Annotated in this window: 44 protein-coding genes and 1 pseudogene; 25 read left to right on the top strand and 20 right to left on the bottom strand. The window is 71.2% G+C overall.

Annotated elements, in window-relative coordinates; genetic code table 11:
- Window positions 1-93 precede the first annotated feature (93 nt).
- A complete protein-coding gene (locus CCL05_RS06660) occupies window positions 94-1,248 on the top strand; it encodes a cystathionine gamma-synthase (RefSeq protein WP_086559547.1) in 1,155 nt (384 codons plus the stop codon).
- A 20-nt stretch (window positions 1,249-1,268) separates the two neighbouring features.
- Here the strand turns inward: CCL05_RS06660 and CCL05_RS06655 are convergent, their stop codons facing one another.
- The 3 genes from CCL05_RS06655 to CCL05_RS06645 all read right to left on the bottom strand — a co-directional run bounded on the left by CCL05_RS06655 (window position 1,269) and on the right by CCL05_RS06645 (window position 2,874).
- The gene (locus CCL05_RS06655; RefSeq protein WP_086559546.1) at window positions 1,269-1,520 is read right to left on the bottom strand and encodes a hypothetical protein; all 252 of its coding nucleotides are present in this window, start codon (window positions 1,518-1,520) and stop codon (window positions 1,269-1,271) included.
- 64 nt (window positions 1,521-1,584) lie between these two features.
- Complete coding sequence (locus CCL05_RS06650) at window positions 1,585-2,088, bottom strand: sigma factor-like helix-turn-helix DNA-binding protein (protein WP_107400432.1); 504 nt, start codon at window positions 2,086-2,088, stop codon at window positions 1,585-1,587.
- 279 nt (window positions 2,089-2,367) lie between these two features.
- A complete protein-coding gene (locus tag CCL05_RS06645; RefSeq protein ID WP_208641395.1) occupies window positions 2,368-2,874 on the bottom strand; it encodes a MarR family winged helix-turn-helix transcriptional regulator in 507 nt (168 codons plus the stop codon).
- A 163-nt stretch (window positions 2,875-3,037) separates the two neighbouring features.
- Here CCL05_RS06645 and ilvA point away from each other — a divergent pair, with 163 nt between their 5' ends.
- From ilvA to CCL05_RS06620, 5 genes are all read left to right on the top strand, one after another.
- The gene (gene ilvA, locus CCL05_RS06640; protein ID WP_086559545.1) at window positions 3,038-4,267 is read left to right on the top strand and encodes a threonine ammonia-lyase; all 1,230 of its coding nucleotides are present in this window, start codon (window positions 3,038-3,040) and stop codon (window positions 4,265-4,267) included.
- A 154-nt stretch (window positions 4,268-4,421) separates the two neighbouring features.
- Complete coding sequence (locus CCL05_RS06635) at window positions 4,422-5,399, top strand: ATP-binding cassette domain-containing protein (protein WP_086559544.1); 978 nt, start codon at window positions 4,422-4,424, stop codon at window positions 5,397-5,399.
- 8 nt (window positions 5,400-5,407) lie between these two features.
- The gene (locus CCL05_RS06630; RefSeq protein ID WP_086559549.1) at window positions 5,408-6,205 is read left to right on the top strand and encodes an ABC transporter permease; all 798 of its coding nucleotides are present in this window, start codon (window positions 5,408-5,410) and stop codon (window positions 6,203-6,205) included.
- 141 nt (window positions 6,206-6,346) lie between these two features.
- Window positions 6,347-6,889: a COG4315 family predicted lipoprotein gene (locus CCL05_RS06625; protein ID WP_244204195.1), complete on the top strand. Its 543-nt coding sequence runs from the start codon at window positions 6,347-6,349 to the stop codon at window positions 6,887-6,889.
- A gap of 32 nt (window positions 6,890-6,921) precedes the next feature.
- Window positions 6,922-7,509: a DUF6529 family protein gene (locus CCL05_RS06620; protein ID WP_086559542.1), complete on the top strand. Its 588-nt coding sequence runs from the start codon at window positions 6,922-6,924 to the stop codon at window positions 7,507-7,509.
- An 11-nt stretch (window positions 7,510-7,520) separates the two neighbouring features.
- Here the strand turns inward: CCL05_RS06620 and CCL05_RS06615 are convergent, their stop codons facing one another.
- The 4 genes from CCL05_RS06615 to CCL05_RS06600 all read right to left on the bottom strand — a co-directional run bounded on the left by CCL05_RS06615 (window position 7,521) and on the right by CCL05_RS06600 (window position 9,736).
- Window positions 7,521-7,934, bottom strand: coding sequence for a VOC family protein (locus CCL05_RS06615; RefSeq protein ID WP_086559541.1), 414 nt, complete (start codon window positions 7,932-7,934; stop codon window positions 7,521-7,523).
- Window positions 7,931-8,515, bottom strand: a complete 585-nt coding sequence (locus CCL05_RS06610; RefSeq protein WP_086559540.1) for a dihydrofolate reductase family protein — start codon at window positions 8,513-8,515, stop codon at window positions 7,931-7,933. Before CCL05_RS06610 ends, CCL05_RS06615 begins: the two co-directional genes overlap by 4 nt.
- A gap of 145 nt (window positions 8,516-8,660) precedes the next feature.
- Complete coding sequence (gene greA, locus CCL05_RS06605) at window positions 8,661-9,158, bottom strand: transcription elongation factor GreA (RefSeq protein WP_086559539.1); 498 nt, start codon at window positions 9,156-9,158, stop codon at window positions 8,661-8,663.
- A 179-nt stretch (window positions 9,159-9,337) separates the two neighbouring features.
- Window positions 9,338-9,736 (bottom strand): DUF4307 domain-containing protein, encoded by a 399-nt coding sequence (locus CCL05_RS06600; RefSeq protein ID WP_086559538.1) that lies wholly within the window; start codon window positions 9,734-9,736, stop codon window positions 9,338-9,340.
- Between the two features lie 147 nt (window positions 9,737-9,883).
- Between CCL05_RS06600 and mca the strand changes: the two genes are divergently transcribed.
- Together mca and CCL05_RS06590 are read left to right on the top strand one after the other, a co-directional pair.
- On the top strand, window positions 9,884-10,765 hold the full coding sequence (mca, locus tag CCL05_RS06595) for a mycothiol conjugate amidase Mca (RefSeq protein ID WP_086559537.1): 882 nt from the start codon (window positions 9,884-9,886) through the stop codon (window positions 10,763-10,765).
- Window positions 10,758-11,045 (top strand): hypothetical protein, encoded by a 288-nt coding sequence (locus tag CCL05_RS06590; RefSeq protein WP_086559536.1) that lies wholly within the window; start codon window positions 10,758-10,760, stop codon window positions 11,043-11,045. Before mca ends, CCL05_RS06590 begins: the two co-directional genes overlap by 8 nt.
- Before the next feature lie 101 nt (window positions 11,046-11,146).
- Here the strand turns inward: CCL05_RS06590 and CCL05_RS06585 are convergent, their stop codons facing one another.
- The gene (locus tag CCL05_RS06585) at window positions 11,147-14,344 is read right to left on the bottom strand and encodes a tetratricopeptide repeat protein (RefSeq protein ID WP_086559535.1); all 3,198 of its coding nucleotides are present in this window, start codon (window positions 14,342-14,344) and stop codon (window positions 11,147-11,149) included.
- 227 nt (window positions 14,345-14,571) lie between these two features.
- Between CCL05_RS06585 and CCL05_RS06580 the strand changes: the two genes are divergently transcribed.
- The 5 genes from CCL05_RS06580 to CCL05_RS06560 all read left to right on the top strand — a co-directional run bounded on the left by CCL05_RS06580 (window position 14,572) and on the right by CCL05_RS06560 (window position 23,267).
- Entirely contained in the window at window positions 14,572-16,605 is a 2,034-nt protein-coding gene (locus CCL05_RS06580; RefSeq protein WP_086559534.1) for a thioredoxin domain-containing protein, read from the top strand.
- Window positions 16,606-16,742: 137 nt separating this feature from the next.
- Window positions 16,743-18,032 carry a glycosyltransferase gene (locus CCL05_RS06575; RefSeq protein WP_086559533.1) on the top strand — a complete coding sequence of 430 codons (1,290 nt, stop codon included), beginning with the start codon at window positions 16,743-16,745 and terminating at the stop codon, window positions 18,030-18,032.
- Window positions 18,029-19,678 (top strand): ArnT family glycosyltransferase, encoded by a 1,650-nt coding sequence (locus tag CCL05_RS06570; RefSeq protein WP_086559532.1) that lies wholly within the window; start codon window positions 18,029-18,031, stop codon window positions 19,676-19,678. The genes CCL05_RS06575 and CCL05_RS06570 overlap by 4 nt, the downstream gene beginning before the upstream one ends.
- A complete protein-coding gene (locus CCL05_RS06565) occupies window positions 19,675-20,868 on the top strand; it encodes a glycosyltransferase (RefSeq protein ID WP_086559531.1) in 1,194 nt (397 codons plus the stop codon). Before CCL05_RS06570 ends, CCL05_RS06565 begins: the two co-directional genes overlap by 4 nt.
- A complete protein-coding gene (locus tag CCL05_RS06560; protein WP_086559530.1) occupies window positions 20,865-23,267 on the top strand; it encodes a galactose oxidase family protein in 2,403 nt (800 codons plus the stop codon). Before CCL05_RS06565 ends, CCL05_RS06560 begins: the two co-directional genes overlap by 4 nt.
- A gap of 98 nt (window positions 23,268-23,365) precedes the next feature.
- Here the strand turns inward: CCL05_RS06560 and CCL05_RS06555 are convergent, their stop codons facing one another.
- The 3 genes from CCL05_RS06555 to trhA are packed head-to-tail and all read right to left on the bottom strand — an operon-like array spanning window position 23,366 to window position 25,503.
- Window positions 23,366-24,097: a Mut7-C RNAse domain-containing protein gene (locus tag CCL05_RS06555; protein WP_086559529.1), complete on the bottom strand. Its 732-nt coding sequence runs from the start codon at window positions 24,095-24,097 to the stop codon at window positions 23,366-23,368.
- Window positions 24,098-24,132: 35 nt separating this feature from the next.
- Window positions 24,133-24,753 carry a TetR/AcrR family transcriptional regulator gene (locus CCL05_RS06550; protein WP_086559528.1) on the bottom strand — a complete coding sequence of 207 codons (621 nt, stop codon included), beginning with the start codon at window positions 24,751-24,753 and terminating at the stop codon, window positions 24,133-24,135.
- A 36-nt stretch (window positions 24,754-24,789) separates the two neighbouring features.
- Window positions 24,790-25,503 carry a PAQR family membrane homeostasis protein TrhA gene (gene trhA, locus CCL05_RS06545; RefSeq protein WP_086559527.1) on the bottom strand — a complete coding sequence of 238 codons (714 nt, stop codon included), beginning with the start codon at window positions 25,501-25,503 and terminating at the stop codon, window positions 24,790-24,792.
- A 327-nt stretch (window positions 25,504-25,830) separates the two neighbouring features.
- Between trhA and CCL05_RS06540 the strand changes: the two genes are divergently transcribed.
- Window positions 25,831-27,660 (top strand): phosphoenolpyruvate carboxykinase (GTP), encoded by a 1,830-nt coding sequence (locus CCL05_RS06540; protein ID WP_086559526.1) that lies wholly within the window; start codon window positions 25,831-25,833, stop codon window positions 27,658-27,660.
- Between the two features lie 226 nt (window positions 27,661-27,886).
- Here the strand turns inward: CCL05_RS06540 and CCL05_RS06535 are convergent, their stop codons facing one another.
- From CCL05_RS06535 to CCL05_RS06525, 3 genes are all read right to left on the bottom strand, one after another.
- A complete protein-coding gene (locus CCL05_RS06535; protein WP_086559525.1) occupies window positions 27,887-29,086 on the bottom strand; it encodes an MAB_1171c family putative transporter in 1,200 nt (399 codons plus the stop codon).
- Entirely contained in the window at window positions 29,076-29,594 is a 519-nt protein-coding gene (locus CCL05_RS06530) for a hypothetical protein (protein WP_086559524.1), read from the bottom strand. The genes CCL05_RS06535 and CCL05_RS06530 overlap by 11 nt, the downstream gene beginning before the upstream one ends.
- A gap of 166 nt (window positions 29,595-29,760) precedes the next feature.
- The gene (locus CCL05_RS06525; RefSeq protein ID WP_244204194.1) at window positions 29,761-30,300 is read right to left on the bottom strand and encodes a hypothetical protein; all 540 of its coding nucleotides are present in this window, start codon (window positions 30,298-30,300) and stop codon (window positions 29,761-29,763) included.
- A 221-nt stretch (window positions 30,301-30,521) separates the two neighbouring features.
- Here CCL05_RS06525 and CCL05_RS06520 point away from each other — a divergent pair, with 221 nt between their 5' ends.
- Window positions 30,522-31,307 (top strand): AfsR/SARP family transcriptional regulator, encoded by a 786-nt coding sequence (locus tag CCL05_RS06520; RefSeq protein ID WP_086559523.1) that lies wholly within the window; start codon window positions 30,522-30,524, stop codon window positions 31,305-31,307.
- 177 nt (window positions 31,308-31,484) lie between these two features.
- Here the strand turns inward: CCL05_RS06520 and CCL05_RS47125 are convergent.
- Together CCL05_RS47125 and CCL05_RS06510 are read right to left on the bottom strand one after the other, a co-directional pair.
- Window positions 31,485-32,000, bottom strand: a pseudogene (locus CCL05_RS47125) (DedA family protein); the annotation flags it as partial.
- Entirely contained in the window at window positions 32,000-32,725 is a 726-nt protein-coding gene (locus tag CCL05_RS06510; RefSeq protein WP_086559522.1) for a class I SAM-dependent methyltransferase, read from the bottom strand. The pseudogene CCL05_RS47125 and the gene CCL05_RS06510, both read right to left, overlap by 1 nt.
- Window positions 32,726-32,859: 134 nt before the next feature.
- Here CCL05_RS06510 and CCL05_RS06505 point away from each other — a divergent pair, with 134 nt between their 5' ends.
- The 8 genes from CCL05_RS06505 to CCL05_RS06470 all read left to right on the top strand — a co-directional run bounded on the left by CCL05_RS06505 (window position 32,860) and on the right by CCL05_RS06470 (window position 41,847).
- Complete coding sequence (locus CCL05_RS06505; RefSeq protein WP_244204193.1) at window positions 32,860-34,020, top strand: sensor histidine kinase; 1,161 nt, start codon at window positions 32,860-32,862, stop codon at window positions 34,018-34,020.
- 73 nt (window positions 34,021-34,093) lie between these two features.
- Entirely contained in the window at window positions 34,094-34,801 is a 708-nt protein-coding gene (locus CCL05_RS06500) for a response regulator transcription factor (protein ID WP_086559548.1), read from the top strand.
- Window positions 34,802-35,016: 215 nt separating this feature from the next.
- On the top strand, window positions 35,017-35,409 hold the full coding sequence (locus CCL05_RS06495; RefSeq protein ID WP_086559520.1) for a DurN family substrate-assisted peptide maturase: 393 nt from the start codon (window positions 35,017-35,019) through the stop codon (window positions 35,407-35,409).
- Window positions 35,406-35,642 (top strand): cinnamycin family lantibiotic, encoded by a 237-nt coding sequence (locus tag CCL05_RS06490; RefSeq protein WP_208641392.1) that lies wholly within the window; start codon window positions 35,406-35,408, stop codon window positions 35,640-35,642. The genes CCL05_RS06495 and CCL05_RS06490 overlap by 4 nt, the downstream gene beginning before the upstream one ends.
- 152 nt (window positions 35,643-35,794) lie before the next feature.
- Window positions 35,795-39,007 carry a type 2 lanthipeptide synthetase LanM family protein gene (locus CCL05_RS06485; RefSeq protein ID WP_143589819.1) on the top strand — a complete coding sequence of 1,071 codons (3,213 nt, stop codon included), beginning with the start codon at window positions 35,795-35,797 and terminating at the stop codon, window positions 39,005-39,007.
- A gap of 49 nt (window positions 39,008-39,056) precedes the next feature.
- Window positions 39,057-39,980 (top strand): Nif11-like leader peptide family natural product precursor, encoded by a 924-nt coding sequence (locus CCL05_RS06480; protein ID WP_086559517.1) that lies wholly within the window; start codon window positions 39,057-39,059, stop codon window positions 39,978-39,980.
- The gene (locus CCL05_RS06475; RefSeq protein ID WP_086559516.1) at window positions 39,977-40,975 is read left to right on the top strand and encodes an ABC transporter ATP-binding protein; all 999 of its coding nucleotides are present in this window, start codon (window positions 39,977-39,979) and stop codon (window positions 40,973-40,975) included. The genes CCL05_RS06480 and CCL05_RS06475 overlap by 4 nt, the downstream gene beginning before the upstream one ends.
- On the top strand, window positions 40,972-41,847 hold the full coding sequence (locus tag CCL05_RS06470) for an ABC transporter permease (RefSeq protein WP_086559515.1): 876 nt from the start codon (window positions 40,972-40,974) through the stop codon (window positions 41,845-41,847). Before CCL05_RS06475 ends, CCL05_RS06470 begins: the two co-directional genes overlap by 4 nt.
- 118 nt (window positions 41,848-41,965) lie before the next feature.
- Here the strand turns inward: CCL05_RS06470 and CCL05_RS06465 are convergent, their stop codons facing one another.
- Window positions 41,966-42,388 (bottom strand): SCO4983 family protein, encoded by a 423-nt coding sequence (locus CCL05_RS06465; protein ID WP_086559514.1) that lies wholly within the window; start codon window positions 42,386-42,388, stop codon window positions 41,966-41,968.
- 113 nt (window positions 42,389-42,501) lie between these two features.
- Window positions 42,502-43,713, bottom strand: coding sequence for a pyridoxal phosphate-dependent aminotransferase (locus tag CCL05_RS06460; protein ID WP_086559513.1), 1,212 nt, complete (start codon window positions 43,711-43,713; stop codon window positions 42,502-42,504).
- A 126-nt stretch (window positions 43,714-43,839) separates the two neighbouring features.
- On the opposite strand from CCL05_RS06460, the gene CCL05_RS06455 reads away from it, so the two are divergent.
- Together CCL05_RS06455 and CCL05_RS06450 are read left to right on the top strand one after the other, a co-directional pair.
- The gene (locus CCL05_RS06455; RefSeq protein ID WP_086559512.1) at window positions 43,840-44,562 is read left to right on the top strand and encodes a hypothetical protein; all 723 of its coding nucleotides are present in this window, start codon (window positions 43,840-43,842) and stop codon (window positions 44,560-44,562) included.
- Window positions 44,563-44,788: 226 nt separating this feature from the next.
- Window positions 44,789-45,715 (top strand): S1 family peptidase, encoded by a 927-nt coding sequence (locus CCL05_RS06450; protein ID WP_086559511.1) that lies wholly within the window; start codon window positions 44,789-44,791, stop codon window positions 45,713-45,715.
- A gap of 31 nt (window positions 45,716-45,746) precedes the next feature.
- Here CCL05_RS06450 and CCL05_RS06445 read toward each other — a convergent pair whose 3' ends face one another.
- Window positions 45,747-47,357 carry an N-acyl-D-amino-acid deacylase family protein gene (locus tag CCL05_RS06445; protein WP_086559510.1) on the bottom strand — a complete coding sequence of 537 codons (1,611 nt, stop codon included), beginning with the start codon at window positions 47,355-47,357 and terminating at the stop codon, window positions 45,747-45,749.
- Between the two features lie 13 nt (window positions 47,358-47,370).
- Window positions 47,371-48,648, bottom strand: a complete 1,278-nt coding sequence (locus CCL05_RS06440) for an amino acid deaminase (RefSeq protein WP_086559509.1) — start codon at window positions 48,646-48,648, stop codon at window positions 47,371-47,373.
- Window positions 48,649-48,879: the final 231 nt, after the last annotated feature.

Here is a 48,879-nt window from a genome sequence, read left to right as displayed (position 1 = left end):
CTCCGGCCCCCGCCCGCCCGCGGGGCCGTGGCGCCTCGCCCCTCGGCAGTTCACCCCGGCACTCGTCGCGTCGGCGCACTACCCTCGGTGCTCATGAGCGACAGGCATATCAGTCAGCACTTCGAGACGCTCGCGATCCACGCGGGCAACACCGCCGACCCCCTGACGGGCGCGGTCGTCCCGCCGATCTACCAGGTGTCCACCTACAAGCAGGACGGCGTCGGGGGCCTGCGCGGCGGCTACGAGTACAGCCGCAGCGCCAACCCGACCAGGACCGCGCTGGAGGAGAACCTCGCCGCCCTGGAGGGCGGCCGTCGGGGGCTCGCGTTCGCGTCCGGGCTGGCGGCCGAGGACTGCCTGCTGCGTACGCTGCTCAGCCCCGGTGACCACATCGTCATCCCCAACGACGCCTACGGCGGCACGTTCCGCCTCTTCGCCAAGGTCGTCGCCCGCTGGGGAGTGGAGTGGTCGGTCGCCGACACCGGCGACCCGGCCGCCGTACGGGCCGCGATCACCCCGAAGACCAAGGCCGTGTGGGTCGAGACGCCCTCCAACCCGCTCCTGAACATCACGGACATCGCCGCCGTCGCTCAGATCGCCCGGGACGCGGGCGCCCGCCTCGTCGTCGACAACACCTTCGCCACGCCCTACCTCCAGCAGCCGCTCTCGCTCGGCGCGGACGTCGTCGTGCACTCGCTGACCAAGTACATGGGCGGCCACTCGGACGTCGTCGGCGGCGCCCTGATCACGAACGACCCGGACCTGGGCGAGGAGCTGGCCTTCCACCAGAACGCGATGGGCGCGGTCGCCGGGCCCTTCGACTCCTGGCTGGTGCTGCGCGGCACCAAGACCCTCCCCGTGCGCATGGACCGGCACAGCGAGAACGCCGCGAAGGTCGCCGACATGCTCACCCGGCACGCGCGCGTGACGAGCGTCCTGTACCCGGGCCTGCCGGAGCACCCCGGTCACGAGGCCGCCGCCAAGCAGATGAAGTCGTTCGGCGGCATGGTCTCCTTCCGCGTGGCGGGCGGCGAGGAGGCGGCCGTCGAGGTCTGCAACCGCGCCAAGGTCTTCACGCTGGGCGAGTCCCTGGGCGGCGTCGAGTCGCTGATCGAGCACCCCGGCCGGATGACGCACGCCTCCGTGGCCGGCTCGCTCCTGGAGGTGCCCGGCGACCTGGTGCGGCTGTCCGTCGGCATCGAGAACGCCGACGATCTGCTGGAAGACCTCCAGCAGGCGCTCGGCTAGTCACGGCGATCCCGGCGGCGTCACCAGCCGGTGAGGGGTGGAGTCGTGTCCGACGGCGGCTCCACCCACGGGCGGGCCGTCAGCGCCCACACCGTGAACGCCACGGCCGCCGCGAACATCAGCAGCCACAGCAGGCGCCGGGCGACCGTCCTGCGCCGCAGCATCCGGCCGCCCCGGCGCACCGCCTCCGCGTGAAGCTCCGGCGGCACGGACCGCGTCGACGCCTCCTCCAGCAGCCGCCGCACGGCCGCGTCGCGGTCGTTCCCGCTCATGCCGACCTCCGTTCGCCGGGAGAGCACGCGCCGAGGCGGCTCTCGCCGGGAGAGCCGCACAGACTCATGACGGCACCGTCTTCGCGGCCCTCACTGCCGGGGCCGGGCCCCGCGCGCGGTGCAGCAGGGTCGTCGTCGCCCGGTGGCAGATGGCCCGTACGCGCTCCGGGGACAGGCCGAGCAGGGCGGCCGTCTGCTCCTCGGCGACGCCTTCGTGGAGCATCAGCACCAGGATGAGCCGCTCCTGCGGGCTGAGCGGGGCCAGGGGGCTCGCCGGGTGCGGCCGGGAGCGGCCGGGACCGCCGTAGTGGTGCCACGCGCCGCGCGCGAAGCGGGTCGCCAGGTACTGCCGGGTGAGGTCGTACGGATCCTCGCCGCGCAGCCGGTCCCAGCACGCGTACGTGTGCGCCAGTGAGAGGGTCAGCAGGCGCCGCGCGCGGGGGTTGTCGTCCGGGGCCTCCGCGGTGAGCAGGGTGGCGGCGTGCAGCAGCCGCCCGGCCGCGCCCGCGACGAACGCCTCGAACTCCCGGGCCCGACGGGTTGCCTGGGACGCCTGCCGCTCTCGCACCGCGCCTCCCGCCTGACGGCGACCCTCAGGATGCGGGCCCGGCCGGGTACACGCGCGACGGCCGCGTACGAGGGGGCCCGGTCTCATATCAGGCCAGGTGCGGCCCCGAGGTCAAGAGCCGCGCACCGGGTGGCACGGCGGGAGGCGGCGGCAGGCACGGGCCGCACCGCGGCCGGAGCCCTTCCCGGGCCCGGCCGGCCTCCTGTCACAGGAGCGTCGCGGCCCGCCCGCGGACGGCGTCGGCGTCCCGCCCGCTGAGTCGGCCACGCGCGCGTGGGGTCAGGACGGCGACTGCGCCTCCGGTCCCGGTACCCCCTGGACCGCCATCCGGGCGGACAGCGCGCTGTTGAAGCGCGTGAGGAGCGAGCAGAACGCCTCGCGCTCCTCCGGCTGCCAGTCCTCGGTCAGCTCGGCCATCAACTGCCGCCGGGACGAACGCACTTCCTCCAGCCGCGCCTGCCCGCGCGGGGACAGCTGGAGTACCACCGCGCGCCCGTCCTCGGGGTGCGACGTGCGCTTGACCAGGCCGGTGTCGACGAGCGGAGCCACCTGCCGGGTGACCGTCGACGAGTCGATCCCCATGCTCGCGGCCAGGGCTTTGACGCCCATGGGGCCTTCCTTGTCGAGACGGTTGAGCAGCAGGTACGCGGCGCGGTCCATGGAGTTGCGCACCTGCCCGACCCCGCCGAGCCGGGTCTGTTCGGCACGGCGCGCGAACACCGCCACCTCGTGCTGGAGCGTGTCGAGAAGACCGGTGTCACCGACGGTCGTCATGTCCATCGACATTTCAGGTGTTGTGGGCATGGCCGGGGGCTCACTTCGTGAAGGGCTGGCTGATTGGGGGACAGGGTACGCGGCCGGGGGGCGGGCCGTACCGGCGCTGGGCAAAGCGGGTCTCGGAGGTTGGTCACAACGGCCGTTCCCGTTCGTGAACTGCGATGCTGGAGTCATGAGCTACAGCACGGCGGACTCCTTGCGGCCCGTCACCCTCGACGACGTGCGCGGCGCCCAGAAGATGCTCTCGGGTGTGGCGCGGGTGACCGCGATGGAGGGCAGCAGGCACCTGTCCCAGATGGTCGGCGCGCCGGTGCATCTCAAGTGCGAGAACCTCCAGCGGACAGGTTCGTTCAAGCTGCGCGGCGCCTACGTGCGGATCGCCGGTCTGCTGCCCGAGGAACGCGCCGCCGGTGTCGTCGCCGCGAGCGCCGGCAACCACGCGCAGGGCGTGGCCCTGGCCTCCGCGCTGCTCGGCGTGCGCTCCACGGTGTTCATGCCGAAGGGCGCCCCGTTGCCCAAGGTCAGCGCGACCCGGGACTACGGGGCCGAGGTGCGGCTGCACGGCCAGGTGGTCGACGAGACGCTGGCCGCCGCCCAGGAGTACGCGGCCGAGACGGGCGCGGTGTTCATCCACCCCTTCGACCACCCCGACATCATCGCGGGCCAGGGCACGGTGGGCCTGGAGATCCTGGAGCAGTGCCCGGAGGCGCGCACGATCGTCGTCGGCATCGGCGGGGGCGGGCTGGCCGCCGGGATCGCGGTGTCGGTGAAGGCGCTGCGGCCGGATATGCGGATCGTGGGCGTCCAGGCGGAGGGCGCGGCGGCCTATCCGCCGTCCCTGGCGGCGGGCCGGCCCGTCACGGTCGAGAATCCGGCGACGATGGCCGACGGCATCAAGGTCGGGCGGCCCGGCGACGTGCCGTTCGGGATCGTCGGTGAACTGGTCGACGAGGTGCGGACGGTCAGCGAGGACGAGCTGTCCGCCGCGCTGTTGTTGTGCCTGGAGCGGGCCAAGCTGGTCGTGGAGCCGGCCGGGGCGAGCCCGGTCGCGGCGCTGCTGGGCCGGCCCGACTCCTTCGAGGGGCCGGTCGTCGCGGTGCTGTCCGGCGGCAACGTCGATCCGGTGCTGATGCAGCGGGTACTGCGGCACGGCATGACCGCGCAGGGCCGCTACCTGGCCGTCCGGCTGCGGCTGACGGACCGGCCCGGGGCTCTTGCCACACTTCTGGGCGTGTTGTCAGTGGTCGACGCTAACGTCCTCGATGTGAGCCATGTACGAACCGACCCACGGCTCGGGCTCACGGAGGCGGAGGTCGAGCTGCACCTGGAGACGAAGGGCCCGGCGCACTGCGTCGAGGTGGGCCAGGCGCTGCGCGAGGCGGGCTACACGGTCATGGGCTGACCGCCCACCGAGCTCGACGCGCCGGGCTCAAGATCTTTCGTCGCTTGGGAGCAGAACGCGGAAAGCCTCATTGTAAGACGCGATACATCGCGTTATGGTGTGTCGTGAAGCGTGATGCACCTGTCCGGCACTCCCCGAAGACGTGGAGATTCATATGCCAGCCGCCATCCATGCCGAAGGGCTGGTCAAGACCTTCGGTGACGTAAGGGCCCTGGACGGCGTCGACCTCGACGTGCCCGAGGGCACGGTCCTCGGCCTGCTCGGGCCGAACGGCGCGGGCAAGACGACCGCCGTCCGCTGCCTGACCACCCTGCTGCGCCCCGACAGCGGCCGGGCGGTTGTCGCGGGCATCGACGTGCTCGAACAGCCCGACGCCGTCCGCCGCTCCATCGGCCTGTCCGGCCAGTTCGCGGCCGTCGACGAGTATCTGACCGGCCGCGAGAACCTGTACATGGTGGGCCGGCTCTACCAGCTGAAGGCGAAGGCGGCGAAGGAGCGCGCGGCCGAACTGCTCGAGCAGTTCCACCTCGCGGACGCGGCCGACCGCCCCACCAAGACCTACTCCGGAGGCATGCGCCGCCGGCTCGACCTCGCGGCGGCCCTCGTCGTCTCGCCGCCCGTGATGTTCATGGACGAGCCGACGACCGGCCTCGACCCCCGCAACCGCCAGCAGCTGTGGGAGGTCATCAAGAACCTGGTCTCCGGCGGCACGACGCTGCTGCTGACCACGCAGTACCTGGAAGAGGCCGACCACCTGGCGCACGACATCGCGGTGGTCGACCACGGCAAGGTCATCGCCAAGGGCACCTCCGACCAGCTCAAGGCCCGCACCGGCGGCGAGCGCGTCGAGGTCGTGGTGCACGAGCGCGAGCACATCGCGGCCGCCGCCGGGGTGCTCACCGGCTTCGGCAAGGGCGACACCACGGTCGAGGAGCACATGCGCAAGCTCACCACGCCCGTGACCGGCGGCGCCAAGCTCCTCGCCGAGGTCATCCGGGAGCTGGACGCCCGGGGCATCGAGATCGACGACATCGGCCTGCGCCGGCCGACCCTCGACGACGTCTTCCTGTCGCTGACGGGACACGTGGCCGAGGCGAAGAACGAGGAGAACGACGAGGAGGCCGTGAAGTGAGCAGCACCATGAGCGACTCCCTGGTCATCGCCCGGCGGAACCTGATCCGCATGACCCGGATCCCCGAGATGGTCCTCTTCGGGCTGATCCAGCCGGTGATGTTCGTGATCCTCTTCACCTACGTCTTCGGCGGCTCGATGAAGATCGGCACTACCACCGACCCGGACGTCTACAAGAACTTCCTGATGGCGGGGATCTTCGCGCAGACCGTCACGTTCGCCACCGCAGGAGCGGGCGCCGGCATCGCGGACGACATGCACAAAGGCCTCATCGATCGCTTCCGCTCCCTGCCGATGGCGCGTGGCGCGGTGCTGACCGGCCGTACCGTCGCAGATCTGGTGCAGACGGCCCTCACGCTGCTCGTCCTCGCCATCGTCGCACTGCTCGTGGGCTGGCGCCCCGGCTACGCGGAGCCGACCAACTTCGCCAAGATCCTGGGCGGCTTCGGCCTGCTGCTCCTCCTGGGGTACGCCTTCACATGGATCGGGGCACTGATCGGTCTGTCCGTGCGTACACCGGAGGCGGCGACCTCGGGAGGCCTGATCTGGCTGTTCCCGGTGACCTTCATTTCGAGCGCCTTCGTCGACACCAGCCAGATGACACCCTGGCTGCGGCACGTCGCCGACTGGAACCCGTTCAGCGCCACTGTCCAGGCGTGCCGCCGGCTCTTCGGCGACCCGGGTGTGTCCCAGTCCGGCGCATGGCCCATGCAGCACGCGGTCTGGGCGTCGCTGATCTACTCGGTCCTGATCATCGCGGTGTTCCGCACCCTGGCGGTGCGCAAGTACCGCCGGGCGGAAGGCTGACGCCTGTGCCCGCCGCTCGACGAGTCCATCTCAGTGAAGCTCGACGCCGTGGGGCAGGAAGCGCGCGAGAACGCGGGGAGTATGCGTTCATCGCCCTACGCATTGGGGGCCCTTACCAGTAGTGGAGCTGAGATGAGGCGTATGCGCCTGGCCGTGGTGTGGACGGCCGCGCTGATGTCGGTGGCTGCCGCGAGCGGTTGTTCCGATGATGGCGGTGGTTCCTCGTCGTCACCCTCGACGCCGTCGAGCACGGCCACGAGCAGCGCAAGCCAGAACACAAACCCTTACGCATCGGCGAGCAGTGCGTCGTCCGGGGCGAAGGCCATGGTGAAGACCGCCTCGGCTGGCGATCTCGGCACGATCCTGGTCGACGGGAAGGGCCGCACCCTGTACCTGTTCGAGGCGGACAAGTCGACGACCTCTACCTGCAAGGGGGGCTGCGCCACGGCGTGGCCGCCGGTGCTGACCTCCGGGAAGCCGTCGACCGGCGGCTCGGCGAAGTCCAAACTGGTGGGCACGTCGAAGCGATCCGAAGGCAAGACGCAGGTCACGTACCACGGTCACCCGGTCTACCTGTATGCGGGAGATTCCAAGCCGGGCGACACCAACGGCCAGGGACTCGACCAGTTCGGTGCCGAGTGGTACGTCCTCGACGCCGCCGGTAACAAGGTCGACAAGAGCTGAACCGGCGACGACCGCATGACGAGTCAGCCGACATGACGGCCAGGACCGGTCACCGAGCCCCCCGGCGGCACTCTCCCGCCGCGCGGGCCGCCGCCATCACACTGGGCGCTGCCGTGGCGGTGGCCGTGGCGGTGGCCATCTGGGTGACCGGCCGGCACCACAGCCCGCAGTACGCGACCGACCTCTTCGGCGCGCAGGGCGCCGCAGCGGTCACCCTCAAGGCCCGCCTGGGCAGCGCCCTGTTCGGGCTCGCGCTCGTCCAGCTTGTGCTGGCCCTGTGGATGTACGGACGACTCCCCGCTCGCGCGGCGGCGCCACGCAGCGTCCGCATCGCGCACCGCCTGGTGGGATGGGCTGCCTTCCTGCTGTCGGTGCCCATCGCCTACCACTGCGTCCGCACCTACGGTGTGGAAACCACGAGCACCCGGGTCTTCCTGCACTCGGTCGCCGGCTGCGCGCTGTACGGGGCCTTCGTCGCCAAGGTACTGGTGGTCCGCAGCCGGCACCTCCCCGGCTGGCTGCTCCCCGCTGCCGGAAGCGCCCTGTTCGCCGCCATCGGGCTGCTGTGGTACTCCGCCGCGCTGTGGGCCCTCAACGGCTTCGCCGCTCCCGGTCTGTAGCGACGACCACCTCAGGAGAAGTCCGCCGCGGTGATGCCGTCGGGATGTCCGGACGGCCACTCCACCAGCTCGATCCGGTAACCGTCCGGGTCCGTGAGCCACGACGTCCTCGGGCCGTCGGGGCCGCCCGGGTACTGGACGGGCTCCGGCTCCAGACCGGCTTCGGCCAGCGTCTTCAGGGTGACCGTCAGCGAGTCCACCTGGATCGCGAGGTGGTCGATTCCGCTGCCCACGTCGACGCGTCCGTCGGCGGGCCGGTGGACCAGTTCGAGCGAGGCCGCCGGTTCGCCGGGGAACTTGAGGATCACGATGCGGCCGGCGTCGCCGAACTCGACCCTGCCCAGCTCGGCATAGCCCAGGGCGGTGTAGAAACCGAGCGAGCGGTCCAGATCGGTGACGCGGTAGGCGACGAAGAGCGTCTTCATGCGGCATCCCCGGGTCGGCGCACCCGATAGCGCAGGTGCGTGACGTTTCGGTCGTCGAGACGTCGGACGGGGTCGAGTTCGATGTGCCCGCCACCGAGGTGGTCGAACAGCCGTCGACCCTCGCCGAGGAGGACCGGCACCAGGTGGATCTCCATCTCGTCCAGCTGCCCGGCTCGCAGAAGCGCTTGGGCCGCCCCGGCCCCATGGACCATGACCGGCCGGTCCCCGGCGGCGGCGCGAGCCTGACGGGCGCAGTCCTCGACGTCGGTGACGAAACGCGCATGGCCGGGTGGCACGTCCCCGTCGTCCACCCGGTGGGTGAGGACGAGGATCGGCACGCCGTCGTGATGGTCGCCCTGCCAGCGCCCGGCGAGTTCGAAGGTCCGCCGGCCGGAGATCAGCGCGCCCGTCGCCAGCGCTTCGCGGTAGACCTGGCCGCTCGGGCCGTCGGATTCCCGGTCGTCGAGCCAGTCGAAAAGCCGTCCGCCCTCGCGTCCGAGCTCCTGGCCCGGCCGATCGTCCGGCCCGGCGATGAAGCCGTCGAGCGACATCGACATGTACAGCCGAATCGGATTGCGCACCTTGGCCTCCCTCTCTCCTCCATGACAGGAAGACTTCGGGCAACCGGCAAACTCATCGGACTCGAGCACCGCTCGGCGACGGCATGACGATGCCCCCGGCGCCGCGAGGACGCCGGGGGCAGGTCAGGACTTCGGTCGGGGTGGTTCAGCCCTCGTACGGCTCGGCCTTGAGGATCTTCACCGAGGCCTTCTTGCCGTTCGGGAGCTCGTACTGCGCGTCCTCGCCGACCTTGTGGCCGATCACGCCGGTGCCCAGCGGGGACTGCGGTGAGTACGTCTCGATGTCGGCGCTCGCGTACTCGCGCGAGGCGAGCAGGAACGTCAGTGTGTCGTCCTCGTCACCGTCGAAGGCGATCGTGACGACCATGCCGGGCGCCACGGCACCGTCCGCCGCGGGCGCCTCGCCGACCTTGGCGTTCTCGAGGAGCTGGGTGAGCTGGCGCACACGGAGTTCCTGCTTGCCCTGCTCCTCCTTGGCTGCGTGGTACCCGCCGTTCTCACGCAGGTCGCCCTCCTCGCGCGCGGCGGCGATCTTCGCGGAGATCTCAGCCCGCGCGGGACCAGTAAGGTACTCAAGCTCAGCCTTGAGCTTGTTGTACGCCTCCTGGGTCAGCCAGGTGACGTTCTCGCTGGTCTGGGTCACAGGTGCTCCTCGTAGGTACTGGGAATACAAAGCATCGCCCTACCCAGAAGCATGTTCCTTCACGGATGGGCGAAACCACGAGCCTAACAATTCAGGAGCAGAAGGGGGAGGACATAAGCCACCAGTTTCACGTCAACGCAGGTCAGGCGCTACGTATTGCAGGTGACTCGGGCGGGGGCTCAGCCGGTGTGGCAGCCCAGCAGCTCGGCCGTCGTCCCCGGGGAGGTCGTACGGAGCGTGACGACCTTGTCGATGCGGGTGGCGTCCCCGTCGAAGCGGAAATCGGCGCGGCCGACCTCGGCGCCGTTCTCGGCCTGGGAGCGCACGGTGCAGTAGCCGTCGGCACCGGCGTCCTTGTGGACCTCCAGGTGCACCTGCACGGAGTCCTTGCCCTGCTCGAAGCTGATCACCTCGGCGCTGATCTCGCTCTGGGCGACGTAGTGGTAGCCGAACCAGCCGACGAGCCCCAGCAGCGCCGCCGCGAGGACGGCGCCGACGATCTTGAGCGTGCGGTCGGCGCGCTCGTCCGAGGAACGGCCGTAACGCCCCTCGGGCAGTCGCGTGCTCACCGTACTCATGATCGTCCTCCAGACGGGGCCGGGACGAACGCCGCGTAAGGCGACCCGGGACCGGGGCCCGGAATTATTCGCCCCCCGGTTCGGTCACTATAGAAGCCGCTGATTGCGCCGACGCACACAGGGCGCCGACTTACTGAGGAATGAGTCTTGACTGACCAGTTGCGACTGATGGCTGTCCACGCCCACCCCGACGACGAGTCGAGCAAGGGCGCGGCGACCATGGCCAAGTACGTGTCCGAGGGGGTGGACGTGCTGGTCGTGACCTGCACGGGCGGGGAACGCGGCTCCATCCTCAATCCGAAGCTCCAGGGGGACAGGTACGTCGAGGAGCACATCCACGAGGTACGCAAGAAGGAGATGGACGAGGCCCGGGAGATCCTGGGCGTCAGGCAGGAGTGGCTCGGCTTCGTCGACTCGGGCCTGCCCGAGGGCGACCCGCTGCCGCCGCTGCCGGAGGGCTGCTTCGCCCTGGAGGACGTCGACCACGCGGCCGGTGAGCTGGTGCGGAAGATCCGCGCCTTCCGTCCCCAGGTGATCACCACCTACGACGAGAACGGCGGGTACCCGCACCCCGACCACATCATGACCCACAAGATCTCGATGGTGGCGTTCGAGAGCGCGGCGGACACCGAGAAGTACCCGGAGGCCGAGTACGGCCCCGCGTACCAGCCGCAGAAGCTCTACTACAACCAGGGCTTCAACCGCCCCCGCACCGAGGCGCTGCACCAGGCGATGCTCGACCGGGGTCTGGAGTCGCCCTACGGGGACTGGCTCAAGCGCTGGGACGAGTTCGGCATGAAGCAGCGCACGCTCACCACGCACGTGCCCTGCGCCGACTTCTACGAGATCCGCGACAAGGCGCTGATCGCGCACGCCACGCAGATCGACCCGGACGGCGGCTGGTTCAAGGTGCCGATGGAGATCCAGAAGGAGGTCTGGCCGACGGAGGAGTACGAGCTGGCGAAGTCCCTCGTCGATACCTCCCTCCCCGAGGACGACCTCTTCGCGGGCGTCCGCGACAATGCCTGACATGAGCGCAAGCGCAAGCCTGGCAATGACGCACCTCGTCACCTTCGCCAAGGAGGTCGACGAGGACAAGGTCACCCCCGGCGTCCTCGGCTTCATCGTCTTCGCGGCGATGGCCCTGGCGGTGTGGGCCCTGATGAAGTCCATGAGCCGCCACATGAACAGGGTCGACTTCACGCAGGTCCCGGACCCCAAGGCCGAGCAGGCCGACCCGGCCGAGCAGCCGGAGCCGGAGGCCGCGGACGCGGAGACCTCCGGCCAGGGCAAGCAGAAGCAGGGCTGACGCCCCCTGCCGGGGCGGGGCGATTCGTCTCTCCCCGGTCAGGACACCCGTCGGCGGCCGTCCGCCGCCGACGGGTGCGTCACGCGCCCTGCGGACACCCCCTAGGCCTTCGACTCCACGGCCACCCCCATCACCTCCCGCGCATGCCGGTCCGGCACCATGCCCAGGCGCCAGGCCTGCCAGCCCGCCTCCAGGGTCACGCCGCGCACCAGCAGCAGGGCGTAGGCGTCGAGGTAGTCGTCCAGCTTCTGGTCGCGCAGCGGATGGCTCGCGCGGGACAGCTGGGCCAGTTCCTCCTGGGCCACGGCCGTGCCGATCTCCATGCCGCCGGGGGCCGCGTACGGCAGCAGGGTGCAGCGCAGGAAGCGGGCCCAGTCCTCGCCCCGGCGGTCGCCGTACGACGTGAAGAGGCCGGCCGCCTCGTCGCACAGGGCCAGGGCCTGCTGGGTGCGGGCGTTGCCCGCGTCCACCACCGCCAGCTCCAGACAGGTCCACGCCTCGCCGTGGGCGACGCCGATGCGCTGGAAGTCGGCGCGGGCGTCCACCAGGAGCTGGCGGGCGAAGCCGGAGTTGCGCAGGGAGCCCGTCTGGGCCGCGCGCTGGTCGCGGGTGACGCGGGCCGAGTGGTGGCGGGCGCAGGCCAGGCCGTAGACGTCCCGCATCCGGGAGAACATCGTGCGGGAGCGTTCCAGCTCGCGGACGGCCTGGTCCAGGTTGCCCGTCTCCTCCAGGGCCTGGCCGAGGTAGTACAGCGTCCACGCCTCGCCGCGCGCGTCCTCGTTCTCGCGGTGCCGGGCGGCGGCCCCGCGCAGTTCCTCCACGGCCGGCGACGCGTCACCGGCGACCAGCAGGGCGCGGGCCAGCTGGGTCAGGGCCCAGGCCTCGCCGCGGGCGTCCCGGGTGCGGCCGTACAGCTCCAGGGCCGCGCGCAGCTCGGCCTCGGCGCGCGGGACGTCGCCCCTGCGCAGGCCCAGCTGGCCGAGCTGGAAGTGGGCCCAGGCCTGGCCGTGCACGGACTCGCCCCGCCGGTGCAGCACCAGCGACTCGTTCAGCAGGTCCAGTGCCTCCGCCAGCCGGGCCCGGTCCCGCTCCACCGCCGCCAGGGCGTGCATCGTCCAGGCCCGGTCCGTCGCCAGCTCGGGGGAGGACTGGAGGTCCAGGGCCTCGCGGAGCTTCGCCGACGCCTCCGTCAGATTGCCCTGGTGGTGCAGGGTGATGCCGAGGGAGCACAGGGCGCGGGCGGCACCCGCGTCGTGATGGGCCTCCCGGTACAGGTCGACGACCGACGCGAGGGTCGTCCGCGCCTTGTCCAGTTCGCCGAGCTGCCGTGCCGCGATGCCGGTGCGCCACTGCACCGAGCGGACCAGCAGGCCCTCGTCGACCGCCTGCGCGAGCTCGCTGATCTCGCCCAGGCGGTAGAGGTCGCCGCGCAGCAGGCAGTAGTCGCACAGGGCGCCCAGGAGGTTCAGGACCGCCGCCTGGTCCACGCCCTCGGCATGCCGCAGGGCCGCGGTGATGAAGCTCGACTCGTCGTCCAGCCAGCGCAGCGCCTCGTCGAGGGAGGGGAAGCCGTACGGGCTGAAGCGGTTCGTGCGGGTCGACATGTTGCCGTCGACCATGCGCAGCACCGAGTCGGCCAGCTCGGCGTAGTTCACGATCAGGCGTTCCTGAGCCGCCGTGCGCTCGGCCGGTTCCTCCTCGTCGAGGAGCCTGGCCTGGGCGAAGGCGCGGACCAGGTCGTGCAGCCGGTAGCGGTCGCCCCGGACGTGGTCGATCAGGCCCGCGCGCGTCAGGGCCTGGAGGTGGCGTGTCGCCTCCGCCTCGTCGGTGGCCAGCAGCGCGGCGGCCGCGGCGGCGCCCAGCGAGGCCCGGCCGGCCAGGGCCAGGCGGCGCAGCAGCCGCCGTACGGGCTCCGGCTGGTCGGTGTAGCGCAGCCACAGGGCGCGCTCGACGGGATCGACCGGGCCGTACGCGCCGAGGTCCGTGGCCAGCGCGCGCGGGGAGCGCGGGCCGAGGCACGAGCCGGCGATGCGCAGCGCCAGCGGCAGCCCGCCGCACAGCTCCCGGACCCGGTCGGCGGACTCGGCGTCGTAGGGCCCGGACCGGTCCTGGGCCGCCGCGCCCAGCAGTTCCTCCGCGCCCGCCGCGTCCAGTGGTGACACGGGCAGCTGGTGCACCCGCGCGGGCAGCTCGCCCAGTTCCAGCGGGCCGCGCGCGGTCACCAGCACCAGGCTGTCGGACCGCTCCGGGACCAGGGCACGGACCTGCCCGGCGTCCGAGGCGTCGTCCAGGACGACCGTGACCGGCAGGCCGGTCAGATGCTGGTGGTACAGCTCGCTCAGCCGCTTGACCTGCTGGTCGGGGGAGGAGCGCTCGCGGAACAGCAGTTGCTCGCGGGGCGCGCCGAGCCGGTTGAGCAGGTGCAGCAGGGCGTCGCGGGTGGACAGCGGGGACTCGCCCGGGCCCTCGGCACGCAGGTCGACGACGCAGGCGCCGCGGAAGTAGTCCCTCAGATCGTGCGTGGCGTGCACCGCCAGGGTCGTCCGGCCGCTGCCGGGCGTGCCGTGCAGGACGACCACCGTCGGCTGGGTCTCCGTGCTCGCCCGGGCCGCCTGCACCCACTGCCGGATCTGCGCCAGCTCGTGCCGCCGCCCCGCGAACGGCTCCGCCGGTTCCGGGAGCTGCGCGAAGGACTGCTCCAGTACGTTGCGCCCGCGCGCCGCCGCGCTCTTGTCGGCGCCCCGCAGCCGCGGCCCGGTCTTCTTAGGGCCCGTGGAGGCGGCGAGCACCCGCTGCTGGTCCAGGAACGGCCGGATGCCCCGCACCTCCAGTGCCGTCAGCCACTGCAGCCGCAGCTGTTCGGGCCCGCCCGGCTGGCTTACGGCCCCGGCCCGGTGGTGTGCGGCCGGCAGATGCGAGCCGACGACCTTCACGACGGTCGCCGCGGCGCCCACGACCCCCACGGTCACGCCCGCGCCCAGCGCCGTCCCGGCCCCCATGCCGAGGGCCATGTCGGCGACGACGGCCGTGACGGCCGCGACCCCGGCCACCAGCAGCGGTGTCCCGGCGCCCTCCCGGGCGTAGCGCTGCCCGAAGGTGAGCTGCCCGGCAGCCGCCTCGTCCAGGGCGCGCGTGTAGGCCTCGTACTCCTCGGCCGCGCTCTGCGCCATCGCGTCGAGCGCCCCGCGCGCCCGCGCGAGCAGCACCTTCCCGTCCGTGCGCCCGCCCGTCCGGCGCACCTCCTCCTCCACGGCCCGTGCCAACAGCCGCTCGGCTTCCGCCCGATGACTGTCCCGCATGTCACGTCCCCCTCCGGCGGCACCGGCGTACCCAGGTCGTCGTGCCGGTCGTTTCCTTGGTCAAGTGTGCTGCCGACGGCGCATCGGGGCGAGGGGGCGTGCCCGGCCCGATTATGTGAAGACATGGGCGGGTTGAGGTGCCGCGTGTCCGTCGGGCGTGCGCCCCGGGCGGCGCACGCGCGGCGCCTGACGCGTGCCGGACCGGGTACTGCGGCAGGATGGACACCATGCCGAACCGACTGGCGCACGAGACGTCCCCCTACCTCCTGCAGCACGCCGACAACCCCGTGGACTGGTGGCCCTGGTCGGCGGAGGCCTTCGAGGAGGCCCGCAAGCGGAACGTACCCGTGCTGCTCAGCGTCGGCTACAGCAGCTGTCACTGGTGTCACGTGATGGCACACGAGTCCTTCGAGGACCAGCAGACCGCCGAGTACCTCAACGCGCACTTCGTGAGCGTGAAGGTCGACCGCGAGGAGCGCCCGGACGTCGACGCGGTCTACATGGAGGCCGTGCAGGCGGCGACCGGCCAGGGCGGCTGGCCCATGACCGTCTTCCTCACCCCGGACGCCGAGCCGTTCTACTTCGGCACCTACTTCCCGCCCGCCCCGCGCCAGGGCATGCCGTCCTTCCGGCAGGTGCTCCAGGGCGTCCACCAGGCCTGGGAGGAGCGGCGGGACGAGGTCGCCGAGGTCGCCGGGAAGATCGTCCGGGACCTGGCCGGGCGGGAGATCTCCTACGGCGACGCGCAGACGCCCGGCGAGCAGGAGCTCGCGCAGGCGCTGCTCGCGCTCACCCGCGAGTACGACCCGCAGCGCGGCGGATTCGGCGGGGCGCCGAAGTTCCCGCCGTCCATGGTGCTGGAGTTCCTGCTGCGGCATCATGCGCGGACCGGTGCCGAGGGCGCCCTGCAGATGGCCCAGGACACCTGTGAGCGCATGGCCCGGGGCGGCATCTACGACCAGCTCGGCGGCGGCTTCGCCCGCTACTCCGTCGACCGCGACTGGATCGTGCCGCACTTCGAGAAGATGCTGTACGACAACGCGCTGCTGTGCCGGGTCTACGCCCACCTCTGGCGGGCCACCGGCTCGGAGCTGGCCCGCCGGGTCGCCTTGGAGACCGCCGACTTCATGGTGCGCGAACTGCGCACGGCCGAGGGCGGGTTCGCCTCCGCGCTGGACGCCGACAGCGACGACGGCACCGGCAAGCACGTCGAGGGCGCGTACTACGTGTGGACGCCGGAGCAACTGCGCGAGGTGCTCGGCGAGCAGGACGCCGAGCTCGCGGTCCAGTACTTCGGCGTGACCGAGGAGGGCACCTTCGAGCACGGCCAGTCCGTCCTCCAACTCCCGCAGCAGGACGGCCTGTTCGACGCCGGGAAGATCGCCTCGATCCGGGAGCGACTGCTGGCGGCCCGGTCGGAGCGGCCCGCGCCCGGCCGGGACGACAAGGTCGTCGCCGCGTGGAACGGGCTCGCGATCGCCGCGCTCGCCGAGACCGGCGCGTACTTCGACCGGCCCGACCTCGTCGAGGCCGCCCTCGCCGCCGCCGACCTCCTCGTCCGGCTGCACCTCGACGAGCAGGCCCGGCTCACCCGCACCAGCAAGGACGGCCACGCCGGCGCCAACGCGGGCGTGCTGGAGGACTACGGCGACGTGGCGGAGGGTTTCCTCGCGCTGGCGTCCGTCACGGGGGAGGGCGTCTGGCTGGAGTTCGCCGGGTTCCTGCTCGACCACGTCCTGGTCCGTTTCACCGACGAGGAGTCGGGCGCGATGTTCGACACGGCCGCCGACGCCGAGCGGCTGATCCGACGCCCGCAGGACCCGACCGACAACGCCGCCCCGTCCGGCTGGAGCGCGGCGGCGGGCGCCCTGCTGAGCTACGCCGCGCACACCGGGTCCGGGCCCCACCGCACCGCCGCGGAGAAGGCCCTCGGCGTCGTCAAGGCGCTCGGGCCGCGCGTGCCCCGCTTCATCGGCTGGGGGCTCGCCGCCGCCGAGGCCGCGCTGGACGGGCCGCGCGAGGTCGCGATCGTGGGGCCGTCCCTCGACCACGAGGGGACAAGGGCCCTGCACCGCACGGCACTTCTGGGCACCGCGCCCGGCGCGGTCGTCGCCGCCGGCGCCCCCGGGAGCGAGGAGTTCCCGCTGCTCGCGGACCGTCCGCTGGTCGGCGGTGAGCCGGCCGCGTACGTCTGCCGTAACTTCACGTGCGACGCCCCGACGACCGAGGCTGACAGGTTGCGGGCGGTGTTGAGCGACTGACGTCGGGAACCTGCGGCACCAGGCTCTTTATCTGAACGACCCCCAGGTTTCACAGTTCCCCCTTAATCTCTGCACAGTGCCGTGACGGGTGAGGTGCTCCGTCACGACGGGGGGTTCTGGGATCTGGGGGGATCTGTTTGCTGACGCATGTCTTCATCGCTGCCGTTTCACTGGCCCTGTTCTGGATGGCGGCGTTCACCCTGTGGTGGCAGATGCACGCCTGGCGTACGCCGGAAGTGCTCGCCTCCACGCGGTTCAGCAGTCCGGACGGGGACGAGCACGTCTCGTTCTCGCTGCTGCTGCCCGCGCGGCACGAACAGGCGGTGCTGGACCACACGATCCAGCGGCTGCTGGAGTCGAGCCACGCCGGCTTCGAGATCATCGTGATCGTCGGGCACGACGACCCGGAGACCACCGCCGTCGCCGAGCAGGCCGCGGCGCGTGATCCACGGGTCCGGGTCGTCGTCGACCGCCACGAGAAGAAGAACAAGCCGAAGGCCATGAACACGGCCCTGCCGCACTGCCGCGGCGACGTCGTCGGCGTCTTCGACGCGGAGGACCAGGTCCACCCCGAGCTCCTCGCCCACGTCGACCACGCCTTCCGCACCACCGGCGCGGACGTCGTCCAGGGCGGGGTGCAGCTGATCAACTTCCACTCCAGCTGGTACAGCCTGCGCAACTGCCTGGAGTACTTCTTCTGGTTCCGCTCACGCCTCCACCTGCACGCGCAGAAAGGATTCATCCCGCTCGGCGGCAACACCGTCTTCGTCCGCACCGGCGTCCTCAGGGAAGCCGGCGGCTGGGACCCGGACTGCCTCGCCGAGGACTGCGACCTGGGCGTGCGCCTGTCCAGCGTCGGCAAGAAGGTCGTCGTCGCCTACGACTCCGACATGGTGACCCGGGAGGAGACCCCGGGCTCGCTGATGTCCCTGCTGAAGCAGCGCACCCGCTGGAACCAGGGGTTCCTCCAGGTGTACCGGAAGAAGGACTGGAAGCAACTGCCCACCCTCGGGCAGCGGCTGCTCGCCCGCTACACCCTGATGACCCCGTTCATGCAGGCCTTCACCGGCCTGGTCATCCCGCTGAACGTGGCGATCGCGCTGTTCCTTGACGTCCCCGTCGGCATCGCCTTCATCACGTTCCTGCCGGCCGTCACGGCCCTGGTCACCTTCGTCTTCGAGATCGTCGGACTTCACGACTTCGGCAAGCAGTACGGGCTGCGCGTGCGGTTCGCGCACTACCTGAAGCTGATCGTGGGCGGCCCCTTTTACCAGGTCCTGCTCGCCGGGGCGGCCGTCCGTGCCGTGTGGCGTGAGCAGCGCGGCCGGCGCGACTGGGAGCTGACGACCCATGTCGGCGCGCACCTCGACGAGACCGCCGTGCCCCGGCAGGACGTCCCCGTGACCCGAGAGGACGTTCCGGCGTGACCTCCACCCTTCCCGCGGTGACCACCCCGAAGGTCCCCGCGCGGCGCCGGCCCGCGCCCCGCACCGGTGCGCACCGACGGCCGGAGCCGCCGAGCCGGCTGCGCTCCTCCCGGTCCGACCTGCTCCTGTGCGGTGTCCTCCTCGTGGCGATCCTCGTCGTGCAGGGCTGGAACATCGCCGACTACCCGGCCCTCAGCGACGACGAGGGCACCTACCTCGCCCAGGCCTGGTCGGTCCAGCAGGGCAACGGCCTCGCCCACTACACCTACTGGTACGACCACCCGCCGCTGGGCTGGATCCAGATCGCCGTGCTGACCTGGATCCCCGCGCTGATCAGCCCCGAGTCGATGACCGTGGGCACCATGCGCGCCGCGATGCTGGTGATCAGCGGCATCAGCGCGGTCCTCGTCTACGTCCTGGGCCGCCGCCTGGCCCTGCCCCGCTGGGCGGCCGGGCTCGGCATGGTGTTCTTCGGCCTCTCGCCGCTGGCGGTCGTCCTCCAGCGGGAGATCTTCCTCGACAACCTCGCGGTGATGTGGACGCTGCTGGCCTTCACGCTGGCCGCCTCCCCGAGCCGTCACCTCTGGCACCACTTCGGGGCGGGGATCGCGGCCGCCACGGCCGTCCTCACCAAGGAGACGATGCTCATCGTCCTGCCCGCCCTGTTCCTCACCATGTGGCGGCACAGCCACAAGGACACCCGCAAGTTCGCCCTCACCGGAGCCGTCACGGCCTGCGCCCTGATCGGCTTCTCCTACCCGCTGTTCGCCCTGCTCAAGGGCGAGCTGCTGCCGGGCGCCGGGCACGTCTCCCTCTGGGACGGCGTCAAGTACCAGATGACCAGGCCCGGTTCGGGCTTCATCCTGGACCAGGGCTCCGGCTCCTGGGGAGTGCTCCAGTCGTGGCTGTACTACGACCGGATCCTGCCGCTGGGCGGCCTCGCGGGCGCCCTGCTGCTCCTCGTCACCTGGCGCTGGTCCGTCACCGCCCGGGCCCTGGCCGGACCGGCCCTGGCCGTGGCGATCTTCGCCGCGCTGGCCCTGCGTCCGGGCGGCTACCTGCCCGCGATGTACGTCATCCAGGCCCTGCCGTTCCTCGCGCTGGTCCTCGCCGGAGGAACCGCCTCCGTCGCCCACGCGGTGCTGAGCCGCTGGCGCTCCGAGGCGGAGAAACGGTACGTCAGCGTGGGCCGGTACACCCTCGCCACGGTCCTCGCCCTCGCCGCCGGCGCCTACGTCGTACCGCACTGGTACGACGGCGCCCGCACGGCCGTCACCACCGACGCCAACGCCCCCTACAAGGCCGCCTCCACATGGCTGGCCACCGAGGTCGGGAACCCGGAGCGCACCCGGGTGCTGGTCGACGACGCCCTCTGGCTCGACCTCGTGCACCACGGCTACCGGCCGGGCCTCGGCGTCATCTGGTTCTACAAGGCCGACCTCGACCCGGCGGTGACGAAGACGATGCCGCGCGGCTGGAAGGACCTGGACTACGTCGTCGCCTCGCCGACCGTGCGGCGCGACGCGGCCGACCTGCCCAACGTCAGGGCCGCCATGGAGCACTCCGACCCGGTCGCCACCTTCGGCACCGGCGAGGACCGCATCGAGATCCGCCAGATCCAGACGTCCGCCGGAGGCGCGCGATGAGCCAGGAGTCCACCGTCCCCGGAGAGGTCGTCGAGACCGCCGAGATCCCCGAACCGGGCGCCGTCACCATCGTCGTACCGACGTTCAACGAGTCTGCGAACGTACGGCAGTTGCTGCACCAGATCACCGAGGCCGTACCCGCCCGGCTGCCCTGCGAGGTCCTGTTCGTCGACGACTCCACCGACGACACGCCCGAGGTCATCCAGAAGGCGGCGCAGGACTGCCCGTTCCCGGTGACCGTGCTGCACCGCCAGGAGCCGGTGGGCGGGCTCGGCGGCGCGGTCGTCGAGGGGCTGAAGGCGGCCACGTCCGACTGGATCGTCGTCATGGACGGCGACTGCCAGCACCCGCCGTCCCTCGTGCCCGACCTGGTCGCCACGGGCGAGCGGGCGAACGCCGGGCTGGTCGTCGCCTCCCGGTACATCAAGGGCGGCAGCCGGGCCGGGCTCGCGGGCAGTTACCGCGTGGCCGTCTCGCGGGGGGCGACCTGGCTGACCAAGGCGCTCTTCCCGCGCCGGCTGCACGGCATCAGCGACCCGATGAGCGGCTTCTTCGCGATCCGCCGCAGCGCGGTCACGGCCGAGGTGCTCCAGCCGCTCGGCTACAAGATCCTCCTCGAACTCGCCGTCCGCAGCCGCCCGCGCCGGGTCACCGAGGTGCCCTTCGTCTTCCAGGACCGGTTCGCCGGCGAGTCCAAGTCGACCGCGCAGGAGGGCCTGCGGTTCCTGCGCCACCTGGCCGGGCTGCGCGCCGCCTCGCCGGTCGCGCGCATGGTCGGCTTCGGCCTGATCGGGCTCACCGGCTTCCTGCCGAACCTGCTGGGCCTGTGGGCGCTGACCGCCGTCGGTATGCACTACGTACCGGCGGAGGTCCTCGCCAACCAGCTCGGCGTCGCATGGAACTTCCTGCTCATCGAGCACCTGCTGTTCCGCGAGCGGCGCCGGCACCGGCGCTGGTGGGACCGGGCGGGCCGGTTCGCGCTGCTCGCCAACGTCGATCTGGTGCTGCGCATCCCGCTGATCGCCCTGTTCGTGCACCAGCTGCACCTGGGCGTGCTGTCCGCCACCGCGCTCGCGCTGGTGACGACGTTCGTCCTGCGCTTCGTGGCGACCGAAGCGCTGGTCTACCTGCCGCGCCGGGCCGGTGAGCAGCCCGCGCGCGACGGCCGCACCGCGAGGAGAGCCGCGTGAACACGTACCGGAGAAGGACCGCACTCGTCGGCGTGGGCGTGCTCACGGCCGGCCTGCTGCTGACCGCGCCCCAGCCCGCCTCCGCGGCCAACCTCATCAAGAACCCCGGCTTCGAGACCGCGGGCGCCGGGGACATGCCGTTCTGCTGGGAGAAGTCCGGCTGGGGCGACAACGACTTCGCCTTCACCACCACGGCCGACGCGCACACCGGCTCCAGGGCCATGAAGGTCGAGCTGACCCGCCGCCTCGACGGCGACCGCAAGGCCCTGATCACCGAGTCCGCCGCGTGCGCGCCGGTGGTGACGCCGGGCAGGCAGTACGACCTCGGGCTCTGGTACAAGACGACCACCCCGGACGCCTCGGTCACCCTCTTCCGGCACGACACGACCGCCGGCTGGCAGTACTGGACCGACCTCAAGACGCTGGAGACGGCCGGCACCTGGACCGAGGCCACGGTCCGCACCCCGGAGGTCCCGGCCGGCACCGACCGCATCTCCTGGGGCGTCTCCGTCTACGGCACCGGCTCGGCCACCACCGACGACTACACGATGGAGCAGGTCGCCGACCCGGTCCCGCCGCCGCAGTGCACGGGCACGGCCGAGCAGTGCGCGAACGGCAAGTGGGACGTACTGCCCACGAAGAACCCGGTCCGTTCCATGCACTCCGTCGTCCTCAACAACGGCAAGGTGCTGCTGATCGCGGGCTCGGGCAACGACGAGTCGATGTTCAAGGCGGGCACCTTCACCTCGGCGGTGTACGACCCTGAGAAGGGCACCTACAAGGTCGTCCCCACGCCGAAGGACATGTTCTGCGCCGGCCACGTGCAGCTCCAGGACGGGCGCGTGCTGGTGATGAGCGGCAACAAGGCGTACCCGGTGCCGGGCGGACACGGCTACGAGGGCTTCAAGGACTCGTACGTCTTCGACCCGAAGACCGAGACCTACTCCAGGACCAACGACATGAACGACGGCCACTGGTACCCGTCGGCCACGATCCTCGGCAACGGTGACGTCATCTCCTTCGGCGGCCTGCGCGAGGACTCCAGCGGCTCGGTCACCGCCGAACTGTTCTCCGAGGCCGAGCAGCAGTGGCAGCCGCTGTGGAAGGTCAACCAGACCTGGTCGTACTGGGGCCTGTACCCGTCGATGATCCTCATGCAGGACGGCCGCCTCTTCTACTCGGGCAGCCACGTCTTCGGCAACAACATCCCCGGCACCGGCTCGGCGATCTACGACTACGGCGCCAACACCATCACCCAGGTCCCCGGCCTCCGGAAGAAGGACGAGCGCGACCAGTCGGCCAGCGTGCTGCTGCCCCCGGCGCAGGACCAGAAGGTCCTCACCCTCGGCGGCGGCAACATCGACTCCAACCCGGAGGCGAACCGCCTGACCGACATCATCGACCTCAAGCAGCCGAGCCCCTCGTACGTGGCCGGGCCGCCGGTCCCGCAGGGCACGGTCGACCTCGGCGACGGGCCCGTCCCGCAGACCGGCGACCAGGGCAAGATGTACGTCTCCGCCGTGCTCCTGCCCGACGGCAAGGTGCTGGAGACGGGCGGGGCGCTGCACAACCGCGCCAACCCGGTCCACGAGACGTCGGTCTTCGACCCCGAGTCGGAGACCTTCGACCCGGTGGCCGTCGACCCCGAGGCGCGCGGCTACCACTCCTCGGCGTTCCTGCTGCCCGACGGCCGCGTGATGACGACCGGCGACAACCCGGGCAACGGCTCCTGGAACCACGACGTGTCGGTCTACAGCCCGCCCTACCTGTTCAAGGGCCCGCGCCCCTCGATCACCTCGGTGATCGACACCGAGTGGACCTACGGCGACACCCAGCGGATCACCGTCGACCGGCCCATCGCCAAGGCCGAGCTGATCCGCCCGGCCGCCGTCACGCACTCCTCGGATCCGAACCAGCGGTTCGTGGACCTGCCGCTGTCCGTCGACGGCGGCAACGTCGACCTGAACGTGACGAGCAACCCCGACATGGCCCCGCCCGGCTGGTACATGCTCTTCGCGGTGGACGCGAACGGGGTGCCGTCGGTGGCGAAGTGGGTGCATCTCCAGGGCCCCCGGGCCCTCAGGGCGACGGACGCCTCGGCGCATGTCCACGACTTCGCGGACGCGCCGGAGGGCAAGGTCACGGGACCCGGCAAGAAGCGCACGTCACAGAAGGTCGGCCCGACGATCTCCGGCTGCGACCGCCACTACGGCTCGATCAACGTCTGCGTGCCGACCGGCTTCCCGGCGGAGGTGAAGAAGACGACGGCGTCCCGCTGCGCGTGGCTGAAGGCGAACGACTACGGCCGCCTGAAGGTCAACGGCGGGGACGATCCGCTGGGCCTCGACAGGGACGGAGACGGAATCGCCTGCGGCAAGAAGGACCTGACCAGGCGTTAGGCGCCCTCCAAGGGGCGCGGGGCTGTATCGATGTGCGGCTCCGCCGCGTGGGCGCGACCAGCCACGAACGGCCCGCAGTTCCCCGCGGCGCCCGACCGTCAACGGCGCTCCGGCCGAAGCGCCATCGCCCGCTCCACGATCGCTTCCAGCTGCTCGTGATGCGCGCCCTTCCAGTACGCCCGGCCGCACTCCGTGCACTGCGCGAACACGTCGTACGTGGCATGCGTCCCGTGCTTCAGCTGGTCGGCGACCTCGTCCTTGGTCGCCTTGCGGAGCACCCCGTTGCAGGCCGTGCACCGCGTCCAGGGCCGCAGCTCGGGCTGGAACCGGTCCAGGACGTCCCGAAGCTGCTCCTCCGGCCGGGTGCTGTAGACGAACGCCCCCGCCCACAGCTCGCGCCTGCGCAGCAGCCCCCGGTCGCGGCTCAGCATGACCCGCTGCTGCGCCGCCGAACGAGCGGCCAGCGCCGGGTCGCCGATGTCGGTCGACTCGTAGGCCGTGTCCACGCCGAGCAGCCGCAGCCGCCGGGCCAGCGTGCCGAGGTGCACGTCGAGGAGGAACCGCAGGGGCGCGCCAGGCACCCGCTGGGGGCGGGCGACGGTCAGAACCGTCACCGACTCGCCGGCCGCCGGGACGTGCGAGACGCGCACCTCGCGGCCGTCCACGACCAGGGCGCCCACCTCGGTCAGCGGCACACCCAGCGACTCGACGACATGGCCCAGACTGGAGAGGCCGTCCGTGGTGGCCCGCAGGGTGCCCGACCGCCGGGCCTGGGGGAGGAACACGTGCAGCTCGGGGGCGAACTCGACGCGGATCTCGGGACCGTTCACGCGGTCAGGATGCCACGGCGGCGGGCGGGTGGGCCTCAGGGCTTTCCGGTCGGCAGGCCGTGTTCCAGGACGTCCAGGGCGCGGTCGGCCAGTCCCCGGACGTCGTCCCGGTGGCCGGTCTCGGCCCAGTAGTGGGAGACCTCCATCAGCCCGCCCATCACGGACATGGCGAAGACCCGTAGCTCCAGGCTGTCGGGGTCCAGTCCGGAGCGCTCGGCGAGGGCCTCGCGGAGCAGCCGGCCGGTCGCCGCCATGCTCTGCGTCATGCGGGCGCGGACGGCGGGGACCTCGACCCCGAGCCGGGCCCGCAACCGGGTCACCTCGGGTTCCTCGGCGAGGCTCCGGTCGAGGGCCGTGCGCATCACATGCCGCAGGACGTCCGCCCACGACTCGTCCTCGGGCCGGGCCCGCAGCTCCGCCGTCATCACCGGGTGGCACTCGTCGGTGATGACGATGTCCTCCTTGGTCGGGAAGTACCGGAAGACGGTCGACGGCGACACCTCGGCCCGGTCGGCGATCTGCTCGATCGTCGTGGCGTCGTAGCCCTGCTCCTCGATCAGCGCGTAGGTCGCGGCGCGGATCGCCTGGCGGGTCCTGATCTTCTTCCGCTCCCGGAGTCCCAGCGGGGGCGGGCCGGCGGGGGTGACATCAGCCATGAATCGACAGTAACTGTCAATCCTTACCCACTGTCACTACCCGTGCTGGTACGCCACCAGCGAGATCCCCACGTAGTGCGCGATGAAGGCCGCCAGGGTGAAGGAGTGGAACACCTCGTGGAAGCCGAACCAGCGCGGTGACGGGTTGGGGCGCTTGATCCCGTAGATCACGCCGCCCGCGCTGTAGAGCACGCCGCCGACGATGACGAGGACGAGGACGGCGATGCCGCCGGTCCGCATGAAGTCCGGCAGGTAGAAGACGGCGGCCCAGCCCATCGCGATGTAGCACGGCGTGTAGAGCCAGCGCGGGGCGCCGACCCAGAAGACGCGGAAGAGGATGCCGGCCGCCGCCGCGGCCCAGATGCCCCACAGCAGCCACTCGCCCTTGGCGCCCGGCAGCAGGAGCATGGCCAGCGGCGTGTAGGTGCCCGCGATGATCAGGAAGATGTTGGCGTGATCCAGTCGGCGCAGAACGCCGTCCATGCGGGGGCTCCAGTCGCCCCGGTGGTACAGCGCGCTCACACCGAACAGCAGGCACGCCGTCAGGGCGAAGATCCCGCAGGCGATGCGCCCTCTGGTCGACTCGGCGAGGGCGGTCAGCACCAGGCCGGCGACGAGAACCGCCGGGAACATACCGAGGTGCAGCCAGCCGCGCAGCTTGGGCTTGACCGGGTGCGGCAGGGAGAGCGCCGTCGGACCGCGGCCGTCGGCCGGCGTGTCCGTAGGCGCGTCGGAGGCGAACGCAGTCATGGCCGAATGGTAGCTACGGAACCGTAAGTGACCTATCAGTCGGGTCGATTGGCCGATGAAGAGTGGCCATCCTCTCACCGTGGCCGAACGATGGTTACGCAAACGGACGGTCAGGTGAACCCAACGTGCATGCAAAGGGTGCGCGAGAAACCGTGGCGATCCTCACGTCGCTCACCTGTGCGCTCCTCTGGACAGATGGGCGCGGGCGTCGGATGATCAAATGAGTGCGGTCGGCACCGGATGAGCGCCAAGTTGCACCGTGAAGCATCCGGGTCGCAGCCCCCACGGGGCCTCCACATCAAAAAAATCCCTCATTTAGGAGCAATCGTGGCGCGCGACATCGCGGCTCCCACCGTCCCCACCACCCATCAGGGCCTGATCTCGTGGGTCAGCGAGATCGCCGAGCTGACCCAGCCGGACAACGTGGTCTGGTGTGACGGATCCGAGGCCGAGTACGAGCGGCTGTGCGAGGAGCTCGTCCAGAAGGGCACCTTCCGGAAACTCGACCCGATCAAGCGCCCGCACTCCTACTACGCGGCCTCCGACCCCACCGACGTCGCCCGCGTGGAGGACCGGACGTTCATCTGCTCCGAGAAGGAGGCGGACGCGGGCCCGACCAACCACTGGAAGGCCCCCGCCGAGATGCGGGAGATCTTCCAGGGCTCCGGGGGGCAGGGCGGCCTGTTCCGCGGCTCGATGCGCGGCCGGACCATGTACGTGGTGCCGTTCTGCATGGGCCCGCTCGGCTCGCCGCTGTCCGCGCTCGGCGTCGAGATCACCGACTCGGCGTACGTCGCCGTCTCCATGCGCACGATGACGCGCATGGGCCAGGCGGTGCTCGACGAGCTCGGCTCCGACGGCTTCTTCGTCAAGGCCGTGCACACCCTGGGCGCCCCGCTGGAGCCCGGCCAGGAGGACGTCCCCTGGCCCTGCAACACGACCAAGTACATCTCGCACTTCCCCGAGGACCGCGAGATCTGGTCCTACGGCTCCGGCTACGGCGGCAACGCCCTGCTCGGCAAGAAGTGCTACGCCCTGCGCATCGCCTCCGTGATGGCGCGTGACGAGGGCTGGCTGGCGGAGCACATGCTGGTCCTCAAGCTCACCCCGCCGCGCGGCGAGTCCAAATACGTGGCGGCGGCCTTCCCGAGCGCCTGCGGCAAGACCAACCTCGCCATGCTGGAGCCGACCATCCCCGGCTGGACGGTCGAGACCATCGGCGACGACATCGCCTGGATGCGCTTCGGCGAGGACGGCCGGCTGTACGCCATCAACCCCGAGGCGGGCTTCTTCGGTGTCGCGCCCGGCACCGGCGAGCACACCAACGCCAACGCGATGAAGACGCTGTGGGGCAACGCGGTCTTCACCAACGTCGCGCTGACGGACGACGGCGACGTCTGGTGGGAGGGCATGACCGAGGAGCCCCCGGCCCACCTCACCGACTGGAAGGGCAACGACTGGACGCCTCAGTCCGAGACCCCGGCCGCCCACCCCAACGCCCGCTTCACCGTCCCCGCCGCCCAGTGCCCGATCATCGCGCCGGAGTGGGAGGACCCCAAGGGCGTGCCGATCTCGGCGATCCTCTTCGGCGGCCGCCGCGCCACCGCCGTACCGCTGGTGACGGAGTCCTTCGACTGGAACCACGGCGTCTTCCTCGGCGCCAACGTGGCCTCCGAGAAGACCGCCGCCGCCGAGGGCAAGGTCGGTGAACTGCGCCGCGACCCCTTCGCGATGCTGCCGTTCTGCGGCTACAACATGGGCGACTACATGGCCCACTGGATCGACGTGGCCAAGGACAAGGACCAGTCCAAGCTGCCGAAGATCTACTACGTCAACTGGTTCCGCAAGGACGACGAGGGCACGTTCGTCTGGCCCGGCTTCGGTGAGAACTCCCGCGTCCTGAAGTGGATCGTGGAGCGCCTGGAGGGCAAGGCGGAGGGCGTCGAGACCCCCATCGGCATCCTGCCGACGAAGGACGCCCTCGACACGAACGGCCTGGAACTGGCCGACTCCGACCTGGACTTCCTGCTCACCGTCGACAAGGAGGTCTGGCGCGAGGAGGCCGCCCTGGTCCCCGAGCACCTCAACACCTTCGGCGAGCACACGCCCAAGGAGCTGTGGGACGAGTACCGCGCGCTGGTGCAGCGCCTGGGCTGAGACAGCCCTCCACCGACGCCGCGGCCGGCTCCGATCGTGCCCTGACCAGCAACATCGTCACGGCCGGCCGCGGTGACAGCACCACAGGAGGCAGGGGTCCGCACAAGGGCGTGCGGGCCCCTGCCGGGCTGGTCGACCACGGCACACCGTTCCGGACGGCTCGCGGCCACGCCCGCCGTTCGCGAACGCCTCGTACGGCACGCGGCTGCTCGACACCGTCCGTACGTCAGGCGCTGGCGCCGTCGCTCCCCCCGGTTCTCCACGACGCGGCCGTCATTGGTTCTGATGGGGCGGTCAGACGGACGCGGGCGAGAGGGTGGTCGTACGCGGCGGCGAGCTGCAGGAGGAACGCTTTCTCCTGGCCGAGGTTGTCGATGGCAGGACCCGTGATCTCGTAGGGCTGGGGCAGTTCCGGGTTGCCCGCGATCCGGGACCGGCAGGACTCGCGGACGAGGCAGGCCAGGACGGTCGCCTCGGTGAGTGATTCGGGTAGCCGGGCCGCGGCGACGTGAGAGCGCGCGGCCTGCGCGGTCGTGGTGTCGATGTGGCGGCGCAGGACAAGAAGCGCGTTTCGTATCTCGATCAGCTTCCGGTACATCAGGAAGCGCCGGGGAAGGCCCGGCCACAGCACCTCGCGAAGGCGGGATCGGGGGCTGTTCAGCGCGGCCTCGGGAACCGCGTCGATGAGGCCGCGCCACAGAGGCCACAGACGCCAGATCGTCCTGGCGTCGACCACGCTGCGGTGCGCGGCCGCGACCATGGGGACGAGGACGGCCATGGCGGCCAGCAGGCATTGCAACGGCGGTAAGAAGGGGATGACCGGAACGGCGGAGTGCGCGGGGACGAAGACCAGCACGGCACCGATCGCCCAATACGGCAGGGCGATCGCGGCCCCCAGGCCCAGCAGGCCCAGTGCCGAGGTGAGGGGGGCCGGGCCGCTGCGACCGTATCGCCAGCACATGGCAAGGCAGCGTGCGTTGGCGACGAGATGGATGAAGATCAGCAGCAGGACCACCAGTCCCTGAGCGGGCCCGGCCGACGAGTTGTCAGCCGGGTGGCCGGCCGCCGCGGGCGCCAGCTGGAGGGCCGCCACGGTGACCCCAAGCGCTCCGCATGTCCAGGGGAGAAGACGGCGTGTCCCCGCCACCGCGTCGGCCAGGTACAGGACGGCTGCGGCGGAGGCCACACCGGCCACGTCCCGGGTCAGCACGGCGGTGGCCCGGGAAGCGTGACTCTGCGCGAGGAGACGCTCGGTCCCGGGCAGGCAGAACGTCATGGCCAGTGCCGCCCCCACGGCCGCGCACCACACCCCGCGCTGGGAGGGGTGGCGCAGGGCTGACGGCAACCGGGCCAGTACGGCCACCCACAGGCAGACGGCCGCCACGGCCGCCACGCGGTCGTCCACCGGCACGAGTTCAGCGCGCATGCGTGCCGTCCATGCCAAAGGCGGCCTGCAGTCGTTCGACGGCGTTCCGCGGGCTCCTGCCGCCGGGGTCGGCGGCGCTGACACGGATGACACTGGCGAGCGTCTCCGCTTCCCGTTCCTGGCGGGTGGTGTAGTTGGTCCGGGCCAGGAGCCGGTGGATCAGCCCGGGGTCGAGGTCGGGGACCAGCGCCGCCGGGCCGGCGACGGCCGGATCGCTGGTGTGGTGGGTCAGGAGCATGTGCCCGATCTCATGCAGGATGATGTGCTCCTGGTGCGGACGGACCGTCCGCTGTTCGTAGAAGATGTGGTCACCGGCGGCCGTCTCCAGCCACAGGCCGCAAGCGCCTGCTCTGGCGGCCTGCTTGGGCAGTGGGTGCAAGTGGACGGGCCTGCCACGTTGCGCGGCCAGCTGGTGGCAGAACTTCTCCGCCGAGAACGGGTCGGGCAGGCTGAGCCGGTTCAGTATGGCCAGGCATCGCCGATGCAGGGCGGCGTCTGTGCGAGGCATGTCGATGGGATCGACCCTTTCCGCTGCCCCTGGATCCGGGGGGCCCGGGGGCAGGCGTCACGTCGCTGTGTCGGATGGCGGACGCGCCCGAGGAATCAGTCCGTGGCCGGGGACCGGCGGTGTGCCGTCCGCTCACTTGTGCGGGGGGCGGGAGGCCGGGGTGGTGTCACGAGCCCGTCTCCGTCGGCCGGGGGTCAGGCTCGGAGGTTTCCTGGGGTTCGTGCGGTGACGCGGTGGTCACCGTTGCGTCGGTATCGACCGGGGACAGGCGCTCCACTTTGCGGGCTTCGTTCACCATGACCAGGAGGGCGTCCAGCGTGCCCGGTGACAGACCATCGGCGCGTAGCGCGAGGTTGCGCACCTTGGCGTCGCGCAACGCGGTGACGAGGGCGAGTTGAGTGCCCACCCGCCCGGCGACCTCGTCGTTGAGGAAGTACTCCGGGGGCACCCCGAAGAACTTGGCCAGGATGCCGAGTTGGTCGATGGTCACGTTGCGCTTCCTGGCCGTGGCCAGTTCCCACAAGTACGTCCCCGAGATGGAGCCGCCCGTCTGCTCGCGGATCTCCTGGGCGAGGCGCGCGTAGCCGGGCCGCTTGCGCTCGTCCGGGTAGTGGGCCTCGATGAGCGTGCGCAGGCGCGCGCCGAAGACGCCCGCGGGGCCCTCGTCCGGGCCGTCGGGGTACGCCTTCAGTTCTTCGTCGCTCATGACACGTCCCAGCCTGCGTCATGGACCCACCCGCTCGCGCGTCCGCTATCTCGGACGTGCCGCGCGTATTTCGCCATGACCACTTCAATATCGTTGTGTGATTGAAGTGGTAACTGTAGGCTCGCCTATCGTCTTCGTCCACAATAGCGGACGAAGTCGGATCACAGTCTCGGGCCGTGTCGGGCCTCGGTGTGTGGCCCGCGAACCAAGGTGGAGTCTTCATGGGCTGCGAAGTGTCCTTCCGCGTGCTGGGTACGCTCGACGTGGCGGTCAAGGGCAGACCCGTCAGGATGCCGACCGGCAAGCAACGCGTACTGCTCGCGTCCCTGCTGGTCGACGCGAACGAGGCGGTGCCCGTGGAGAGTCTGGTCGACAGGTTGTGGGGATCCTGCCTTCCGTCCCAGCCGCGCTCGGCACTGCACACGCTGCTCACCCGATTACGGCAGACGCTGGACGCGGACGGCTACAGCCTGTCGGAGACGGTGCACACCTCCGCCAGCGGCTACTCCCTGCAGGTGTGTCCCGACCAGCTCGACCTCCTCAGGTTCCGGGAACTGCTCGCCGTGAGCCGCCGGCTCGCCGATGCAGGGGACCTGGAAGCGGAGCGCGGCGTCCTGGCCGACGCCTTGGCACTGTGGCGGGGCACGCCGCTGTCCGACGTGCACTCCGACGCCCTGAACCGGGACGTCGTCCCCGCCCTCACAGAGCAATGGATACGCGCGATCGAGCGGTACCACGACGTGTGTCTGCGGCTCGGTCGGCACGAGGAGATCATCGGTGAACTGCGGATCCTGACCGCTCGGCACCCGTTCCACGAGCGGCTCTGGCACCAGCTCATGCTGGCCCTCCACCGCTGTGGACGGCGAGGCGAGGCGCTGGAGGTCTACGCCCATGTCAGCGGCTTCTTCCGGGAGCAGATGGGGATCGACCCCGGGAGCGAGCTGCGCGGTCTTCAGCTCGCCATTCTGCGCGCCGACGCCACGCCTGCCTCCGTCGCCCCGGGCTGACCGGCCCGGCCCTGCCACCCGGTGTGCCGTCCGCGTCGCAGGCCGGCGGATGTCGAGCCGGCGCACGACGAGAGCGCCGAGTCCGGCGGCCGAGACGACTCCCGCCGCAGCCATCGCGAACATGCCAGGGGCAGCCGCGAACCGCTGGTAGGAGGAGCCGGCGAGATATCCCGCCCCGGACTCGGCACCGGCCCACACCAGACCCCCGATCAGGCTGTAGGGGGCGAGGCTGCGGTAACGCAGGCCGGAGGCACCGGCGACATGTGGGGCAAATGTGCGCATGACAGGGATGAAGCGGCAGGCCAGGAGTGCCGGGCCGCCCCACCGCCGTACGACCGGCCAGGTCCTGTCCCAGGCACCCGCCGGCACCCGCCGGCCCAGCCGGGACTGCCGCACCCCGTCGCCGAGGCGGCGCCCGGTGCGGTGGGCGAGCAGATCGCCGGTGACCACGCCGGCGGCGGCGCAGCCCATGACCAGCGGCAGATTCAGTACTCCCGCGTGGGCGAGGAAGCCCGCGCAGAGCATCAGGCTCAGCGTGGGCACGAACGCGCCGACCACGAGCACGGACTCGAGAACCACCAGGCACAGGACGACGCCGTACGTGGTGAACGGCCCGAGGCCCACCAGGAGTTCCGCCGGACCCGGCAGACCTGGCGGTGCCTCGGCCGACGCCGCCCCCGCCACGGTGGTCATCACGCCACTGCCTCCGTACGACCGAGCGGGCCGGGAGCGCGCAGGTGCCTGACCCGGGCGGGCGGCAGGTTGCGCAGCACGAGGCTGTCACCGACGCCGTACCGGGCGGTGAAACCGTCCAGCACGGCGGCCACCGCCCTGTGCCGGGCCGCCTCGGCGCGGTCGGCGACCAGGGCGCGCGTCGCCTCGGTGCCGAGGTACGCGAAGTACGTCAGGTGACCGCCGGGTTCCAGGACGGAGAAGTAGCGTTCGAGGACCGTACGGACCATGTCCGGTGCGAAGTTGGTGAAGGGCAGGCAGGAGACGATCACGTCGTAGCGGCGGCCGAGCCGGGCCTCCGTGATGGATTCGGCGATGATCCGGATCCGGTCGGATGCGGCCGACAGGGCGGGGTCGGTGCGCAGTGCGCCGTGCAGCACGTCCACGAACCGCGGGTTGACCTCCACCACGTCCAGGCGGTCGGCCGGCCCCAGACGGCTCGCGAGCATCCGGGTCACCGGCCCCGTGCCCGCGCCGACCTCCAGCACGGACACCGGGCCGCCGAGCTCCGCGCGGGCCAGGGCCAGCGGGGCCGCCAGCCGGGTGGCCAGTGGTCCGCTGCTCGGCGCGACCGCGCCGGTGGTGCGGAACGTGCGGGCGGCCTCGCGCAGAAAGGTCAGCCGTCCGGATCGGTACGGGAGTCCGAGGCCCGTAGTGGGCTTGTGGGGAGCATGCGTCAGGTCCATGGCTGTGACGCTATGAAGCGGCGGACGTCGTTCCATCGGTCGCGCGGCTACGACGAGCACCGACGAAAGTAGGGGGTCGAGGCCGCCTGATGGCCGCACCCGGGCCACCCGCCCGCCGCCTATGCTCGTGCGTTGTGGAGGCGAACACGGTTCCAGGGAAGCGGAGTTGGCGTTGGTGGGCCGAGGCGGTGCTCGTCGCGGTGGTGGGCGTGCTGTCGGTGCAGGAGGCGTACATCGGCGCCGGAGGCACGGTGCGCAGCCCGGCCGCGGCCCTGTCCGTCGCGGCCAGCCTGGCGCTCCCGCTGCGCGGCCGGTGGCCGCGGGCGGTCGCGGCCTCCAGCGTGGTCGTCGCCGCCGCCTTCGGCACCGTGTGGCCGCTGCTGGTCGTCCTGTTCCACCTGGCCCAGCGGGGGCGGGGTGGTGTGGGGGCCCTGTGCGCGGTCGCGGCCATGGCGGCCAGCCTGGTGATCCAGCCGGCGCACAGCCTGTGGGCCCCGCGCACCTATGGGCCGCTGCTGCTGCCCGCGGTGGTGCTCGTGCTCGGGCTGTGGGCGGGTAGCCGCCGGCGGCTGGTCATCTCGCTCGACGAGCAGGTCCGGCAACTGCGGGTCGAACGCGAACTGCGCGCCGAGCAGGCGCGGCTGGGGGAGCGGACGAGGATCGCCGCCGAGATGCACGATGTGCTCGCGCATCGCCTGACCGTCCTGGCCCTGCACGCCGGTGCCCTCCAGCGCCGGGCCGAGGAACTGCCGGAGCCGGTCGCCGAGCGTGTCGGGTTGCTGCGCCGCACCTCAACCGAGGCGCTGGCGGACCTGCGTGACGTGCTGGGTGCCCTGCGCATGACGGACACCGAGGAGGCCCGGCCGAACGGGGCCGGGCTCGAGGACCTGCCCGCCCTGCTGGACGAGGCGCGGAGTGCGGGGCAGCGCGTCGAGGCGGCAATCGACGGTGAGGCGGGCGCCGTGTCCACCAGCCACCGGCTCGCGGTCCACCGTGTCGTGCAGGAGGCGCTGACCAACGCCCGCAAGCACGCGCCCGGTGCCCTCGTCGAAGTCGCGGTGCGCTACGGGCCGCCGAAGTCGACGGTCGTGGTGCGCAACCGGCCCGGGGCCCCGTCCGGCGGGTCACCGGTGGCCAGCGGTTTCGGGCTGGTCGGGCTGACCGAGCGGATCACCTCCCTGGGCGGCACCCTGGAATTCGGGCCGTCGGGCGCGGGCGGCTGGCAGGTGACCGCGGAGATACCGATGGGCGCGGGACCTTCCCATGCCGACCCCTCCCACGCAGGTGCCGCATGAGGCAGGGCAGTGAAGACGCTCCGCGGGGCCGGGGCGCGGACGAGGCGGGAACCGAGTGGACAGGGACGACACGATGAACGGCACGGCGAGCACCGGGAACACCGGGAACACCGAGAACGCGGACGGGGCGTTACGGGTTCTGATCGTGGACGACGACCACCTGGTCAGACTTGCCCTCGCCGACATCCTCGACCAGGACCCGGACGTCACGGTGGTGGCCCAGGCCGGCGACGGAGCGGAAGCGGTCGAACTCACGCGGGCGAGGCGGCCGGACGTCGTCCTGATGGACATCCGCATGCCGGGCGTGGACGGCATCACCGCCACCCGGCGGCTGCGCGCGCTGTCCGAGCCGCCCCAGGTGGTCGTCCTGACCACCTTCGACCTCGACCAGTACGTCTATGACGCGCTGGCCGCCGGGGCCTCCGGATTCCTGCTGAAGGACACCGATCCGGGTGAGATCGTCCGCGCGGTACGGATCGTGGCGGACGGTCAGGCCATGCTGCATCCCGCCGCGGCCCGTCGCCTCATCGACCGCTACCACGAGTCCACCCGCCATGCTCCGGACCATGCCCGGGCCCGCATCGACAGACTGACCCCCCGCGAGAAGGAGGTCCTGGCCCTCCTCGCCGACGGGGCCTCCAACGCGGAGATCGCCGCCGGGCTCGGGATGCGCGAGAGCACGGTGAAGGCGCACGTCAGTCGCATCCTGTCGGCCCTGGAGGTGGGTAACCGGGTGCAGGCCGCACTCTGCGCCCGTAGCGCGGGCATCGGCGGTAGCTGAGCGTGTGACCGCCGCGACCGTCACGTGCAAGTGGTCTGCAAGCGGCGTGGAAGCGTTCTGTGGGTCCGCCGTCAGTCCGCTGTGACTCGACTGCAATGCGGCTGCAACCGGGCTGCAATTCGTGTGCAACTCGTCTGTACTCGGCGTGGAAGTGCTCTGCAAGCAGCTCTCCGTACTGTCGATTCCACCGGGAACCGATTGGATGGGATGAGCCCATGAAGCACGCGGAAGAACCGACGATCTACCTGGATGTCGACGCGATTCGGCGCATTCAGATGTTGATGGTTCTGTGCTCACTGCTGCCGCCCGACGGCAAGCTTCGGGAAGTGCTGGATCTCGCGCTGGCGCTTCACGAGGAGCCCGTGCTCGCCAAAGTTCAGCCCATCACCGACCTGCATCCGTTCGCCACCAAGGAATGGCTCGAATCCCTTTGGCTGGATGAAGGTCTGCCCGCGAAACAGCGGGAGTTGGTCGCCTGGCAGAACAACAGCGAGAACATGGGACCGGCCCTCGCGGAGCTGAAGAACGTGGAAAAGCAGCTCGGTATCGGGCTGGTTCCCCAGATGCACGACCTGTTGTCCCCCCATTCACAGGAGGAAGCATCATGACCGCAACGCTGCTCCAGCAGGCTGTCGTCGACGGCGAGTTCCGCGCTGCGCTGCTCGAGGACCCGGCGGCCTTCGGCGTGTCCGTCGACGCGCTGCCCGCCCCGGTCGAGCAGATCGACCAGGAGTCCCTGGACTTCTGGACCGAGGGCATCGCCAACGTCGAGGTCTACGCCTGCGTGCAGAGCTGCAGCTTCGGCCCGATCACCGCCGTCTGCGACGGCAACACCAAGTAACGGGTGCGGTGACCGGTCGCCTCCCCGGAAGCCCGGGCGGCCGGTCACCGACCACTCCATCGTGCGGTGCCCCGGCTGTGCCGGGGCACCGCACCACTTGACCGGCCGTACGCCGGGACGTCAGGACGGCCATCCCCCTAGGAGTGCTGACCGTGCCACAGATCAATCCGCTCGAACTCGCCGTACGTGCGGCCAACCTCTCCGAGCGCGTCCAGACCATGACCAGGCTCGGTCGCCCGAACACCGCGGCACCGTCCCTGGACGCCTTCGACACCTGGCGGATCGACAGACTGGCGACCCGGCTGGCCGACAAGTTTCAGCAGAAGTCGCTGCACCGGTCCCGGCCGCCGCAGTACGACAGGGCGGGTCTCGTGCACGTCCTGACCTCCTACCGGGCCTTCGAACGCGGCTTCGCCGAGTCCACCGCCGACGATGAGACCCGGCGTTTCCTCACCGACATTCACAGCGCCTGGCTGCCGACCTACCGAGAGGCCTTGGAGGGTTTCGAGGGGAACCCGGCCATCTCGTACGACGGCCGACTCACCACGGCCTGCGAGCCGTTCCTTCGCCATCTGAGCCGCACTCTGAACGCAGTACGCAACGAAATCGGCGCGGCCTGCCGAGTCAGGCTCGACAGGCAATTGGTGGACGATTTCCGGAACCACTTGCTCGACCGATTCGAACTGTGTCTGGCCTGGGCGGTGGAAGCCGACGCCAACGTCCATTGCCAGCAGTCCGGAATAGACCGGGAAACGGCGACGCGGGAAGAGTATCTGGCGTATCTCGAAGCGACGTTCGCGCAATCCTCCGCATACCACGCCTTCTATCTGAAGTTCCCGGTGCTCGGCCGCTGGCTGGCCCATGTCACCGCTCTGCTGAGCGCATTCGGTACGGAATTCCTGCGGAACCTGGCGGCCGACGCGGCCGATATCTCCGGTTCGCTCTTCGGACAGGACATCGCGGAGTTCCGCTCGGTGCGGCTCGGGAACTCGGACGCGCACGCCGGAGCGCGCACCGTGGCCAGGGTGGCCGTGAGGCTGGCCGACGGCAGCGAAGGGGCGTTCTACTACAAGCCGCGCTGCGTCAGGTCGGAGGCGGCGATGCAACTGCTGCTCGGCCGGCTCGCGGCGGACGACGTGGTCGGCTTCCGGCCCCGTCCGGTGCTGGCCCGGGAGGGTTACGGCTACGAGGCCGAGATACCGTCCGGGCGCAACCACGTCGACTCGCCGGCACAGGTGGCCGCCGTCTACCGGGAACTCGGCGGCTACCTCGCGCTCTTCTACGTCCTCGGCGGCGGGGACCTGCACTTCGAGAACATCATCGTCGCCGACGGGCACGCCTACGTCTGCGACGGCGAGACTGTCCTGGGAGTGATCCCCGAAGGGCGCGGCAGAGCGCAGGGCACCATGCTCGACTCGGTCTTCAAGACCGGGCTCCTGGAGTGGCCTCGCGACGCCGATCCCGCGGCGGACGCGGCCGGGCGGATGAAGGTCAGCGGATACGCGGGCGGGGAGGGATACAGCGTCCCCGTGCCCGTTCCCCGGATCAACAACCGGGAGACAGGGTTCCGGATGTCCGTGCGTCACACCGAGGGCGTCAGGGTGGACCCCGGCGCATCGAACCGCATCTTCCTCGACGGCGAACTGGTGCGCCCGGAGGACCACTCCGAACGGATCATGGAGGGCTTCCACCGCGTCTACGACTGGTTCACACGCCACCCTGACTCCGCCATCGGCCTGCTGCGCGAGGCATTCCGCGGAGCCGAGGCGCGCTTCATCAACTGGGGTACCCAGATCTACGCGCAGCTGCTGGTCTCAGCCCGGCACCCCAAGTGCCTCGCCGAGCCCCTCGAAGTCGACCTCCTGGCCAACACCATCCGGACGTTCCCGCGTACCTGGGACGCGGACGGTGTCCTGGCCGAGCGCGAGGTGGAATCCCTGTGGCGGATGGACGTTCCCCTGTTCAGCGCCCCGGCCGACGGCACCCACCTCGTGCACGAGCACTCGGTGGAGCTCGCGTCACCGCTGGAGGTGTCCCCGCTCGACTACGCGGCCGAGCGGATCCGGCTGCTCAACGAACGCAACCGGGACCAGCAGAGCCACTACATCGCGGCAGGTCTGGCCACCGGCGAAGTGGCGAGCCCCGCCTTCCGGTCGACCGCCCTGGACTACGCGACCCGGATCGGCAAGCGGCTGTGCGACGAACTCGCCGACTCACGGTCGGCCGCGCCCTGGACCTCCTACCGGCTGGCCGGCGGAGAACTGGAGCGGGTGGACATCGAGGCCGACCTGTACCAGGGCTCGGCGGGCGTCGCCCTCTTCCTGGCGTACCTCAACGAACTCGTCCCGCGTCCGGAGTTCCGCAACGCGGCCGAACGCGCCCTCGAACACGTCCTGCGGGCCTGGGACCGCACCCGGCTCGGCGCCTACTCAGGACTCGGCGGCACCGTCTACCTGCTGACCCACCTGTCGCACCTGTGGAACGACGACCGGCTCCTCGACGAGGCGGCCCTGCTCGCCGACCGCGTGCCCCGGTACGTCCACGGCGACCGCCACTTCGATGTCCTGCACGGCGCGGCGGGCCTCATCCCCGTCCTGCTGGGTCTCGCCGGCCACCGCGACGGCCGCATGCTGGACCACGCCCACCGGTGCGCCCGGCACCTGCTGGAGCACGCCAACAGAGACGAGGACAACAACCTGAGTTGGCCGCCCTTCGGCGGGCCGGAGGAAGCCGTGGCCGATCTCACCGGCTTCTCCCACGGCGCCGGCGGAATCGGCTGGGCCCTCATCCAACTCGGCCGGCACACGGGCCATGAGGAGTACGTCGACGCTGGTCGCCGGGCCTTCGCCTACGAGTCCCGCCACTTCGACCCGGACGAACAGGACTGGTACGACCTGCGGACCGGGCGGGGCGGTGTCGCCCGCGGTGACCGCCACTTCGCCAACGCCTGGTGCAACGGCGCGGCGGGCATCGGGCTGAGCCGGATCTCGTCCTGGGCCACGCTGGGCAAGGACGACGAGACGTTGCTGCGCGAGTCGTACCAGGCCCTGTCCGCCACCATGCGCAACTTCCCCCGGCTGAAGAACCACACGCTGTGCCACGGCACCTCGGGAAACGCGGAACTCTTCCTCCGCTTCGCCCTGCTGCGGGACGAACCGGCGTTCCGCCTGGAGGCCAACGTCCAGGTGCAGTCACTGTGGCGGAACTTCGATGACGCCGAGAACGGCGCGGCGGAGAACAGCGCCAACTTCTTCCCGGGGCTGCTCATCGGGATCTCCGGGTTCGGCATGCACTTCCTGCGCCTGGCCGCACCCCACCGCGTGCCTTCCGTCCTCCTGCTCGACCCGCCGCCGGCCCGCACGTAACCCCTCCCTCCACCCTTCACGTCCCACCCGGTTAGGAGCCCGTACGACCATGACCGTCACCTCCTGCCAGACCTTCCTGAGCGACGCACAGGACTCCGCCGAACTCGGCACCCAGCTCAAGGCCGCCACCGGCATCAGCGAGATCGTGCTGCTCGGCCGCCGTCACGGATACGACTTCACCGCCGAGGAACTCATGCGGGGTTCCTCCGAGTTCACTCCCCGCGGGCCGGCTGCCGCCCCGTCCGCGGGCGACCAGGTTCCCGGGGCCCGGTCCACGGCGTTCTACCACCACGAGTACTCTCTCGACGACCTGCCGGGATTCGACCAGGTGGCCAGGGAACTGCCCCACCTGAAGGTCATGCCGCCCTCCGTCGATCTGAGCCGCTTCCACGCGGAGTTCCGCGAGGAGGATCTGCGGTCCACGTCGTCATCGCCCGACGACCCCGCCTACCTCGACTGGCACGACAGGATGGCCCGCGTCAACTGGCGGGACAGCGCGGACTCGCCCCGGCGTGACTTCCATCTCGTCAACCTCGACGAGCATGTGGACCACCCGGGATACGAGAACTACTTCGCGGCGAAGACCAGGGTGGTGACCACCCTGGAGAGGCTCTTCGGCACGGAGGTGCGCTTCTCGGGATCCATGTGGTACCCACCGTCCAGCTACCGGCTGTGGCACACCAACGAGAACCAGCCGGGCTGGCGGATGTACCTGGTGGACGTGGACGAACCCTACGCAGACCCCGGCCGCACCTCGTTCTTCCGCTATCTGCACCCCACGACGCGGCAGATCGTGACCCTGCGGGAACGTCCCCGCATCGTCCGCTTCTTCAAGGCGGAGCAGGACCCCGACCGACTGTTCTGGCACTGCATCGTCAACCCCACCGAGCGGCACCGCTGGAGTTTCGGCTTCGTCGTACCCGAGGACTGGGCGGAACGGCTGGGACTGTCCGCCCGGCAGGCGACACGATGACCGGGCCCGGCGCAGGCACCCCGGACGCGGTCGGTCCGCCGGCGATACGCGCGGCGGGAGTGCACAAGTCGTACGGCGACGTGGAGGCGGTCCGGGGCATCGACCTGACCGTCGCGCAGGGGGAGACGTTCGGTTTCCTCGGCCCCAACGGGGCGGGCAAGACCAGCACGATCGCGATGCTGTGCACCCTGGCCCGGCCCACGGCCGGAACGATCGAGATCGCCGGGCACGACACCCGCACGGACCCGGACCGAGTCCGCCGCGAGATCGGCCTGATCTTCCAGCAGACCACGCTGGACCCGGACCTGACGGCCGCCGAGAACCTGCGCTTCCACGCCGACCTCTACGCCCTGCCGCGCACCACGCTGCGCTCGCGCCTCGACTCCGTCCTGGACCTCGTCGGGCTGGCCGACCGCCGGGACGACTTCGTACGGACCTTCTCCGGCGGCATGCAGCGCAGGCTGGAGATCGCCCGCGGACTGATGCACCGTCCCCGCCTGCTGTTCCTGGACGAGCCGACCGTCGGACTCGACCCGCACAGCCGCGCGCAGGTCTGGGCCCACCTGGCCGAACTGCGCCGACGCGAGGCGACCACCCTCTTCCTCACCACGCACTACCTCGAAGAGGCCGAACAGTGCGATCGCATCGCCATCATCGACGCGGGCCGGATCGTCGCGCAGGGCACGCCCGAGGAACTCAAGTCCGTCATCGGGGCGGACCACGTCGAACTGAGGACGGAGGACAACGCGGCAGTGGCCACCGTACTGCGTGAGAAGTTCGGGCTGGAACCGGCCGCCGACGGCGACGCGCTGCGCGTCCGGACCAAGGACGGCGCCAAACTGGTCCCGGTGCTGTGCGCGGGTCTGGACGTGCCGGTGTACGAGGTCACCGTGACCCGGCCGAGCCTGGACGATGTGTTCCTCCACCACACCGGCCGCGGCCTGGACGCCGAAGCCCTCGGCGCCGGCCCGGTCACCGTAGGAGCCCGGTCATGACGACGCCCACGACCGTACGCCCGCCCGAGCACGACGCCGGGCACCCCACCGGGCCCGGCACGGGACGCCTGGCCGCCGAGTGGCGCGCCGGCCGCATGGTCTGGCGTCGCGAGATGATCCACTTCTTCCGCGACCGGACCCGGGTGGCGGTGTCGCTCCTGCAGCCCCTGGTGTTCCTCTACATTCTGGGGGTCGGCCTGTCCCGGCTGCTGGCCGAAGGGTCCTCCGACGACTACCTGCTCTTCCTGTTCCCCGGCGTCCTCGTGATGGCGGCCCAGGCTCCGGCGATTTCCGTCGGGGCGTCCATCGTCTGGGATCGGCAGAGCGGATTCCTGCGCGAGATGCTCGTGGCCCCGGTGCGGCGCAGCACGCTGCTGATCGGAAAGTGCGTGGGCGGCGCCACCGTCGCGACCTGTCAGGGCGCCGTCGTGCTGGCCAGCGCCGGGCTGATCGGAGTGCCGTACCGGCCGGACCTGTTCGCGGCACTCCTGGCCGAACTGCTGCTCGCGGCCCTGGCCATGACCCTCATGGGCGCGGTCGTCGCGGTCTCCATCCGCCGGCTGCAGACGTTCAACACCGTGCTGACCGTCCTCATCACACCGATGATCTTCCTGTCGGGACTGATGTTCCCGGTGAGTTCGATGCCGGCCTGGATGGCGGCGCTCACCTTGCTCAACCCGTTGACCTACGCCGTCGACATCATGCGGCGTACGGTCCTCGCCTTCCAGCCCGGCCATTCCTCCCAGCCGCTGTTCGACTCGGTCACGTGGGCGGGCTGGGACGTCCCCTCCCTGGTCGCCGTCATCGTGGTCGCGGCCTTCTGCGCGGTGACGCTGACGGTGGCGGTCCGCCGATTCTCCCGTACGGACTGACGTCGCTGCCGGGAAGGCCGCGGGTGCCCGCCGGTCGAGTCGGCACGTATGGCGCCCGGTCCGCGCGTCGCTGCGGGTGCGCGCGGACCGGGGCCGTCCAAGGGAGCCCCGTGGGGGCTCAGCGGGACGCGAGTTCGCGCGGCTCCAGAGCCGCGGCGTGCGCGTCCATCCGCTCGGCGGACAGGATGGCGGCCGCCGTGTCGGCGCGCGAGGCGGCGACGACCAGCGCGCGGCCCGCCAGCGCGTGAGCCCGCCGGTGCAGGGCTGTCGCGCTGCGCTCGCGCCGGGCGCCGCTCATCGGCGCGCGGACCGGCGTACGCCCTCCCCGCAGCCGGCCCACCTGCTCCGCGAGCCGCTCCGCCGCGGTGTCCAGGTCGGTCGAGGTCTGCGTCGCTCGCAGCTCGTCCGTGACGGCGAGCAGGGCGGCGAGATGGCCCGCGAGCTGGATGTCCAGCTCTTCCTCGCGGGAGCGGTGGGGAAAGTCGGGGGCGGGGCCGTCCACCGTGCTGTGGACCGACTTGGTGCGGATCGGTTCGTACATGGGAGGGCCCTCCTGTGTGCTTACAGGAAGCCATCCTAGCTTAGATTTCGTCTAAAGTTGAGTTGTTGGCAATTCCGGACCGGCCGCACACGTACGGTGAGCGAGACGCGCGCTCAGGCCTGGCTGTAGCCGTCCAGGAAGTGCCCGATCCGGCCCACCGCGTCCCGCAGGTCGCCGACCGTCGGCAGGGTGACCACCCGGAAGTGGTCCGGTTCCGGCCAGTTGAAGCCCGTGCCCTGAACGACCATGATCTTCTCGCGCCGGAGCAGGTCCAGGACCATCCGCCGGTCGTCCTTGATCTTGAAGACCTTGGGGTCGAGGCGCGGGAAGAGATACAGCGCCCCCTTCGGCTTCACGCAGGTCACGCCCGGGATCTGGGTCAGCAGCTCGTAGGCGACGTCCCGCTGCTCGCGCAGCCGGCCGCCCGGCAGCACCAGGTCGTTGATCGTCTGGCGTCCGCTGAGCGCCGCGACGACGCCGTGCTGTCCCGGCATGTTCGCGCACAGCCGCATGTTCGCCAGGATCGTCAGGCCCTCGATGTAGGAGTCGGCGTGCGCGCGGGGCCCGGAGATCGACATCCAGCCCACCCGGTAGCCGGCCACCCGGTACGCCTTCGACATGCCGTTGAAGGTGAGGGTCAGCAGGTCGGGGGCGACGGCGGCGGTCGGGGTGTGTGTGGCGCCGTCGTAGAGGATCTTGTCGTAGATCTCGTCCGAGCAGACCAGCAGGTTGTGGCGGCGGGCGATGTCGGTGAGCCCCTTGATCATCGCCTCGTCGTAGACGGCCCCGGTCGGGTTGTTGGGGTTGATGATCACGAGCGCCTTGGTGCGGTCGGTGACCTTGCGCTCGACGTCGGCCAGGTCCGGCATCCAGTCGGCCTGCTCGTCGCACCGGTAGTGCACGGCGGTGCCGCCGGACAGGGAGACGGCGGCGGTCCACAGCGGATAGTCCGGGGCGGGCACGAGCACCTCGTCCCCGTCGTCCAGCAGGCCCTGCATCGCCATCACGATCAGCTCGGAGACGCCGTTGCCGATGAAGACGTGCTCGACGTCCGTCTCGATGCCGAGGGTCTGGTTGTGCATCACGACCGCGCGGCGGGCGGCCAGCAGGCCCTTGGCGTCTCCGTACCCGTGCGCCGAGGACACGTTCCGGAGGACGTCCTCCAGGATCTCGGGCGGACACTCGAAGCCGAACGCGGCCGGGTTGCCGGTGTTCAGCTTGAGGATGCGGTGACCGGCGGCTTCCAGCCGCATCGCCTCCTCGAGCACCGGGCCCCGGATCTCGTAACAGACGTTGGCGAGCTTGGTCGACTGGATCACCTGCATGTCTGGGAGCTTACGGCGCGGTAATGCGCCACGGGTCGTGTTTTCCGCCACGTGAGACGCGGCGCTTTGGGTGGATATCGCCGGCGCGCTGTCCCACCAGCACCTCGGTGCCTAGAATGCGCCGCCATGTCCAGGCCATCCGAGTACGCCGACGGAGCGACGGGCGGCGCCTCCCAGGTGCCGCCGAACGTGTACCTGCCGCAGGCCGACCCGCCACCGGCCTACGACGCGTACGCCGATCCGGCGGCGGCGCACGGCTGGCAGGACGCGTACGTCCCCGCGGACGGACAGGACGCCGCACGCGGCACCGGCGAAACGCCGGACCTGGGCGACACGCGCGAGCTGCCGCCGGTGCCGGGGCCGGTGCACGGCCGTGCCGGTGCGGGCCGCCACTCGCGCCGGAGGCGAGCGCCGTGGCGTGCCCGCGCGGCGGTCGCCGTCGGAGCCGTGGGTGCCGTGTCGGCGGCCGCGCTGATAGCCGGTCTCGGTTTCCCGGACGCGCCCTCCGGCGGGACACGTGAGGGCGGCGGCGGCCGGACGGGTCCGACCGCGGCGGGAAAGCCGCCGACGGTGCCGTCGACCGGTACCGGCCGGACACCGACCCCCGTGACCCCCCTCGTCGGCCGGCCGGCGAACAGTGACGAGCCGGCCGGGCCGGCGTCCGCGAGCCCGTCCACGGAGGCGAGCCCCGCCCCGTCCGAGTCCGGGCCGGACGCCCCGAGTCCCTCGGCCGGCACGCCCTCGGCCGGCATCCCGACGACCTCGGCTCCCGCCGTCACCGCCACGCCCCCCGGCCGAACCGAGGCAAAGCCCGGACACGGCCCCGGCGGCACGAAGGGGCCCAAGTAGGCCGGCACACCCCGTCCACGTCAGGGACGGACGCCGCGCGGCGGCATCAAGGACCCCAAGTGCTCCGCCCGCAAGGGCCGTTGCGTAGGGTCAGGCCGGACGGGCAGGTTCCGCGCCCGGAACAACTCCTTGCCCCACCCGCCTTGCGACGATCACAATGCGCATGACAACAGTGCGGGCGGCCGGAAGATTTCCGGCCGCCTCCGTCGCAAGAGGGGACCCCCCAATGAGAAAACCTCTCGCAGCCGCGTTCTGCGCCCTGGCGATAGCCGGGGCCGGCGCGGCTCCCGCGACCGCTGCCGATGCCGCCCCCACGGGCGTCGGCAAGGCCGCGGACACGGGCGCGGTCACGTCCGCCGTCTCGGACGTGGTCACGTCCGCGGCTCAGACCGTGTCCGGCATCACCAACCCGGCGCCCAAGGGCGTGAACTTCGCCGGCACGGTCGCGCTCAGCAACTGCTCCGGCTCCGTCGTGCGCATGCCGGACTCCGAGGCCGACGACCCGGCGCTGGTGATGACCAACGGACACTGCCTGGAGTCCGGTTTCCCCGGCCCCGGCGAGGTCCAGGTCGACAAGGCGTCCAGCCGCACCTTCAGCCTGCTCAACGCCTCCGGCTCGCGCGTGGCGACCCTGCGCGCCGCCAAGCTCGCGTACGCCACGATGACCGACACGGACGTCGCGTTCTACCAACTCACCACCAGTTACGGGCAGATCAAGAGCTCGTACGGCATCAGCCCGCTGACGCTGAACGACACGCACCCGGTCGCCGGCACGGCCATCAGTATCCCCTCCGGCTACTGGAAGCGCGTCTACAGCTGCGACATCGACGGGTTCGCGCCCACCCTGAAGGAGGGCGACTGGACCTGGAAGGACTCGGTCCGTTACACCTCCGCCTGCAACACCATCGGCGGCACCTCCGGCTCGCCCGTCGTCGACCAGGCCAGCGGCAAGGTCGTCGCCATCAACAACACCGGCAACGAGGACGGCGAGCGCTGCACGGTGAACAACCCCTGTGAGGTCGACGCGAGCGGCAACGTGACCGTGCGCAAGGGCATCAACTACGCCCAGGAGACCTACCAGATCCCGTCCTGCTTCGGCATCGACAACAAGCTCGACCTGAGCGCGAGCGGCTGCACCCTGCCCAAGCCGTAAGGCGAGGGCGGGTGGTCCCCGGGTCGGGCGGTCACGCGGGAGTCCTGCGGACCGTCCGGCCCGCCAGGGCGTCCGTGCGACGCCCGTCCTCGATCACGAACCGCCCGTCGACCAGCACGTACGGGATGCCCGTCGGGAGCACGCGCGGCTCGGCGAAGCTCGATCCCGCCGCGACCGTCGCCGGGTCGAAGAGCACCAGGTCGGCGACGTACCCCTCGCGCACCAGGCCCCGGTCCGGCAGCCGGAGCCGGGCCGCCGGGCGCGAGGTGAGGTGCGCGACGCACTCCTCCAGCGACAGCACCCCCAACTCCCGCACGTAGTGCCCGAGGTAGTGCGGGAACGTGCCGTACGCGCGCGGGTGCGGCTTGGCGCCCTGGAGGATGCCGTCCGAGCCGCCGGTGTGCACCCGGTGGCGCATGATCGCCCGGACGTTCTCCTCGTGGCCGACGTGCTGGAGGATCGTCGGCGCGAGCCGGTCGGCCAGCAGCAGCCCGCGTGCGGTCACCCAGGGGGCCTCGCCGCGCCGGTCCGCCGACTCCTGGACCGTCCGGCCGACGAAATCGGCCAGGGCCGGGTCGCCCACGCCCGAGATCTCGATCGTGTCCCACTCGATGGGCACGCCGTGGCAGCCGTCCGAGCCGGTGACCTCCAGGTCGTGGCGGATCCGCTCGGCCGTCTCCTCGTCCGCCAGCCGCCTGATGACCTGCTCGGGGCCGCCCTCGCTCGCCCAGCTCGGCAGCATGGCCGCCAGCGTCGTACAGCCCGGTGTGTAGGGGTAGGTGTCGAGGCTGATGTCGGCCCCGGCCGCCAGCGCCTCGTCCAGCAGGGCCAGCAGCTCGGGCGCCCGGCCCTTGTTCACGCCGAAGTTCATGGTGGCGTGGGCGAGATGCAGGGGGCAGCCCGCCTCCCGGGTCAGCGCCACCATCTCCCGGTACGCCTCCAGGGCGCCCGCGCCGTAGGAGCGGTGGTGCGGGCAGTAGTAGCCGCCGTACGACGCCACCACCCGGCACAGCTCGGTCAGTTCGGCGTCCTTGGCGTACATGCCGGGCGTGTACGTCAGCCCCGACGACATGCCGACGGCGCCCTGCTCCATGCCCTCGGCGACCAACTGCCGCATCCGGTCCAGCTCCTGGGGCGTGGCCTCCCGGTCCTCCCAGCCGACGGCGAGCGCGCGGACCGTGCCCTGGGGAATGAGGTAGGCCGCGTTGACGGCGATGCCGCGGTCGAGCCGGTCCAGGTACTCGCCCACCGTCCGCCAGTCGAAGTCGATGTCGTCACCGGGGCCGTTCCACCCGGCGATCGCCTGCCGCACATCGCCGAGCGTGCGGTCGTCGACCGGCGCGTACGACAGCCCGTCCTGGCCGATGACCTCCAGCGTGACGCCCTGCGCGGCCTTGGCGCTGTGGTCGGGGTCGCGCAGCAGGGCCAGGTCGCTGTGGGCGTGCATGTCGACGAAGCCGGGGGAGAGGACGAGTCCCTCGGCGTCCAGCTCCCGGCGTGCCTTCGGCCGCTGGCAGCCGGCCGCGGCGGCCTCCTTGACGATGGACACGATCCGGCCGCCGTCGACCACCACATCGGCACGGTAGGAGTCCGCGCCGGAGCCGTCGACGACGTCCGCGTCCCGGATGACGAGCTCTTCCATCGCTTCCGGCCTCCTAGAAGAACGTACGGATGTAGTCGACGACCGTGCCGTCCGCCTCGGCGACCGGGATCAGCGGCCACTTGTCGAACGACGTGCACGGATGGGACAGCCCCAGACCGACCCAGTCGCCCACCTCGAGGTCCGCCTCCGGCGTGGTGCTCAGCCAGGCGTGCTGGTCCGACAGGGCCGTCACCGACACGCCGGTCGCCGGGCGCTCGGCGCCGTCCCGGCGGATCACCTGCGCGAAGGGCAGATCGAGGTCGTAGGCCGCGTCCCGCTTGCCCGCGTTGACGAAGGCCTGCTCGGCCGTCGGCCGCGACACCACCTGCGTCCACAGCCGGAACGCGGGCTCCAGGGCGCCCTCCTCGGGCACCCGGTTGAACGGGGTCAGCTTGCGGTAGTGGCCGTCGTCGTGCGAGACATAGGCGCCCGAGCGCAGCAACTTCAGCACCGGCCGGGAGAGTTCGGGGATCTCCGCGAAGACATCGGCGACCGCGTCGAACCAGGCGCTGCCGCCCGCGCTGACGACGATCTCGTCCGCGTCCGTGAAACGCCCCGCCTTGTCGAAGTCGGCGGCGAGCGCGACCAGCCGCCGCAGCCACGCCGTCACCCGCTCCGGGTCCGCCTTCGGCACCTCGCCCTCGTAGCCCGCGACGCCGACGAGCCGCAGGGACCGCGTGCCCGCCACCGCGTCCGCGACCGCGGCGCACTCCGCCTCCGTCCGCACCCCCGTACGGGCCCCTTCCCCGGCCGCGAGTTCGACGACGACGTCCAGCGGGCGCCGGGCACCGCCCAGCGCGGCGTCCATCAGCTCCACTCCGCGCACCGAGTCGACGTAACAGACGAAGCGGAACTCCGGGTCGGCGTCGAGCCCGGCGGAGACCCAGCGCAGGGCCGCCGCGTCGACCAGCTCGTTCGCCAGGAACACGCGCCGGGTCCCGAACGCGCGCGCCACCCGCACCTGATGTGGCACCGCCAGCGTGATGCCCCACGCCCCGTGCTCGATCTGCCGCTGGAACAGCTGCGGCGCCATGGAGGTCTTGCCGTGCGGCGCGAAGGCCAGGCCGTGCCGGTCCGCGTAGGTCTCCATGAGCCTCAGATTGTGCTCCAGACGCTCGGCGGACAGCGCGAGCACGGGCGTGGCGAAGCCGCCGGTGAACAGGTTCCGGCGCTGGGCGGCCAGCTCGCCCACGGTCAGGCCGTCGGCGTCCGGCGGGAGGCCCTTGAACCGGTGGTCGACGCGCTCGGCGGCGAGCCGGGCGAGGGACCCGGCGGCGGAATCGGCTGTCATGGAGCCTCCCTGATCAGCGGCGTTGCACAGACTGCAACTTTCATTGCGTATATCGCTCAACGCTGTCTAACATCTCGGCCACCGCCGGTCAATGGAACCGCCACCGGCCGACCCGACCAGGAGCTACGAGCATCGTGACCCCCACCGGACCCCGCACCGCCCCCGGCGTCGTGGACGTCGTCGCGCTCGGCGAGTCCATGGTCACGTTCCTGCCGTCCCGGCCGGGACGGC

It is taken from the genome of Streptomyces africanus (assembly GCF_002150735.1).
Lineage (GTDB): Bacteria > Actinomycetota > Actinomycetes > Streptomycetales > Streptomycetaceae > Streptomyces > Streptomyces africanus.
Note: the sequence above shows the minus strand (reverse complement) of the source record. Positions and strands in the feature narration are given on the sequence as shown.

What these genes read in the sequence shown, in the direction of transcription:
- CCL05_RS06660 (WP_086559547.1), top strand. Translation starts at nt 94, where the DNA reads ATGAGCGACAGGCATATCAGTCAGCACTTCGAGACGCTCGCGATCCAC.
- CCL05_RS06655 (WP_086559546.1), bottom strand. Translation starts at nt 1,520, where the DNA reads ATGAGCGGGAACGACCGCGACGCGGCCGTGCGGCGGCTGCTGGAGGAG.
- CCL05_RS06645 (WP_208641395.1), bottom strand. Translation starts at nt 2,874, where the DNA reads ATGTCGATGGACATGACGACCGTCGGTGACACCGGTCTTCTCGACACG.
- ilvA (WP_086559545.1), top strand. Translation starts at nt 3,038, where the DNA reads ATGAGCTACAGCACGGCGGACTCCTTGCGGCCCGTCACCCTCGACGAC.
- CCL05_RS06635 (WP_086559544.1), top strand. Translation starts at nt 4,422, where the DNA reads ATGCCAGCCGCCATCCATGCCGAAGGGCTGGTCAAGACCTTCGGTGAC.
- CCL05_RS06630 (WP_086559549.1), top strand. Translation starts at nt 5,408, where the DNA reads ATGAGCGACTCCCTGGTCATCGCCCGGCGGAACCTGATCCGCATGACC.
- CCL05_RS06625 (WP_244204195.1), top strand. Translation starts at nt 6,347, where the DNA reads ATGCGCCTGGCCGTGGTGTGGACGGCCGCGCTGATGTCGGTGGCTGCC.
- CCL05_RS06620 (WP_086559542.1), top strand. Translation starts at nt 6,922, where the DNA reads ATGACGGCCAGGACCGGTCACCGAGCCCCCCGGCGGCACTCTCCCGCC.
- CCL05_RS06615 (WP_086559541.1), bottom strand. Translation starts at nt 7,934, where the DNA reads ATGAAGACGCTCTTCGTCGCCTACCGCGTCACCGATCTGGACCGCTCG.
- CCL05_RS06600 (WP_086559538.1), bottom strand. Translation starts at nt 9,736, where the DNA reads ATGAGTACGGTGAGCACGCGACTGCCCGAGGGGCGTTACGGCCGTTCC.
- CCL05_RS06590 (WP_086559536.1), top strand. Translation starts at nt 10,758, where the DNA reads ATGCCTGACATGAGCGCAAGCGCAAGCCTGGCAATGACGCACCTCGTC.
- CCL05_RS06585 (WP_086559535.1), bottom strand. Translation starts at nt 14,344, where the DNA reads ATGCGGGACAGTCATCGGGCGGAAGCCGAGCGGCTGTTGGCACGGGCC.
- CCL05_RS06580 (WP_086559534.1), top strand. Translation starts at nt 14,572, where the DNA reads ATGCCGAACCGACTGGCGCACGAGACGTCCCCCTACCTCCTGCAGCAC.
- CCL05_RS06565 (WP_086559531.1), top strand. Translation starts at nt 19,675, where the DNA reads ATGAGCCAGGAGTCCACCGTCCCCGGAGAGGTCGTCGAGACCGCCGAG.
- CCL05_RS06550 (WP_086559528.1), bottom strand. Translation starts at nt 24,753, where the DNA reads ATGGCTGATGTCACCCCCGCCGGCCCGCCCCCGCTGGGACTCCGGGAG.
- trhA (WP_086559527.1), bottom strand. Translation starts at nt 25,503, where the DNA reads ATGACTGCGTTCGCCTCCGACGCGCCTACGGACACGCCGGCCGACGGC.
- CCL05_RS06535 (WP_086559525.1), bottom strand. Translation starts at nt 29,086, where the DNA reads ATGCGCGCTGAACTCGTGCCGGTGGACGACCGCGTGGCGGCCGTGGCG.
- CCL05_RS06530 (WP_086559524.1), bottom strand. Translation starts at nt 29,594, where the DNA reads ATGCCTCGCACAGACGCCGCCCTGCATCGGCGATGCCTGGCCATACTG.
- CCL05_RS06525 (WP_244204194.1), bottom strand. Translation starts at nt 30,300, where the DNA reads ATGAGCGACGAAGAACTGAAGGCGTACCCCGACGGCCCGGACGAGGGC.
- CCL05_RS06520 (WP_086559523.1), top strand. Translation starts at nt 30,522, where the DNA reads ATGGGCTGCGAAGTGTCCTTCCGCGTGCTGGGTACGCTCGACGTGGCG.
- CCL05_RS06510 (WP_086559522.1), bottom strand. Translation starts at nt 32,725, where the DNA reads ATGGACCTGACGCATGCTCCCCACAAGCCCACTACGGGCCTCGGACTC.
- CCL05_RS06500 (WP_086559548.1), top strand. Translation starts at nt 34,094, where the DNA reads ATGAACGGCACGGCGAGCACCGGGAACACCGGGAACACCGAGAACGCG.
- CCL05_RS06495 (WP_086559520.1), top strand. Translation starts at nt 35,017, where the DNA reads ATGAAGCACGCGGAAGAACCGACGATCTACCTGGATGTCGACGCGATT.
- CCL05_RS06490 (WP_208641392.1), top strand. Translation starts at nt 35,406, where the DNA reads ATGACCGCAACGCTGCTCCAGCAGGCTGTCGTCGACGGCGAGTTCCGC.
- CCL05_RS06480 (WP_086559517.1), top strand. Translation starts at nt 39,057, where the DNA reads ATGACCGTCACCTCCTGCCAGACCTTCCTGAGCGACGCACAGGACTCC.
- CCL05_RS06475 (WP_086559516.1), top strand. Translation starts at nt 39,977, where the DNA reads ATGACCGGGCCCGGCGCAGGCACCCCGGACGCGGTCGGTCCGCCGGCG.
- CCL05_RS06470 (WP_086559515.1), top strand. Translation starts at nt 40,972, where the DNA reads ATGACGACGCCCACGACCGTACGCCCGCCCGAGCACGACGCCGGGCAC.
- CCL05_RS06465 (WP_086559514.1), bottom strand. Translation starts at nt 42,388, where the DNA reads ATGTACGAACCGATCCGCACCAAGTCGGTCCACAGCACGGTGGACGGC.
- CCL05_RS06460 (WP_086559513.1), bottom strand. Translation starts at nt 43,713, where the DNA reads ATGCAGGTGATCCAGTCGACCAAGCTCGCCAACGTCTGTTACGAGATC.
- CCL05_RS06455 (WP_086559512.1), top strand. Translation starts at nt 43,840, where the DNA reads ATGTCCAGGCCATCCGAGTACGCCGACGGAGCGACGGGCGGCGCCTCC.
- CCL05_RS06450 (WP_086559511.1), top strand. Translation starts at nt 44,789, where the DNA reads ATGAGAAAACCTCTCGCAGCCGCGTTCTGCGCCCTGGCGATAGCCGGG.
- CCL05_RS06445 (WP_086559510.1), bottom strand. Translation starts at nt 47,357, where the DNA reads ATGGAAGAGCTCGTCATCCGGGACGCGGACGTCGTCGACGGCTCCGGC.
- CCL05_RS06440 (WP_086559509.1), bottom strand. Translation starts at nt 48,648, where the DNA reads ATGACAGCCGATTCCGCCGCCGGGTCCCTCGCCCGGCTCGCCGCCGAG.